Raw genomic sequence first — 55,284 nt, 5'->3', positions numbered from 1 at the left:
TCGCGACCACTGCGTCGAGACCGATGTGGGGTCGCAAAGGGACGGGCGCTCCGTGGCCGAGGCGCAGCAGGGTCTGGGGCCACATGCCGCCGCCGAGAAGGCGGCGCAGGTCCCGGCGGCGGGCGGGGGTGAGGGTGTCGGACCAGTGGGCGGCGGACAACCCGGCGGCCGCCGCCGTGAGCAGGACGCGTTGCACGGCCTGGCCGGCCTGCAGCTGGGCGAGCGGGGTGTCGTGCAGCGAGCCGACGGCGACGAGCAATCGCCCGGGCGCCGCGGCGAAGTCGGTGCACGCGGCGCCCGCGGGAAGCATGATTTCGCACAGCTGCGGCAGTTGTGCGTCGCCGATCGTGGCGAGCCAGGCGCGTTCGAGCTCGGCCGCCTTGCGAAGTTCGCGTTGCACCGCCGGGGGCACCAGGGCCGCGCTGAACGGGCTGCGGTTGCCGCGCCTGAGCCGGATGGCTTCGACGAGGCGGCGGTCGATCGGCGTCACCGGTTCGAGCCCGCGCGGGCGCACGACGGCGAGCAAGTCGGGCCGCGTGGCGGTGGGCAGCAGCCGCACGTCGGGGTGGCAGCCCTGGGCCTTCACCGCGAGCCGGAGGTTCAGCAGGGCCGCGCCGCAGTCCAGCAGCTGCCCACGGCGGCCGCCCGCGGGCGGGCCGGCGTGGAGCTCGATGGACCCCGGCGTGCACAGGAACCGCCACGGCCGGGTGTCGTGCAGGGGCGGCGGGGTCGTCGCGGCGAGCAGCACGGACCGGACCTGGCGCGCGCTCAGCCGCCCGACGGGTATGACTCCGGCCTTCATGGGTCACCTCCGCCTCCGATCCCACCCTGCGCCCGCGCGGCGGGCCGGGCTAGTGCCGAACGTCCCGCGCGCCGGGTCCAAGGTCGCCGTTCACGGGTGACCCCGGGCCCGGATCGGTGTGCCACAGTGACGGGATGCCGGAGGTCGACCGGGTATCCGCGACCGCTCCGGCCGGGGAACGCGACCGGCTGGACGCGCTGCTCACGGCCGTCCTCGGGCTGTCCGCCGGCCTGGAGCTGGACGGCACGCTGCGCCGGATCGTGGCGACCGCCGCGGACCTCGTCGACGCCCGCTACGGCGCGCTCGCGGTGCTCGACGCCGACGGCGCCACCACCGGCTTCGTCGTCACCGAACTCGACCACCTCGACCGCGCGCGGACCCGTCGAGCCGGCCGCACTTCGCTTCGCGTCGCGCTGCGAGCGCGCGGCACGCTGCTGGGGCGCCTTTACCTCACCGGAAAACGAAGCGGCACAGGGTTCACCGACGACGACGAGCAAGCCCTCGCCGCGCTCGCGGCCGCGGCCGGCATCGCCGTCGACAACGCGCGGCTGTACGAAGAAGCCCGCAACCGCCAGCGCTGGCTCGAAGCCACCGGCGAGATCTCCGCCGCTCTCCTCGGCGGCACCGAGATCAGCGAAGTCCTGCGCCTGATCGCGAGCCGCGCCGCCGGCCTCACCGGTTCCGTCGACGCGCTGATCGCCGTGCCCGCCACCGAAGACGCACTCGTGGTCACCGTTTGCGCCGGTCCCGATTCCGACGCCCTCACCGGCCGCCGGATTCCCGTCGCCGGGTCGACGTCCGGTGCCGTGCTGCGCGACCACGTGCCGCGCAGCGTCTCCGGGCTCGCCGTGGACCTCGCCGACGGCCCGCGCGTCGACCTCGGCCCCGCGCTCGTGGTGCTGCTGCGCTCCGGTGAGTCGATCGCCGGGGTCCTGCTCGCCGTTCGCGCTCCCGGCGCGGCGCGCTTCGACGAGCAGGAGCTGCAGATCGTGTCGGCGTTCGCCGACCAGGCAGCGCTCGCGCTGCGCGACGCCGGGAACCAGGCCGCCCGCCGCGAGCTCGACGTGATGACCGACCGAGACCGGATCGCCCGAGACCTGCACGACCACGTGGTGCAGCGGCTGTTCGCGGTCGGGCTGCAGATGCGGGACACGCTGCGCCGGGCGGGGACGCCGGCCGTCGCGTCGCGGCTGAGCCGGCACATCGACCAGCTGCAGGAGGTCATCGAGGAGATCCGCAGCGCGATCTTCGAGCTGCACGCGGCCCCGGGGCGCCGTGGCGGCCTGCGCGCGAGCCTCCAGCAGGCCGTCACCGAAACGACGGGCGACTCGGCGATCCGCACCGCCGTGCGGCTGTCCGGCCCGCTCGAACGGGTGCCGCCGATCCTCGCCGAGCACGCGGAAGCCGTCGTTCGCGAAGCCGTGAGCAACGTGCTGCGCCACGCCCGCGCCGGCGAGCTGGCCGTCACCGTGACGCTCGGCGACGCCCTCGTCGTCGAAGTGTCGGACACGGGGGTGGGCCTGCCGGCGGGCGTGGCGCGCAGCGGCTTGCGCAACCTCGAGCAGCGCGCGACCGAGGCGGGCGGCACGTTTCGCGTGGAGTGCCCGTCCTCGGGCGGCACCCGTCTCGTGTGGACGGTCCCCGTGCGCCCGGCTCACGCGGTGGTCTCCGGAGGGTCACGGTGAAGCGCCCGCGGGCCGCGGCCCTGGTGGGCGCGGTCACAGCGTGCGACAATCGAAGCCTGTCCTTCCCCTTGGGGCGCGGCCCGGCGCCGACTCCGGATCTCGGCGAGGCGGATCTCCTCCACCGAGCGCCCGGAGATTCCGCACGGGTCGCACCCGCAGTGCGCCACCCGCCCACCTCCGGCGGTTTCCGCGCAGCGGAGTCCACTTCGGACCGAAGCGGGCACCCGCGGCCTCGCCGGTGGCCGAGGTGAAGGAGGTCCGACCGTGAACCCCGTGAACCCCGTCTACCCGGTCCGAGTCGAGGCCGAGCTGGACGAACCGTTGTCGCGCTGGCTCTGGCTCGTGAAGTGGCTGCTGGCGCTGCCGCACCACCTCATCCTGGCGGTCCTGTGGATCGCCTACCCCTTCGTGGGCATCGCGGCGTTCTTCTCGATCCTCGTGACAGGCCGCTATCCGCGTTCGCTGTTCGAGTTCACCGTGGGCGTGCTGCGGTGGAGCTTCCGCGTGCAGTACTACTCCTACGCCGCGCTCGGCACCGACCGGTACCCGCCGTTCACGTTCGGCGACGTGCCCGAGTACCCGGCGCGGCTGCGGGTCGAGTACCCGCAACGGCTCTCCCGCGGGCTCGTGCTCGTGAAGTGGTGGCTGCTGGCGCTGCCGCAACTCATCCTCGTGGGGCTGTTCGTCGGCGGCGGCACGTGGCTGTTCACGCGGTCGGGCCGGTTCGACTTCACCTGGGCGGCCGGCGGTCTCGTCGGCATCCTGGTGCTGATCGCCGCGATCGTCTTGCTGTTCACCGGAAAGTACCCGCGCCCGCTGTTCGACTTCATCCTCGGGCTCGACCGCTGGGTGCTGCGGGTGGCCGCCTACGTGTCGCTGCTGACCGACCGTTACCCGCCGTTCCGGCTCGACCTGGGCGGCGGCGAGCCGGGCGGACCGGCGCCCTCGCCGGAACCGCTGACGCAGCCGCCGCGCGGTTCCGCGACCGAGTCCGGGATCGAGCCTGAGACACAGCCGTTCGCCCCGCCCCCCACACCACCGGAGAGCGGATCCGGCCCGGCGGCCACGGGCTGGACGGGCGGCCGCATCGCCGCCGCCGTCTGCGGCGCGGTGCTCGTGCTGCTCTCCACCGGTCTCCTCTCGGGCGGCAGCGCGCTGATGTGGGCCGACCGCAACCGGCGCGACGCCGACGGCTACTTCTCCGGATCGGCCCCGTTCAGCGCTTCGGGCTACGCACTCGCGAGCGACCCCGTGCAGCTGCACGGCCTGGGCACCGGCGGGCCGGACCTCGCGGCGATCGTCGGCGACACCCGGATCCGCGCCACCGCAGTGGACGCCGCGCAGGGCGTTTTCATCGGCATCGCGCCCGCCGCGAGCGCGGCGCGGTACCTCGCCGGCGTCGAGCACACGACCGTGACCGATCTCGGCGACCGTGGCGCGGTCGGCGTCGACAACCCAGGCGGCGCGCTCACGACCCCGCCGCAGCAGGCCGGCATCTGGGCCGGCCAGGCGTCTGGTCCCGGCACGCAGTCCGTGGCGTGGCCCGTGCGCGACGGGGACTGGACCGTCGTGGTGATGAACTCCGACGGCTCCCGCGGCGTCGCCGTCGAGGCGGAGGCCGGCGCGACCGTGCCGGCGATCGGCTGGCTGTCGGTGCTGCTCGTCGTGGTCGGCGTGGTGTTCCTGGCCGGTGGCGTGGCGTGCATCTGGCTTGCGGCCCGCGGCGCTTCGGCGCACCGGGCGCGCACGCCCGTGCCGGTGACCGAAGGAGGTCCCGGCGACGGGAGGCGAGGACCGTGAACCGTTCGGCCGACTGGTTCAGGCGGATGTGGCACGCCCTGTTCCCGCGGGGCGACGTGGTGGTCCGGCCGTCGGACCGGTTCCAGGCGGCGGTGCTGGCCGCCTTCGTGGTGCTCGCGGTGGTGGCGGTGCCGTTCGCCGGCGTCCTCGGGTCGGAAACCGCCGCGCAGCGCGGAAAACAGGCCGCCGAGGAAGCGGCGAGCCGCCACCGCGTCGAGGCGACGCTGCTCGTCTACGGGCCGCCGCAGCAGGCCGTCGGCCCCGACGGCCTGCCGAGTGGACCCCAGCCGCGCGACGCCCGGTGGCGGTTGCCCGGCGGCGGTTTCCGCGTCGCGCAGGTCGACGCGGACCCGCTTACCAAGGCCGGCGACCCGGTCGTGGTGTGGCTCGACCGTGCCGGCGACCAGGTGCCGCCGCCGCTCGACCCGCGCACGGCCCCGGTCGAGGGCGTGATGACGGGATTCGGGGTGTGGGCGGGGTTCTGCGCGCTGCTGAGCCTGCTCTACGGAGTCCTCGTCCTCGGGCTCGACCGCATGCGGCTCAGGCACTGGGAGCGGGAGTGGACGCTGGAGCTGGACGGCAAGACGAGATCCTGACCGGCCGGAGACGAAGAACGACCGGAGAAACGACCGGAGGAAGGCGGGATGGCGGATGCTCACCATGACCCGATCGGCGATCGCGGCGATCGACCGGATCACCGAGGCCCACCACGTCGGGCGGCGCGGTGGCTGCCGCCTGGTCCTCGACGGGCCGCCCCGTGCGGGGGCGGCGGTCGAGGTGGAGGTGGCGACGTGTCCGGGCACGGGCGATGACGTCGTCGCGATCGACGACACGCAGCTGTTCCTTTCGCGCGAGGCCAGGGTGGGGCTCGCGGAGAAGGTTCTCGACGTCCGGGAGGACCTGGAGGGCCACTACACGTTCCTGATCGAGAACGCGGGTCGGTGACCTCGGCGTGACCCCGGTCGCGCCCCTCTCGCGCAAACGCAGTTCTCACTGGGTGAGGGACCGCATGCTATCGCCCGGCTGGAATTGGACGCGTCCGAGGAAAAAGGGCCAATATGGGCACTTACGTGCGAGATCGGGGAGGTGACCGCCGTGGCCGACCGGGAACGGCTGGTGATCCGGGCGTTCGTCACGATGGCGGACACCCTGGTCGAGGGGTACGACGTAGCCGACCTGTTGCAGAGCCTGACGCAGCGGTGCGTCGAGCTGCTCGAGGTCGGGGCGGCCGGGCTGACGTTCGCCGACGAGCAGGGGATCCTCCGGGCGCTGGCGTCCCCGGCGGAGCAGGACGGGCTGCGGGAGCTGGTCAAGCTCGGTGTCGACGAGGGCCCAGGCGTGGACTGCTTCCGGTCGGGGGCCGCGGTGCACGCGGCCTCGATCGGCGCGGACACCCAGCGGTGGCCACGGTTCGCTGCAGCGGCGCGACGGGCGGGGTTCGCCTCGGTGGACGCGCTGCCGCTGCGGCTGCGAGGGCTGACGATCGGTGCGCTGAACCTGTTCGGCCGCACGGCGGTACCGGCCGAGGACCTCGAGCTGGCGCAGTGCCTCGCGGACACCGCCACGATCGGGATCCTGCAGCAACGCGCCATCCGCCGCGGCGAGGTGCTCTCGGGCCAGCTGCAGTCGGCGCTGAGCAGCCGCGTGATCATCGAGCAGGCGAAGGGTGTGCTGTCGGTCAGCGGGCGCCTGTCGATGGCGGACGCGTTCAGCGCGCTGCGCCGGTACGCGCGCAGCAACAACGCCCGGCTCAGCGAAGTCGCCCGCTCGCTGGCCGAACGCGAGCTCGACCCGGCTGTCGTGCTGACGCGGGCGTACCGCGGGAACTGATCACGGGCTCGCCCGCTCCGCCGGAGCTTTCTCCCCGGCGATCGGCAGTCCGGATCCGACCGTCCTTTGTGGACATTCCGGACCTCGCGCCCGGAGGCGGTCGATCATCCTCTGTGCCTCGGCCTCGGTGAACCGGCCCTGGCGCACGTAGCCGACGATGGCGGCCACGGTGCTCAGGTGCGGTTCGGCGATGCCCGTCAAGTCCACGGAATCCACGGCGGCCCCTCACCCCGTTGGCTCGCCGCCGGGGGCAGGGGCGGCTCTTCGCACCCTACGCGCTCGATGTGCCGTTGTGCGGGACTCGGACACACCTTCCGCGGCAACGATTTCAGCGGTCGCCGGCCGCTGCAGGGCAGTGCTGGCACGAAAAATCGCCGCCGACGTGGGGGAAACCGGTACGGATCAAGCCTTCCCGGCGGGGGCGACGGCGGCCATCGACCGGTCGAGGCACGCGGCGAACGTCTCCGCGGCCCCGCCGGCGAGCCACGCGTGCTGCGCGGCGAGCAGGCACGAGAACGCGGCGCCGGCGACGGCGGGGAGCGCTGGGTCGGTCGGGTCGGACGGCGTGCCACGGGTTTCGGCGCGTTCGCGCAGCACGATCTCGGCCGCCGCCGCCATGCGGTGCAGCTTCTCGAGGTAGCTCGCCAGCAGTGCGGGCGTCGCGAAGACGATGCGCTGCATGGGTTCGGCGACCTCGTGCTTGCCGGGCGCGTCGACGTAGGGCACAAGCAGGTCGAACACCCTGCGCAGCGAGGTCCAGGCCGGTTCGTCGAGCGGCCGCTCGCGCAGCCGCTCGACCATCGTCTCGGCCAGCACCTCGAACTTGCCGACGATCAGGTCTTCCTTGGTGGGGAAGTAGCGGAACAGGCTGCGCCGCGACAGGCCCGCGGCCTCGGCGACGTCGTCCATCGTCGTGCGCTCGTAGCCGTGCTCGACGAACAACCGCTGCGCTGCCTCGGTGATGTCCTGCTGCACGGCCCGGCGGGTCCGTTCGCGCAGGCCGGGGCGGTGGTCGGTCACCGGGCCACCCTAGCAGTGTCCGGCAGAGTTGGCACTGAGTGCCACAAGTGGCGTATAGTGCCGATGAGGCAAGCCGAGAACGAGGAGCGTCATGTCCGGACCGAAGACGATCGTGATCACCGGTGCCAGTGACGGCATCGGTGCGGCCGCGGCCCGCCGCCTGCACGCCGACGGCCACCAGGTCGTGGTCGTCGGGCGCTCGCCCGCCAAGACCGAGGCCGTCGCCAAGGAGCTCGGGGTCGAGCACCACACCGCCGACTTCGCGCGCTTCGCGCAGGTGCGCGACCTTGCCGCCGCGCTCGACGCGGCCCACCCGCGCATCGACGTGCTGGTGAACAACGCCGGCGGCATCTTCGGCGACCGCGCGAAAACTGCCGACGGCTTCGAGAAGACCCTGCAGGTCAACCACCTGTCGCCATTCCTGCTCACCACGCTGCTGATGGACAAGTTGGTGGCGTCGCGCGCGTCGGTGATCCAGACGTCGAGCTCCGGTGCCCGGCTCTTCGGCGACCTGCGCCTCGACGACCTCGATCACGACGCGGCGTTCACCCCGCACAAGGCCTACGGCACCGCGAAGCTGGAGAACATCCTGTTCACCCGCGAGCTTCACACCCGTTTCCACGCGCGGGGCCTGTCCGCGGCGGCCTTCCACCCCGGTGCGGTCGCCACGGCCTTCGCGACCGAGAGCTCCAGCTTCTTCCGGCTGGTCTACACGAACCCGCTCGGCCGGATGGTCATGGTGAGCCCGGAGAAGGGCGCGCGCCAGCTGGTCTGGCTGGCGACCACGGCGCCGGGCGTCGACTGGGAGTCCGGGGCGTACTACGAGCGCGGCAAGCCCGCCCGGCGCGTGAACCCGCAGGCGACCGACGACGACCTTGCGCGCCGGCTGTGGGACCGCTCGGCCGAGCTCGTCGGTTCGAAGACCGCCTGAGGCTCAGCGGGGCCGGAGGCCGGCCACGACCAGGTCCAGCAGCCGCGACGCCAGCTCGCGCTGGTCTTCGTGTCCCGCGATGAGGGTGACGCCGCCGATCGCCATCATCACGTCGTCGGCCGGGACGTCGGCGCGCAGCGTCCCGGCTTCGGCCGCGGCGGTCAGCATGCGGTCGATCGCCGTGCGCAGCAGGTCGCGGCTGTGCGTGCGCAGGCCTTCGCGGGCGGCGAGGATGCCGGGCAGCGCTTCGGCCATCCCGTTCTTGGTGAGCATGTAGTCCACGAACCGCTCCGCCCACGCGCGCAGGGCGGCGTCGGGTGCCAGCTCGGCGAGCAGGTCCGCGGCGGATCCGGCCAGACGTTCGGTCTCGCTGCGGTAGGTCGCCTCCACGAGGTCTTCCCGGGCCGGGAACCGCCGGTACAGCGTGGCGATGCCGACGCCGGCCTCCTTCGCGATGGCCTTGAGCGAGGTGTCCGCCCCCTGGCGGGAAAACGCGCGCGCCGCGGCCTCGAGGATGCGGTCCTGGTTCTCCCGCGCGTCGGCCCTCAGCGACCGTCCGGTGTTCGTCACGCCACTCCTCTTTGCTAAGTGGACCCGAATCCACTTATAGTCGTAAGTGGAACCGGCTCCATATACGAGGCTAGCGGAGCAGAGAGGACAGCACCATGACCCAGCGAGTGACCTCGCCTTTCGGCGCGACGTCCACGGCGGCCGAGGTGGTCGCCGGGGTCGATCTGACCGGTCGGCGCGCCGTCGTGACCGGGGCGGTGTCGGGGATCGGCGAGGAGACAGCCCGCGCGCTCGCGTCGGCCGGCGCGGAGGTGACCCTGGCCGTGCGCGACCCGGCGGCGGGGCAGCGGGCGGCGCGGGAGATCGTGGCGAGCACGGGCAACGCGGCCGTGCACGTGGCCACGCTGGACCTGGCCGGCCCGGCTTCGGTCAGCGCGTTCGTGGCGGCCTGGGAAGGGCCGCTGCACATCCTGGTGGCCAACGCCGGCGTGATGGCCACACCGGAGCGCCGGACGGCGCAAGGCTGGGAGCTGCAGTTCGCCACCAACCACCTCGGCCACTTCCAGCTGGCGACCGGTATGCACGGAGCGCTCGCCGCGGCGGCCCACGCCCGCGTGGTCGTGGTCAGCTCGGTGGGACACATCAACGGCGAGGTCCTCTTCGACGACGTCTCCTTCGCTCGCACGCCGTACGATCCGTGGGCGGCCTACAGTCAGTCGAAGACGGCCAACATCCTCTTCGCCGTCGAGGCCGCCCGGCTCTGGGCGGCCGAGGGGATCGCGGTCAACGCGCTCAACCCGGGCCGCATCTGGTCGACGCACCTCGGCCGGCACATGGACAATCCGCCTTCGGCCTTCGATCCCTCCGGCGCGACCGGCGTGTCCGTGAAGGACATCCCGCAGGGCGCCGCGACCTCGGTGCTGCTCGCCGCGTCGCCGCTCGTGGACGGCGTGACCGGGAAGTACTTCGAGGACTGCGAGGAAGCCGAGCCGTTCACCGCCGGGGTGCGGCGCGGCGTCGCCGACTTCGCGCTCGACCCGGCGAAGGCGCGGCGGCTGTGGACGCTTTCGGCGGAACTGCTCGCCGAAGCGGGTTATCCGGTCGTCTGACCGGCACGCCGGTGTGGTGCCGGGTGCACGGATGCACCACACCGGCGCGGGCCGTCACTCGCGCAGGAACGTGAGCAGTTCCGCGTTGAAGGTGGCGGCGTGGGTGACGTTGAGGCCGTGCGGGGCGTCCTCGACCAGCACGAGCCGGCTGTCGGGAATGGCCTCCGCGGTCCGCTTCCCGCTGACCTCGAACGGCACGATCGCGTCCGAGTCGCCGTGGATGACCAGCGTCGGGATGGTGAAGGCCTTCAGGTCGTCGCGGAAGTCGGTCTTGGTGAACGCGGTGGTGCAGTCCAGCGTGCCCTTCGGGGAGGCGAACGCGGCGATCACCGTGTTGTAGGCGTGCACCGAAGGGCTGACCAGGTCGGTGCGGCCCTTCACGGAGAAGAAGTTCGTGACGAACCCTTCGACGAAGGCGGGGCGGTCGGCGCGGATCCCGTCGTGGAAGCCCGTGAGCGCGGCCTCGTCGAGACCGCCGTCGGGGTTCCCGTCCTCCTTGAACAGGTACGGCGGCACGGCCGCGGCGAACACGGCCTTGGCGACGCGGCCGGTGCCGTAGCGACCGACGTAACGCGCGACCTCGCCGCCGCCCATCGAGAAGCCGACGAGCGTGACGTCCGTGAGGTCGAGCGCCGCGAGGAGCTTGTCGAGGTCGTCGGCGAGGGTGTCGTAGTCGTAGCCGTCCCACGGCTGCGACGATTGCCCGAAGCCGCGGCGGTCGTAGGTGATCACGCGGTAGCCGTCTTCGACCAGCGCCGGAACCTGGCCCTCCCACGAACGGCTCGACAGCGGCCAGCCGTGGATCAGCACGACCGGGCGGCCCGCGCCGTGGTCTTCGTAGTAGAGCTCGATCGGCGCGCCGTTTTCTTCCCCGACTGTCACCTTGGGCATGAGCTGTCCTCTCGTTGCCGAACGGAGTGGGTATGGAGCCTCGGGCGTGGCGTCGTTGCCGGCACCGGTGCTGCCGCCGTGAACGCTAGTCGGGCGCGGTGGTGTGGCGGCAATACCGCGACCGGTGAAGTTCCCGGGTCCGGCGCCGTGAACTGCGTGTCGTTCGCCGGAGTTCTCTTATCGGACAACGGAACTCGGCCGGCGAGGCAGTTTTTCGGCGGTGGCCGGTTCACGATCGTCCACCGCCGGGGGTAAGAACGGACGTCCTCAGTGGACAGCCGGACCCGGTCACCGCGCGGCCATCCCCGCGGTGAGCGAGCCCCGCGCCGCGCGACGGGCCGGGAGGGCCGCGGCGATCGGGGCGGCGAGCACGGCGGCGGCCAGCAGCACCGCGAGCCGGGCCCAGGGCAGCGTGAAGAGCACAGGCTCGGCGTCCGTGGAGGCCACGCGAGCGATCAGCCACGCCGAACCGACACCGAGCAGCAGGCCGCAAGCCGCGCCGAACACCGCGACGAACACCGACTCGGCTGCCAGTGCCGCACGCAGCCCGCCCCTCGTCAGGCCGAGAGCGCGCAGCAGGGCCGATTCGCGCGTGCGTTCGAGGACCGAGAGCGACAGAGTGTTGGCGATCCCGGCGAACGCGATCAGCACGGCGAGCGCGGTCAGCGCCCACAGCAGGTCGAGCGTGCTGCGCAGCGGCGCCGACAGCTGGTCTTCCAGGTCCGCGATCGTCTTCAGCTTCGCCAGCGGAGTCGGTTCGAGCGCCCGATCCAACGCGGTTCCGACCTGGTCGGTGTCGGCGCCATTCGCCAGTTTCACCAGCACACTGCCGTCGTGTTCGCTGTCCGGCATCGCGATCTTCGGCAGCTCACCCAGGTCGACGAGCGCGAGGCCGAGGTCGGCGCCCGGCGCGTCGACGCTGTCGTAAACGGCCACGACCCGCAGCGACGACCCGGAAGCCGTGCGCACGGTCGCGCCTGCCGAGAGCCCGGTCTCTTCGGACAGCTGCCGGCTCACGGCGAGCTCGCCGGGGCCGAGCCGGTCGAGCGCGCCGGAGAGGACCACCGGTCGCAGCAGCGTGCCGAGCGCGTCACCGCGCACGGCGGTCATGCCGTAGCCACCGAGCGAGCCGAGGTCGCCCGTGAACTCGGTGACCGATGCCGTGGCCGCGACCCCCGGCACCGCCGCGAGCGTCGCAGGCAGGGTCGCCGGCAGTTCTTGCCCGTTGACCACCGAGGTCACCGTGAACTCTGCTCGCAGCTGCTGCTCCACGCCTTGGCCGCGGCCGGCCTCGACGCCTGCGGTCACCGTGGTCACGAGCGCGACGACGGCCAGCCCGATGGTCAGCGCCGCGGCGGTCGCGGCCGTGCGACGCGGGTTGCGATCGGCGTTGAGCGCCGCGAGCTTCGCGGGCTCACCCAGCACCGGTGAGGTGACGGCGCCCAGCACCCGCACAGCGGGCCCGGCCAGCAGCGGCCCGACCGTGAGCAGTGCGCCGAGCAACGCGACCATCGCACCGACGGCCAGCACCGCGCCGTCCTGGGTCTCCGCCGCGAGCGCGGCCACCGCCGCCCCGACTCCGGCCACGAACAGCACGGCCGCGACGATCGCGCGGGGCCGTCCCGCGCGGGCCTGGCGTCCTTCGACCGGCTTTCGCAACGCCGCCACGGGCGCCACGCGCGTCGCGGCCCGCGCCGGGGGCACGGCTGCCAGCACCGTGACCAGCACGCCGACGACGAGCGCCAGCACCGCGGTCCGCGCGGTGAGCGGGACGTGGACCGGCGCTCCCGGCGAGCCGGTGATCACCTGCAATGCGGCGGCGACCCCGAGCCCGCCGAACAGTCCGACGACGGACGCCACCACCCCGACCACGGCCGCTTCGCCCAGCACCGCGCCGAAGACCTGCCGTTTCCCGGCGCCCACGCACCTCAGCAGCGCCAGCTCGTTCGCGCGCTGCGCGACCAGGATCGTGAACGAGTTGGCGATCACCATCGCGGCCACGATCATCGCCAGCACGGCGAACGCGGTGAAGAACTTGGTGAGTCCCGCCGAGTCGGGCGCGGTCGTGCTCAGAAGTTCGGCGGCGGCTTTGCTGCCGGCGGTCACAGAGATCCCGTGGCCACCGACCGCCCGGTCGAGGTCGGTGACGAGCTGCGGCGGGGCGACCCCCTGCGCCGCCCGGACCACGATCTCGTCGAACTCCGCGCCGGGTGCCACCTGGCGCAGCCCCTCGGGTGTGAGGACCAGGTCGTCGGCCCCGATCCCGGCGTCGGTCGGCCGGCTGAAGGTGCCGACGAGGGTGTAGGCGTGTTCTTTGCCCTGCTGGTCGAACAGCGTTGTCCGCTGCCCGAGCGAGAAGCCCTCGGCGGTGGTCTCCTCCATCGCGAGCTCGCCGGGCTGCTGTGGGAACCGGCCACCCGCCAGGTCGAACGGCCGCAACGCGGCGTCGGCGGGCAGCGCGGTGGCGGCCGCGTCGGTCGCGTGCCCGGAGGCGTCGCGGATCGGCGCGCTCACGGTGACGCGGCCCTCCGCCGCTGCGACGCCGGGCGCTGCGCGCACCTTCGCGAGCAGCGCGTCGTCCAAGGCCGCGCCGCGGGTCTGGCTGACGACGGCGTCGACCCCGCGCAACTGGACGGACACGGCGTCGCGGAGCCCGGCTCCGACGGCCCCGGAGAGGATGAACGAACCGGACACGAACGCCACGCCGAGGGCGATCGCGACGGCTGAGAGCAGCAGGCGCAGGGGCCGGGCCCGGACCCCCGCGGCGATGACGCGCAGCATCACACCCCCAGGCCGGTCAGGGCGGCCAGCACGGAGTCGGCCGTCGGACGGGGCACGTGGGCGGCGACGCGACCGTCGGCCAGCAGCACGCCGTGGTCGGTGTAGGAGGCGGCGACGGGATCGTGGGTCACCATCACCACCGTCTGGCCGAGCTCGCGCACCGACGCGCGAAGGAAGCCGAGCACCTCGGCACCGGAGCGCGAGTCGAGGTTGCCGGTGGGCTCGTCGGCGAACACGACCGCCGGCCGCCCGATCAGCGCCCGGGCGCATGCCACGCGCTGTTGCTGGCCGCCGGACAGTTCCCCAGGGTGGTGGCGCAGGCGTTGCCGCAGGCCGAGCGCGTCGACGACCACCCGCAACCACGCCGGGTCGGGCTTGCGGCCGGCCAGGCGCAGGCCGAGCAGGATGTTCTCCTCGGCCGTCATCGTCGGCAGCAGGTTGAACGACTGGAACACGAATCCGACGTGGTCGCGGCGCAGCCGGGTGAGCGCCGCGTCGGAGAGCCCGGTGAGTTCGGTCCGTCCGATCCGGACGCTGCCCGAGTCCACGGTGTCCAGTCCGGCGAGGCAGTGCATCAGCGTGGATTTGCCGGAGCCCGACGGCCCGAGCACGGCGGTGAACCGCCGTGCCGGGAAGTCGAGGGACACGTGGTCCAAGGCCCGCACCGCCGTGTCACCTCGCCCGTGGATCTTGACGACCTGCCGCACTCCCGCCGCCACGGGACTGTCCACTGTGTCTGGTCGCATCCGCTCTCTCCCCGACCTCGTCGCGCCGCGCTCGGCGCCTCGGCACGAGCTTGGCGAGGCCGTGCTGAAGCCTTCCTGAAGAACCCTGAAGATCGCTTCAGGTACCTGTGCGGGCTTCTGGGAAGATCGGGGCCATGAGGGTACTCGTGGTCGAGGACGAGAAGCGGCTGGCCGAGACGCTGCGGTGGGGGCTCGAGGCCGACGGGTACGCCGTGGACCTCGCCCACGACGGCGAGGCGGGGCTGGAACTGGGGCAACTGCACCCGTACCAGGTGATCGTGCTGGACATCATGCTGCCGAAGCTCAACGGCTACCGGGTCTGCGCCGCGCTGCGCGAGCGCGGGGTGACGACGCCGATCCTGATGCTGACGGCCAAGAACGGCGAGTACGACGAGGCGGAGGCCCTCGACACGGGCGCCGACGACTTCCTCAGCAAGCCGTTCTCCTACGTCGTGCTCACCGCCCGCCTGCGCGCGCTGGCCCGCCGCGGCCGGGCGGGCGCCGCGGCGACGCTGACGTTCGGCGACCTGGTGCTCGACCCCGCGAAACGCACTTGCCGGCGCGGCGGTACGCCGGTGGCGCTGACCACGAAGGAGTTCGCCGTGCTCGAATGCCTGCTGCGCCAAGAAGGGCACGTGGTGGCCAAGCACGAGATCCTCGAGCAGGTGTGGGACGTCGCGTACGAGGGCGATCCGAACATCGTGGAGGTCTACGTGAGCGCGCTGCGGCGCAAGCTGGACGCGCCGTTCGGGCGGCGCACGATCGCCACCGTGCGCGGCGTGGGCTACCGGCTGGTCGCCGACGCGCCCGGCGCGTCGCATGAGTAGGTGGTGGCCCGAGTCCGTGCGGCGGAGCACGGCGCTCGCGGCGGTGCTGCTCAGTGTGCTGGTCTTCGGGCTGGGCTGGTGGGGGATCCGGCAGTTCGTGGCGACGCAGCTGTCGCGCAACGCCGTGCAGGCGACCCGGGTGCAGCTCGAGCGGGTTGCCGACGGGTACCGCCTGGGTGTCCTCGACTCGGCGGTTCTCAACGGCGACGCGATGTTCGAGGTGGTCGCCGACGACGGCCGGGCCGTGGTCCACAGTGGCAACTTGACCCGGCTGGATCCCGCGTGGCAGCCGCTGCCGCCGGCCCCTCGCGACGCGCCGCACGACTGGACGACCACCACGACCGCCGCGCTGCACCCGGGAACCCACCCGCAGTGGCGCGAGTACCGCACCTACACCGTGGTGGGCACGGTCGTCGACGACGCGCCGGCCGCACTGGTGGAACCGCTCGGCCGCGAAGGCTCCACTGTGGACACCGGATTGTCACGGGCCGCCTCGAGCACGCACTACCGGTTGACGCTTTACCTGTTCGTGCTCCCGTGGGACACGCTCACCACACTGACGCTGTTGGGCAAAACCCTCGAGGTGTTCGTGCCGCTGGCGGTGCTCCTCACGGCGCTCGTCGCGTGGTTCGCCGCCGGTCGTGCGCTGCGGCCCGTGGAGGCGATCCGCGGCGAACTCGCCGAAGTGAGTGGCAGCCAGCTCGGCCGCCGCGTGCCGGTGCCGCGCTCGCGTGACGAGATCGCGCGCCTGGCGCACACGACCAACGCCACGCTCGACCGCCTGCAGCAGGCCCACGAACAGCAGGAACGATTCGTCGCCGACGCGAGCCACGAGCTGCGCAGCCCCCTGGCGAATCTGCGGACCGGCCTGGAGGTCGCCCTGGCGCACCCGGAGCGCGCCGACTGGCCCGCCGTCGCCGAACGCTCGCTGCTCGACGTCCGGCGCCTGCACCGCATCACGGCCGACCTTCTACAGCTCGCCATCGACCCCGGTCGCGTCGAGCCGGTGGAGGTCGACCTGGCGGACGTGGTGCGTGAGCAGGTCGCCGAACGCTCGGCCGCGCCCGGCAGTCCGACCGTTCGATCCTTTGTGGACGGACCCGCGCGAGTGCTCGGTGAACCCGTGCAACTCGAACGCCTGCTGCGCAACCTCCTCGACAACGCGGTGCGCCACGCGACCTCCGCCGTGACCGTCACTGCGGGTCGCGACGACACCTCCGTAGTGCTGGAAGTCCTCGACGACGGTCCCGGCATCCCGCCGGCGGATCGTGAACGCGTCTTCGACCGCTTCGCCCGCCTCGACGACGCGCGCGCCCGCGACGCCGGTGGCTCCGGCCTGGGCCTCACGCTGGCACGGGCGATCGCCCGCCGCCACGGCGGTTCCCTCGTGGTGGCGGACTCGTTTTCCGGCGCCCGGCTGGTCGCGCAACTGCCGGCCGCGGACTGACGAGGTCGCTACGTCGTTGTCGGAGTGCTCGGCGTGCTCGTGCCTCCGCACGCCGAGACGACGGCGCCGACGGCCGTGGCGACCTGCGTCGCGGCCGTGCGCAGCGCGGTGACGTCGAGCGGCTGGGTCGTCAGCACGGTCTGCAACTGCTGAAGCGCCGCTCCGGCGTTGTCGAGGTCGGCCTTCGCTTCCGGGCCGAGTACGTCTCGGGCCGCGTCGAGGGACGACCGCAGGTCACGCGCCGCCGTGGTCACCTCGTCGCGGCTCGCCTGGCCGGTGACGAGCGAGGCCGTCTTGGTCGCGAGGTTCTGGGCCGCCGTGGCGACGGCGGCGCACTCGGTGCGCGAGTCACGCGAGGTCGGCGCGGGCGAGGCCGGAGTGGACGCCGGGCTGGACGGCGCCGGCGTCGGTCCACTTTGGTTTCCCGCGCACGCGGTGGTGACCGCGAGCGCGCCGAGCAGCGCCGCGACGGCCGCGACGGCCCGCCGCGCCCTGGGGTGGCGTCCGGCGCCGGTTTCCTTGGCCACGTCCGCCTCCTCGTCTGCGCGCCGACGGTGGTCTGCCCGCCATCGTCTCCGCGCGGGCCGCGCGCCCGCCTCGCCCGGTCCGGGTGAGCTGCACGGCCCTTGACGTCCTCGGCGCCCGCAATTTACTGTCCTATCACTAAATGATTTGTGACTATCGCACAGTGATAACATGGCAGTGATGACGGTGGAGGTGGCGTGATGACGCGCTCAGACGGCGCGGGGCTGCCCGCCACGGCGCGGGCGAGCGTGGCGCTGCCGGACGCGACGGGGGAGGTCCGCTCGTTCGACCTCGTGCCGGCCGGGCTCGGCGAAGGCTGGCTGCAGGTCATCGCGTCGGGGATCTGCGGCACCGACGTGGGGTTGTTCGGCCGGGGTGTCGCGGAGCCGACGGTGCTGGGACACCACGTCGTCGGCCGCGTGGCCGCGCTCGGTGCCGAGGCGGCGCGGCGACGTGACCTGGCCCTCGGCGATCGCGTGGTGCTGGAGGAGTACCTGCCGTGCGGCCGGTGCCCGACGTGCGCGACCGGGCCCTACCGGCTGTGCCCGGAGACCGACCTGTGGCGCGGCGGCCGGCGCGTGGGCCTGCTCCCGGCGGCCGAACGCCCCGGCCTCACCGGCGGCAATGCCGAGTTCACGTTCCTCCCGGCCAACGCGGTGACCCACCGCGTGCCGTCCGGGCTGAGCGACGACCTCGCGGCCTGGGTGCTCCCCTACGCCAACGCGATCGACTGGGTGACCGGCGCCGGAGCGCTGCGCGGTGGGGAAACCGTCGTGGTCCTCGGGCCGGGTTACCACGGGCTCGCGGTCGCCGCGGCGGCGCGGCGCGCGGGTGCCGGCCGGGTGTTCGTCACGGGCCTGGCCCGCGACACGCAACGGCTGGAGATGGCCGAGGCGCTGGGAGCGCATCCGGTGGTCGTGGCGGAAGAGACCGTCCGGTTCGGACACCTCCCGGAAGGCGTGGCGGACGTCGTCGTCGACACCGTGGGCAGCGACCCGTCCGTACTCGACCCCGCCGTCGCCCTGCTCGGCCACGGCGGGCGCCTCGTGCTGACGTCCCCGAAGAACCCGGCGCCCATCACCCTTGACTCGGCTTCGCTGTTCCGGCAAGGACTTCACGTCGCCGCCGTGCGCGGCCGCTCGCCGGAAGCCATCGCCGACGCCCTCACCTCGCTCACCGCCGGCGACTCCGGCCTCGACGCCGTGCCGACCGTGGAGGTCGACCTAGACGGCACTGCCGAGATGCTCACGCGCCTGGCCGCCGGCACCGGGCCCGAGTCGCCCCACGTCGTCGTCCGGCCCGCCGCCTGACCCGAACCGCACCCACCACGAGAAGGAGTCTGTGTTGCTGACACGCGAGCAGAACGAGCGGCTCGTCCGCACGAACAAGGGCACCGAGATGGGGACCTTGCTGCGCCGCTACTGGATCCCGGCCCTGCTGGCCGAGGAGATCCCGGAGCCGGACTGCCCGCCGGTGCGCGTGCAGCTGCTGGGGGAGCGGCTCATCGCGTTCCGCGACACCGCGGGCCGGATCGGGCTCATCGACGAGTTCTGCAGCCACCGCACCGCGTCGCTCTTCTTCGGCCGCAACGAGGAATGCGGGCTGCGCTGCGCCTACCACGGCTGGAAGTACGACGTGGACGGCAACTGCGTCGACATGCCCTCGGAGCCGCCGGAGAGCCGCTTCCGCGAGAAGATCAAGCAGACCGCCTACCCCTGCGTCGAACGCGGTGGCGTGATCTGGACGTACCTCGGCCCGCCCGAGCTCAAGCCGGACCTGCCCGAGCTGGAGTGGGCCACGCTGGCCGACTCGCAGGTGTTCGTGTCGAAACGCTTGCAGGAGACCAACTTCATGCAGGCGATGGAGGGTGGCATCGACTCCAGCCACGTCTCCTTCGCGCACCGGTTCAACATGGACGACGACCCGATGCACGCCGGGACCGCCGGGCTGGAGTACCTCAAAGCCGACACCCGCCCCAAGTTCGAGGTCATCGAGTCCGACGGCGGCCTGCTGATCGGCGCGCGGCGCAACGCCGGCGACGAGGAGTACTACTGGCGCGTCACGCAGTGGATCATGCCGTGGTACACGATCATCCCGCCGTTCGGCACGCACAACCCGCTGGGCGCGCACGCCTGGGTGCCGATCGACGACGAGACCTGCTGGGCGTGGAGCATCAACTACCACCCGACGCGCGACCTACGCGAGGACGAGGTGGCCTCGATGCGCCGTGGTGAGGGCATCCACGCCAAGTACCTGCCCGGCACGTACCGGACGCTGGCCAACAAGGACAACGACTACCTCATCGACCGCGAAGCGCAGCGGCGCAAGCGCACGTTCAGCGGCGTCGAAGGCATCGCGGCGCAGGACTTCTCGCTGCAGGAGAGCATGGGCCCGATCGTCGACCGCACCAGGGAACGGCTCGGCACCAGCGACGCCGCGATCATCCTCGCCCGCCGCAGGCTGCTCGCCGCCGCCGAAGAAGCCGGCGAGAACGGCGACCCGCTGCCCGGCGACCGGGCCGAGCACCACCGTGTCCGTTCGGCTTCGGTGCTGCTGCCGAAATCGGTGCCGTTCAACGAGGGCGCGCAGGAAGCGCTCGTCGTGCAGCCCGGCGAAGAGTTCGTGTCCATCTGACCCCGCACCCCGGAAGGAGGGACGCGGCCATGGCCGAACCCTCGTGGCCCCGCCGGTCCTACGAAGCCGGCGTGCTGCTGATCCCGCTCGACGCCGACGCCCGCGCGTGGGCCGAGAGCCGCGTCGCAACCGGATTGGCCGGCATCACCGTCGCCGACGAACCGCCGCACTCCCAACAGCGCTTCGAACCCGAGCCGCTGTCCGCGACGGGCGCGGGCCGGGCCGTGAGCAGTCCCGTCGAGCAGGCGGTGCACGAAGCCGACGTCGTCGTGCTGCTGGCCCTCGACCTGCCGAAGGTCGATCGCGCCGCCGTCGGGGAGATCGGCGACGCGGCGCGGCCGGCCGGGAAGCTGCTCGGCGCGGTGCTCGTCAGTCCCGGGGCGCGGTGGGAGGATCCCGCCGCGCACCTCGCCGTCGCCGCGATCCGGGAGTCGGCCGACAACGTGGTGATCCTCAAGGACGACGCCTTCGTGACCGCTTTCCTGCAAGTACTGCGTGGTGGTGCGCGCGACGACGAGCTCGCCGGGGGTGCCGCGCGATGACGGAGGAGACGACCCGCGCCGTGCGGGTGGTGCAGGCGCGCTGGGAAGCCGAGGGCGTGGTGTCGCTGCGGCTGCGAGCCGCCGACGACCGGCCGTTGCCGTCGTGGACGCCCGGCGCGCACCTGGACGTTGTGCTGCCTTCGGGGCTCGTGCGGCAGTACTCCCTCTGCGGGGAACCGGGTTCGGCCGACTACACCGTCGCCGTGCTGCGCGAAGCGGCCGGGCGTGGCGGATCGGCCGAGATTCACGACACGGCCCGGCTCGGGCGGGAGCTGCGGATCCGCGGGCCGCGCAACCGCTTCGAGCTCGAACCCGCCGGTCACTACGTCTTCGTCGCCGGCGGCATCGGCATCACCCCGCTGCTGGCGATGATCCGCCAGGCCGCGGACCACGGCGTGCCCTGGCAGCTGCACTACGGCGGGCGGCGGCGCGACACGCTGGCGTTCACGCGCGAGCTGACCGAGCTCGCGCAGCGCGGCAACGGTGAGATCCACCTGCGCAGCGACGACGTCGAAGGGCCGCTTCCCCTGCCGGACATCGTCCGCGCAGCCCCCACCGGGGCGATGCTGTACGCGTGCGGACCCGGCGGGCTGCTCACGGCACTGGCCGAGACCGTCGAGCGGGAGAACCCCGCTCTGCCGGTGCGGTTCGAGCGGTTCACCGGCGAACCCGCCGAGCCGATCAGCGACACCGCGCAGGAGTCCTTCGAGGTTGAGCTGGCGCGGACCGGCGAGACCATCACCGTCCGATCCGGACAGTCCATTCTCGACGCGGTGCGCGGCCAACGCCCGGACATCCTGTCCTCCTGCGAGGAAGGGTTCTGCGGCACCTGCGAGACCAAGGTGCTGGCGGGGGAGCCCGTGCACCGCGACACGCTCCTCAGCGCCAAGGAACGCGCGAAGAACACCACGATGATGATCTGCGTCGGCGGCTGCGCGTCCGCCCGGCTCGTGCTCGACCTCTAGCGGAGACCGGCTTTCCCGGCCGGTCCCGCCTCTCCCCGGCGGCGCGGGTGTCCCCGTCCGCGCCGCCCGGCACCCCATCACGGAGGCTCAACGATGAGCGTTGCCCCGGCGGCCCCGGTCGCCCTGTCCAAGTACCGCTGGCTCGTGCTGTTCGCGTGCTGGTTCTCCTTCACCCTCACCTCCATCGACCGCTCGACGTGGGGCCCGGCCGCGGTCTTCGTCGGGCAGGGCCTCGGCGTGCCGCTCGCGAGCCTCGGCGCGTTCGCCACCGCGTACTACGTCGGTTACGTCGTGTCCAACGCCGTCGGCGGGGTGCTGTCCGACGCGATCGGCAGCCGGCGCACGCTCACCGTGTCGCTGTTCGGCGCCGGGGTGCTGATGATGGTCTTCGGCTCCACGACGTCGGCGGCGCTCGGCATCACCGTGCAGGCACTGGTCGGGCTGTTCGCCGGCGCCGACTACGCCGCCGGCATCCGCCTGGTCACCACGTGGTTCCGGCCGAACGAGCTCGGCCTGGTGATCGGCGTCTTCCTCACCGCGACGTCCATCGGCCTCGGCATCGCCAACGCGATCGTGCCGAGCCTGATCGCGTGGCACGGCTGGGAGACGAGCTACCACCTCTTCGGCGGGATCTCGATCGCGTTCTCGGTGGTGCTGTACTTCGTGCTCAAACCCGGCCCGCTCGGCACACCGCCGGTCAGCCGGAGCACCTCGGCGCGCCGCCGGTTCCTGCCCGACTTCTCGCTCGTGCTGCGCAACCGCAACCTGCTGTTCGTGAGCCTCGCCGGGTTCTGCGCCTTCTGGGGCGTCTACGGGTTCGTCACGTGGGCCAACGCGCTCATGATCAAGGGCCACCACATCTCGCCGGGCACGGCGGGGCTGGTCGTGGTGATCTTCTCGGTCATGGCCGCGATCGCCAAGCCGTTGCTGGGGTTCCTCGCCGACCGGTTCTTCCCGCACAAGCGCAAGCTGCCGATCATCGCGCTGTCGGGCATCTTCGGCGTGCTGCTGATCGTGTTCGGCACTCTCGGCGCGACGTCGACGTTCTTCTGGATGGGCGCGATCCTGGGCCTGTTCGCCTACGCGGCGATCACCTTGCTCGTCGCGTTCGTGCCTACGCTGGTCCCGGCCACCGTCACGGGGACCGCGGCCGGCACGACCAACGCCCTGTGGCAGCTGGGCACCACCATCGTTCCCGTGGTGGTCGGCGCGGTGTTCGCCGGCACCGGGTCGTTCCTCGCGGCGTTCGCGACGCTGGGCGCGGGGCCGCTGCTGGCGATGGTCCTGATGCTCGGGGTGCGCGAAAGCCGTGGCGAGCCCGAGCCGGCGGGGGCGCCGGCCCAGGTCAGCGCGGGTCGAGCGCGTGGCTGAGGTTCGCCGCCGCCTCGCGCACGCGGTCGATCACGAGGGCCCGGCGTTCGTCGTCCATCCGGAACGCCGGGCAGGGTGCGGAGATCGCGGCCACGACCTGGCCGCCCTCGTGCACCGCGGCCGAAACGGCCCACACGCCCTGGTCGATCTCCTCGTTGCTGATCGCCCAGCCGCGTTCGACGTCGTGCTCCACCTCGCGCAGGAACTCGTCGCGACCGCGGGCCGGAGGCTGGGCGCCCGACTCGAGCGCGGCGTCGACGTAGACCGCCCGCTCGGCGGGGGTCCTGGCGCCCAGCAGCAGGCGCACGCTCGCGCCCCGCAGCAGCGGCAGCGGCTGACCCGGCTCGAACGACAGCCGGAACCGGCTCGGCGTCTCGATCCGGTGGAAGCACACGGGCTGCCCGGCGACCATCCGCATGAGCAGCACGGCTTCGCTGATCTGCTCGGCCAGCCGGCGCATGTGCGGCTCGGCCAAGTCCACGATGGGCGTGGCCTGCCGGGCGGCCCGCCCCAGGGCCGCGACCCGCATCGACAGGTGGTACCGGCCGCGGTTGCCTTCTTCGATGAGGCCCATTTCCCGCAGCATGGCGACGTAGCGGTGCGCCGAGGGCACGGGGACGTCGACCTTCTCGGCGAGGTCCTTCACCGACGCCGTCGGGTGCTGCTCGGTGAACGCGAACAGCATCTCCAAAGCCCGCCGTGCGCTGTCCGCTCCGGTTTTCGCGCCTGCCACCCGAGTGTCCTCACCTGCCGTCGGGAGTCCCGCCGAAGCTGACGCATTGGCTGGGACCTTGGTGGAAGCCTATCATCACATGATTGCGAATTATCACAGGTTGATACAGGAGGGCATGGTGTCCCACCCCGACGACGCGGTGAAGCGCTCGGTCTCGGCACGGATCTTCGCACTGCTGGACGTGGTCGCCGAAGCAGCCACGCCGCCGACGTTGAGCGCGATCGCCCGCGAGGCGAGCCTGCCGGTGTCGACCGTGCACCGGCTGCTCGGTGACCTCCTGCGCTCGGGCGCGCTCGTCCGCACAGCCGACGGCGGGTACCAGCTCGGGGAGCGCATCTGGCGCCTGGGTGTCGCGGCGCCGTGGGAACGCGAGTTCCGCGCGGCGGCCGCGGCCCACACCCACGCGCTCGCGCGGCGCACCGGCTCGGCGGTCGCCTTGAGCGCTCTGGACGGTACCCGCCTGTTCTGCCTCGACACCGTCGCCGGCCACGGAGAGACGGTCGTGCTGAGCCGGTCGGGCGACCCATCGCCGTTGTCGGCCACCAGCGCGGGGAAGATCCTGCTCGCCGGTGCGGCGAAGGACCGCGCGCCGGCCGTCCTGAGTGGACGGCTGCCGCGGTTCACGCCCTTCACCCCCGTCGCGCCCGGGCTGGTCCGGTCGCAGCTGGCCCGCGCGGCGCGGGTGGGGTACGCCACCGCGCACGCCGAGTACGTCGTCGGGTAGTCGTCCGTGTCGGTCGGGGTCGAGACCGGCCCGGACCGTGTCCCGCTGGCCCTCACCCTGCTGGCGCCGGCGTCGTTCCCGGATCTGGCCACGCTGGTCCGGCCGCTGCGGGACGCGGCGGCGGCGATCTCCGCCGCCCTCAGCTCACCGGCGCGGTCATCCCGGTCCGCGGCGCCGTGGCGAGCAGCAGTTCGGTGAGCTCCGATATCCGCGAGAAGAACGGCGAGTGGTCGGTGTCGAGCGAGACCACGTCCGTGATCCCGGCGGCGGTGTGCATCGCCCGCTGAGAGGCGATCGGAAGCGCCTTGTCCCGCAACGTCTCCACATAGGTCCGGGCCACCCCGTCCAGCGCGCCGTCCGGCAGCGACACCGGGTGTGTGTCGAACGCGAGGCTCTCCGGGACCAGCCGCGCGACCGCCCCGCGGGCGATCTCCGGATCGCACGCCTCGAAGAACGCCTCCACCTCGTGGGGCGCCGGCGGATACGTCAGCCCCGCGACGACGTCGATCTTCTTGCGCTGCGCGACGACCGACACACGGAACTGCTCGGTGGACGCGAGGTCGCGGAAGCTCTGCCCGTGGCCCGGCACGAACGCGCCCACGTATACGAGCCGCGCGATCCGCTCCGGTACCCGGGCGGCGACCTGGGTGGCCGTGATGCCACCCAGGCTGTGGGCCACGAGCACGACCTGCCCGGACGCCGCCTCGACAGACGCGCGCACCGTGGCGACTGCGTGCTCCAGCGTCGCGGCGCCGGCTTCGGCCGGGTCGGTGCGACCGGGCAGGTCCACCGCGTCGACGTGGTGCCCGCGTGAGCACAGATCCGCCGCGACCGCGTCCCAGCACCACCCTCCGTGCCACGCCCCGTGCACCAGGACGAACCGCGTTCCGGCCACTGCTCCTCCTTGAACGCCCCGTGGAAACCAGGTGTCCCAGGAAACCCCGGGCGAGCGTGCGCGCCAAGCATTTCTTCCCGCTTGGCGGAAATACCGGTCGCGGGGTCAACGGAAGGTCGGCGACGCGGTTCGCTCGGGTGGCTGGGGGAGTGCGAGTAGCTGATCGCCCCCTGCGTCGCGCCCGCGACTCGAAGTACATCAAGGCTTGCGGCTGCGGCCATTCGGCTAACCGCGCCGTCACTGTCCGGCAGCGTCCACATCGGAATATCGAACGGGTGCCGTGAGTCATCGGCGACGCCGCGCCCGAACGCGAAGACGAACTCGCCGAAATGCGGCATTCACGGCGGCCGAATGGGCGCGTTTTGCGAATGAAGTGGCGTGTTTCACAGTCGTACCAGTCCTGCGTGATCCGTGAACCGGCGCTCGAGCGGGCAGGTGAGCCGACGGCAAATACGGAGCCGGTGGCCACGATTCCCCAGCTGTGTCGTGGCAGTGCGCGCGCAAGGCCGCGTCGGTGATCGGTGCGGAAGACCGGCGCCGCCTTCAGAAGCTCGCCAAGGCGATGCGCGCGGCGGTGAAGGCCGGCGACATCGCCGCGTACAACGACATCAGCCAGGAATCGCACCACGTGATCCGCGAGCTGGGCGACCAGCGGACGGCCGTCGAGGTGCTGGAACGGCTGCGCTACCCCAGCGTGCGGTACCAGTTCCAGGTGTCGTTGCTGCCGGGACGGATCGAGGAAGGGCTCGCCGAGCACGTCAGCGTCATCGAGGCGGTCGCGTCGGGGGACGGGGACCGGGCCGAGGCCGCGATGCGAGCTCACTTGTCGAGCCTGGTCGGGTCCTTGCAGAAGCTCAGCGAGCTGGGCGGCCTGCCCAGGACGACGCTCGGTCGCACGCCGGCTTCATGACGCGTGCGGCCGGGCCGCGTGGAGATTCGTTTCGACGAGGTGATCGGCTTGGGTGAGCACGGAGCGGGGAGCGAAAGCGTGTCGGCTGCTCGGACACGGGAACTGCCGGGGCCGGTCGCCGGGCCGGTGCTGTCGCGTGCGGGCTGACATGGTGGGCACCGAAGGCGCGACGGGGCCGTCCGCGGAAGAACGAGAACAGCCGCTCGGGTCTACGGCGGCCCCTGCGATCAGCGACGCCATCCGCGACACGATCCTCCGGGGCGAGTTCGTGCCGAACCAGCGGCTGGTCGAAAGTGACCTGGCCGACCAGTTCGGCGCGAGCCGCAGCGCCGTCCGGTTCGCGTTGCTGGAGCTGATGAACGAAGGGCTGATCGAGCGGGTCCGGAATCGGGGAGCCCGCGTCCGCGCGGTGTCGCTGGACGAGGCCGTCGAGATCTGCGACGTCCGCCTGATGCTCGAACCGTTGTGCGCCTCACTCGCCGCGATGCGGGCCGACGCGTCCGAGCGTCGGGCCCTGCACGCCCTCGGGGCCGCCATGCGAGCCGCCGTCGACGACGCGGATCTGGCTGGGCAGTCCGAACTCAACCACCGGCTGCACACACTCGTGCGCAAGCTCAGCGCCCACCACACTGCGACGGCCATCCTGGAACGCCTGCGGGCGCAGTCCGTGCTGCACCGCTTCCGCCTCACCACACGGCCCGGCCGAGCTCGCGAATCCCTCACCGAGCACCTCTCCATCATCTCCGCGATCTGCGACGGAGACGCGGACCGAGCAGCCGACGCGACGCGCCGGCACCTGCGCGCAGTTCTCGATGCTTTGCAACAGACCGGCGCCACGCCGTAGACGTCGACTTGATCGACTCGATGAGGGCCGAAATCCGGTACGTGCGCGAGCACGGCGGCGGGGCGATCGTCAACACGTCGTGGAGCCTCGTCGGCTCGGGTGAGGTGAGCTCCAGGCACCCGTCCGCGGGCGGTTTCGGTCCGCGGCGAGGTGTCCACTGTCCGTAATACCGGCAGCCCAGGCGGCCGGATCCGACCTCGGCAGACCGATGTGCCGACCCTTGTGCGGCCCGGGATACTGGTCTAATCTCTCGGGATGCAGTCTTCAGACCACTCCGAGCGGGCCTCGCTGCCGCAGCGGCGGTACTTGCGCGTGGCTCAGGCGCTTCTGAGTGAGATCCAGCAGGGGGGTTGGACTGCTGGGGCTCGACTGCCCTCGGACCGCGATCTCTCCGCCAAGTTCGAGGTGTCGAGGGCGAGTGTGCGCGAGGCACTGTTCGCGCTGGAATTGAGCGGTGCCATCGTGGTGCGGCACGGCGACGGTACCTACGTGGCCGACCTGAGCCGGGGGCTGTTCAAGGGCTCCGGACGTGAAATCGGCTCAACGCCCGAGCACGTCATCGCCGCGCGGCTGGTGGTCGAGCCACCGCTTTCCCGCCTTCTTGCGGCAAGTCCCGGTGATCTTGACCTGGACAAGGTGCAACACGAGCTCAACCTGGCGGCCGGCTTGATCGACGAGCCGGCGCAGCTTCCCGACTTCGTCAACCACTCGATGGCGTTCCACGCCGACTTGGCCGCAATGTGCCCGAATCACATTCTCAGCCACTTCGCGTTGGAACTGGTCGAGATCGATCGGCAGCCCCTGTGGGTCTTGATCAACCAGATCGTGCTGCAGGACCGCGAAAATCGCCTCAAGTTGATCAACGATCACCAGCGCATCCTCGACGCGATTCGTAGTGATGGCCCGCGCGACGCGGAGGACGCCATGAGGGATCACTTGCGGCTGAACAAGGAACAGCTCTTCCCCGGACAGGCGGGTGTCGAGTGGCCAGGTCTCTGACCGCATCCCAGAAGAGGAATCATGACTGACAGTGTCACGGGAAAGTACGTCCAGGTCACCTACGATCCCGCGAATCCACCGGCTGACGGCCTGTTGCTGAGTGCGGCCGACGTCCCCGAGATCCAGAACTGCCTCGGTGTGGTGACGATCCCACCAGGATCGCCCAAGACCGACACGATCGCGCACGCCACTTCCGAGGTCATGTACGTTGCCCAAGGGGCTGGTCGGCTGCACACCGACCAAGGCGTTCTGGATTTCGAGCGAGGCCAGGCGATTTTCATCCCGGCGGCTTCGTGGCACGCGCTGGAAAACACCGGAGGCGAGGACCTCGTTTCCGTGTTCTCCTTCCCCTCTCCTTCGCGGCCGTCAACGCGCGCCCAAAGGGTGTCTTGAGGACCCGACAGGCAATACTCGAACGTAGGAAGTAGAATCATGGCATTCGATGCGAAAGCCGCCATGAGCAAAAAACCCAGGTCACTCGGTGAAATCATCGATGGCATGGGGCTCACCCGAACCCACTATCTGGCACTTGCTCTTGTGGTGCTGGGCGGCCTCTTCGAGGTTTTCGAGCAGCTCATTCTCTCGGCGCTCGGCCCCTCTCTGCAAAAAGATCTCGGCATCGATGCCTCCGCCTTGGCACTTCTCTCCACGGTAAGTCTCATCGCCATTGTCATCGGCGGCATCGTGGGTGGTGTAATCGCGGACGTGCTGGGCCGCAGGAGCCTGCTGGCCGTCAGCCTGGGAATCTACTGCCTGGGCTCGGTGCTGTCGGCCATGGCGCCCAACTCGACCGTTCTCGGTGTCACCCGGGTCGTGACCGGCCTGGGGGTCGGCGGTGAGATCGCGGTCGGGCTCACCTACCTGTCCGAGCTGACACCGACCAGGGTCCGGGGCGTATTCGTTTCCCTGTTCAACACGATCTCCGCGGGCGTCGGCTTGTTTCTCGCCTACGCCTACACGTTGCTCGTGATCGGCCCGTTCGCCTCGGCGGTCGGCGCCGGTGACAACGACTGGCGGTGGGCCTTCGGCTTGCTGGGGCTTCCCGCTGTCTTGATCTTCTTCTTCAGGCGGTATCTGCCCGAGACGCCGGCCTATCTCTTGAGCCGGGGCAAGATCTCGGAGGCGAACGAGGCTCTCACCCGCCTGGCGACCGGCAGGCTGCGCCTGCGAAGCGGTGAAATCCACCCCTATGTCGACAGTCAGACCGCTGCCGTCTCGGAGAGCGCACAGGGCGACGGGCCCGCGTCCCAGGCGTTGAAGAGTGTCCTCGCCAAGCCACTTCGCCGGCGCACGATCGCCTTGGGGATCGCGGCGTTCCTCGCGTGGGGCGCGCAGTTCAGTGTGGTGCTGCTGATGCCGATCATGCTGGTCAACCGGGGTTATTCGGTGCAGGGCAGCGTGACGTTCACCATGCTGCAGAACCTGGGCGGCCTCATCGGCTGCGCGATCGCCTCGTACGGCGGATTCGCCATTTCGCGCCGAACCGTGGTCTGTGTGGGTGCTGTGTGCAGCGCCGTTGCCGTGCTGGCCTTCGCCATCTTCGCCCAAGGCGATGCGCTCATCCTGACGCTGGGGTTTGTGTTCCAGATCTTCGTGCTCCTCGTCAACACCACCATCTGGACTTGGGCGCCGGAGCTCTTTCCGACCCGGGTTCGCAGTTTCGGAACGGCTGTCGTCGTCAACACCGGTTTTGTCGGCGGTGCGGTTCTTCCGTTGATCGCCAGCTCTCTTCTGCAAGGTGTCGGCCAGTTCTGGGTGTTCGCCATCGTGGCCGTGATGTATTTGGGGTTGGGGCTGGCGGCGCTGTTCGTTCCGGAAACCCATCGGGTTCCCCTCGAGGTACTTCACGGCTCCGGGCAGTGATTTCGTGAGTGAGGATATGAGGTCGATGCAAGAAATTTCGAGCAATCTGAGCCGGAACCTGGTCGGCTATGGCAAGGATGTTCCGGTCGTCCGGTGGCCCGACGCCGCCAATGTGGCCGTCAATCTCGTGGTGAACTACGAGGAGGGCTCTGAGTACTCCCACGAGATGGGAGATGGCGAGAACGACAGTCTTGCCGAAGTGGAGTACGCCTTTCCGGCTCATCTGCGGGATCTGGCCAAGGAATCGATGTACGAGTACGGCAGCCGGGTCGGCGTGTGGCGATTGCTTCGCCTCTTCGACGAGTACGACATCAAGGCCACCTTTTTCGGCTGCGCTGTCGCCTTCGAGCGCAATCCGGAGGTCGCCTCGGCGGCCCGGGAAGCCGGGCACGACCTGCTCGGGCACGGGTGGCGCTGGGAAGAGCAATGGCGGTTGTCGCGCGAGGAAGAGGCGAACCGGATCAAGAAGGCTGTCGCGTCTTTCAAGGAGACGTGGGGGGAAGCGCCCAGCGGCTGGTACTGCCGCTACGGCCCTTCGATCAACACGCGGGAATTGGTCGTGGAGCACGGAGGATTCCTCTACGACTCGGACGCCTACAACGACGATCTGCCGTATTACGTCGACGTGAGCGGAGTCCGGCATCTCGTCGTCCCTTATTCGCTGACCTACAACGACATTCAGGGAACCCGCTCACCGAGCCTGTTTCTCGACTACCTGAAGCGTGGCTTCGACGAACTGTGGCTCGAAGGCTCGAGGGGCCGTCCCAAGATGATGTCCATCGGCCTTCATCCCCGGCTGGTGGGGCAGGCGGCACGGACGGGTGCGTTGCGGGAGTTCATCGAATATGCCCAGGCCAAGGGTGGAGTCTGGTTCGCGCGCCGCGCGGATATCGCCCGCTGGTGGAACGAGCACTCGGCGGAATTCGTCAAGGGGCAGGCCTAGGTACTGCCTTCTCTGAGATTGAGATCGGCTGGCCGGTCCTGGGCATGGGACGGGTCTTTCGGTGGCAGGACGAGAAGCTCGGCCAACTCGTCCGTCGCGCCGAAATACCCGTCCCGGTATCACCGCCTACGGCGCCGGCGGTGAACGCGCCGGTCACCCTCGCCCGCCGCGATGCCGCCCCCAGCCGATGGCGGCGGCGGTGATCCCCGCGCTCACACCATTTCCCAGGCGGCACCTCCCTTGAACGCCTTCGGGGCGCGACCGGTGGCGGAGAGCGTGAGCAAGCCGCCGCCCATCAGGAGCCGGGCGCGCACGGTGAACGCGGGAAAGCCGGGCCAATTCCGGGTGCACCCAGCAGGTACAACAGTCCTGTGTTGACGGCGGCCAATGAGCTGACCGTCAGCAGCGGCGCGGCGGTCTTCGCGCTGCCCTCGGTGCCGTCGAAGCTCATCAGGCTCACTTGGCGGGATGGGGCGAGGAGGCCGGCGACGCCCATCGTAAGGGCGAGCGCGCCACTCGCGGCCACTGTCCACTGTGCACCGTTTCGGGGCCGTGCGGTCATCGACGGGGGCTCCGTTCGGTTCGGATGGTGACGACGATGCCGATCCAGTGCTTGTGCGGCGGCCGGAATCGGTCCGTCCACAGCACCAGCCGGGCGGCGAGGTACTTGCGGGTCATGAGCTTGCGGATGCGAGCGGTTTCGTCGCGGTCCGCCAGGCGAGCGGTTCCCTCGCCGCTCGACGCGTCGTCCGGGATGCGACCCTGACCGTCGGACGGGCTCAAGCGCACGCGGGCGTTGTTGCGGAGCCTCTTGACTTTCCCGCTGCCCGGAGGGGTGAGCATGCACACCCGGCCTTGATCGTCGACGGCGACGCCGAGAACGGTCGGCACCGCACGGCCGTCCCGCCGGAAGGTGGTCAGGCTGACGTGGTGGCTCTTGCCGAGCTCGCCGAGCAAGCTCATGCCCGCACCGCCGCCACGTCGAACCCGGACCGGATCCGGCCGGCCGGACCTTCGTCCGGGGAGACGTTCACCGAGCTCCCAGCTCGCCGCCGTCAGTCCGCGCACCGACGCGCACGCGCAGGTGCTGATCGGGGCGGTGGTCGGGCCCGCAACCGCGCGGCTGCGGGAAGCGGGCGGCCTGTGCGGCGGCCCCCGGCCCTGTTCGGCCGACCGTGTCGAGCGTCGGAATCGGAGCGTCGGCCCGACGAAGAAGCCGTCGCCGGTGACCGGTTCAGGAGCCTGGGCCACGTGGCGGCCGTGGTGGGGTCATTGCCGCGCAGGTGATCACGAGTGCGGCGAGGATGAGCAGCGTGAGGAAGAGTTCGACCAGGGCGTTGACGAGCAGTTCGGTTGCCATGGCTCAGTCCCGTCGGTGGTCAGCGGGCTCGGGTGTGCGGCGTGGCAGGAAGCTGGTTGCGGTGACCGTGGCCAGGATGAGGACGATCACCGCCAGGGAGATCGGGGTGGGGATCTGCGGCACGGCGGGCCAGACGCCGTGTGCCCAGTGCAGCACGAGTTTGACCCCGATGAACGCGAGGATGACGGCCAGGCCGTGGTTGAGGTGGCGGAGTTTCGCCAACGCCGTGTGCAGCACGAAGTACAGGGCGCGCAGGCCGAGCAGGGCGAAGGCGTTGGTGGCGAACACCAGATAGGGGTCTTCGGTGATGCCGTAGACCGCGGGCACCGAGTCGATCGCGAACACGACGTCGGTGGTGAACACCGCCACCACCACGACCACCAGCGGAGTGAACACCCGCCGCCCGCGCCGGCGCACGGTCAACCGGGCTCCCTGGTAGTCGTCGGTGATCGGGATGAACCTGCGCAGCAGCCGCACCGATCGCATCCGTGAGGGGTCCGGCTCGGTATCGGCGTCCGTGAGCGCCTGGTGCAGGATCTTCACCGCCGAGGCGAAGAGGACCAGCCCGAACACGAGGAACGCCCAGGTTCCCGCCGCCAGCAGTGCGGCGCCGGCCGCGATGAACGCCCCCCGCAGCACGAGTGCGCCGACGATGCCGTAGAGCAATACCCGCTGCTGCAGCGCGGACGGGACCGCGAACGCGGCCAGCAGCAGCATGAACACGAACAGGTTGTCCACCGACAGGGATTTCTCGACGACGAAGCCGGTCAGGAACTCCACCGCCTGGCCGCTCCCGAACGCGACCCACAGCCAGGCCCCGAACACCACCGGCAGTGCCAGGTAGAACACCGACCAGCCGACAGCCTCTCGCATCGACACTTCGTGCGGACGCCGCGTCACCATGAAGTCGGCGACCAGCAGCAAAAGCAGGACCGCGATGCTGATCAGCCACAACCAGAGCGACCCCACCGACTCGGCCGGAGCCGCCGCAACAACTTCCGCGGGCACAGGTACCTCCTCGAACGAGCGCGCACGGGCGCGTGTTCGAGGTCTCCTTCACCCTGTGCCGCCGACACCCTGTGTCACCGACCTGGGCGGGCTCCCGAGGACATCACCGGGATGTCCGTATTGACCGGGTAGCCCCTGCGGAAGTACTCCCCTCGCGGTCAGTATGGCTTCCCTGTTCCGTAAAGTAAAGAATCATTAAAGGTCAAATGGAGTTGCTTGGTCGTCGCCTTGCTTCGATTCTGAGGCGCCGAAAGTGCGCTGCGTCGACCGGAGTGGTTCCTCGACGAACGTGGCGGCGATCCCGCTTCCGCACCAGGTTCGACGCGGTGGGTCAGCCCGCGACGCCGAACCGCCTCGGCGCCGAGCACTGAGCGCCAGCATCCGCGGAACTGTTCAGCCCTTGCTGATGTATCAGTGATCGCTGTACTGTTCGGCACATGCTGACGTGCGAGACGCGGGGTGCGGCGCTGGCCCGGCTGGGCAAGGCGCTGGCCGACCCGACGCGGTGCCGGATCCTGGTGACGCTGCTGGACGGGGTTCGGTATCCCGGGCAGCTGGCCGAGCAGCTGGGCCTGAGCCGTTCGAACGTGTCGAACCATCTCGCGTGTCTGCGCGGCTGTGGCCTCGTGGTCGCGACGTACGAGGGGCGCCAGGTGCGGTACGAGCTGGCGGACGCGCACCTGGCGAAGGCGTTGAGCGAGCTGGTGCACGTGGTGCTGGCGGTGGACACCGACGAGGCTTGCCTGAACGAGGTCGCGCCCACGGCGTCGTCGGCGAGCGTGGAGGCGGCCCGATGAGCGACGCCCGCGAGCGCCTTAACCTGCCGCCGGCCACGCCCGAAACGGACGGCTGCTGCGCGCCGGCACCCAGGCCGACGACTGCGGTTCCCGCCGAACGCCGCGCTGTGCTGTCCCGCCGGGTGCGGCTGCTGGTCGCTGCCACGATCTCCTACAACGTCGTCGAGGCCGTGGTGGCGATCTCCGCGGGGTCGCTCGCGTCGTCGACGGCTCTGATCGGGTTCGGACTGGACTCGGTTATCGAGGTCGCCTCTGCCGCGGCGGTGGCGTGGCAGTTCTCCGGCCGCGATCCGGAAGCCCGCGAGCGAACCGCCTTGAAGGTGATCGCGCTGTCGTTCTTCGCGCTGGCCGCCTACGTGAGCGTCGAGTCGATCCGCGGCCTGGTCGGCGCGGAGCCGGCGGAGCACTCGACGGTGGGCATCGTGCTGGCGGCGGTGTCGCTGCTGGTGATGCCGTTCCTGTCCTACGCCCAGCGCCGCGCCGGCCGCGAACTCGGTTCCGCCAGCGCCGTCGCCGACTCCAAACAGACCCTGTTGTGCACCTACCTGTCCGGCGTCCTGCTGGTCGGGCTGCTGCTCAACTCGTTGTTCGGCTGGTCTTGGGCCGATCCTGCCGTCGCCCTCATCATCGCCGCGGTCGCGGTCAAGGAAGGCCGCGAAGCCTGGCGCGGCGAACACTGCTGCTGAACCCGGACCCGGCCCGCCGGCCGGTGAGCGCCGGGCGTGCTCAGTGTCAGAGCCGTGTCAGCCGGATGTCAGTCCCGTGCGGGATCGTGGCCGCTATCGCCACGAAATCCGTATCCCACCGTGGATCTGAGAGAACGGACACCGGGATGACAGTCGATCAGGTGCACAGGCCCGCGATCCGCGTGCAGGGCCTGAAGAAGTCCTACAAGAGCCTGGAGGTGCTGCGCGGGGTCGACTTCGACGTGGCGCGCGGCAGCATCTTCGCCCTGCTCGGCTCCAACGGGGCGGGTAAGACCACGATCGTGAAGATCCTCTCCACGTTGCTCAAGGCCGACGCGGGGACCGCCGGAGTCAACGGCTTCGACGTCGCCACGCAGGCGGCGAACGTGCGGGACTCCATCAGCCTCACCGGGCAGTTCGCGGCCGTCGACGAAATCCTCAGCGGGCGCGAGAACCTCGTTCTGGTCGCCCGGTTGCGGCACCTCGAGAACCCGGGTGGGATCGCCGACGACCTGCTCCGGCGGTTTTCGCTGTCCGACGCGGCAGCGCGGAAGGTGTCGACGTATTCGGGTGGCATGCGCCGCCGTCTCGACATCGCGATGAGCCTCATCGGGAATCCGGAGGTCATCTTCCTCGACGAGCCGACGACCGGGCTCGACCCGCAGGCCCGCATCGAGGTGTGGCAGGCCATCAAGACGCTCGCCGAGCACGGGACGACCGTGCTGCTCACCACGCAGTACCTGGACGAAGCCGAACAACTCGCCGACCGGATCGCGATCCTGCACGAGGGCCGGATCATCGTGAACGGCACGCTCACCGAGCTGAAGCAGCTGCTCCCGCCCGCCAAGGTCGAATATGTCGAAAAGCAGCCGACCCTCGAAGACGTCTTCTTCGCGATAGTCGGTCACAACGGCTCCGCAGCCGACACGGCGCCGGCCCGGGCAAGTGAGGAACGACGGTGACCAAACACTTCTTCGGCGACACCACTGTCCTGTTGGGACGGTCGCTGCGCCACATCACGCGCAGCGTGGACACCATCATCACGACCACGATCATGCCGATCGCCTTCCTGCTGCTGTTCGTCTACGTGTTCGGCGGCGCGATCAAGGCCGGGTCGGGTTCGTACGTGGACTACCTGCTGCCCGGCATTCTGCTCATCACGATCGCGTCGGGCATTTCCTACACCGCGTTCCGGCTCTTCCTGGACATGAAGAGCGGCATCTTCGAACGCTTCCAGTCCATGCCGATCGCCCGCTCGTCCGTGTTGTGGGCGCACGTGCTGACCTCGCTGGTCGCCAATCTGATCTCGGTCGTGGTCGTTGTGCTCGTCGCCCTCGTCATGGGCTTCCGCTCGGGCGCGGGTGTGCTGTCATGGCTCGCGATCGCCGGCATGCTGATCCTGTTCACCCTGGCGTTGACCTGGATCGCCGTGATTCCCGGCCTCTCCGCGAACTCCGCGGACGGCGCGAGCGCGTTCGCCTATCCGCTCATCTTCCTGCCGTTCATCAGCTCGGCCTTCGTGCCCACCGACACCATGCCCGGCCCGGTGCGGGCCTTCGCCGAGCACCAGCCGGTGACGTCGATCGTCAACGCCATCCGCGACCTGTTCATCGGGCAACCGGTCGGCAGCGGCATCTGGATCGCACTGGCCTGGTGCGTCGGCATCCTCGTCGTGGCTTACGTCTTCGCTGTCGTGACCTACCGCCGCAAGATCTCCTAGCCGGCGAGGGCACGCTTTCCGGAGTGGGACGGGCGTGGTCGTCAGTGGTCGGTGAGCGATCGGGTCGCCGGGCCCAGCGTGGACCACCCCATCGTCATGACGTCGACCTCGTCGAGGACGACGGTGCCGTTGCTGATCACCTCCCGCAGTTGGGGCAGGAATGCCCGGATCTTGTCCGGCCGGTCGATGAGCAGGACGAGGATGGGCATGTGGTCGGCCATGCTCAGGACCCGTGTCGTGTGGATCATGCGGTGCAGGCCGTACCCTTCGCAGCCGCGCAGCACCGTGGCCCCGGCGAGGCCGGCCTTGCGGGCGCGGTCGAGGATCTCGCGGTGCAGCGGTGTGTGCTGCCAGAGGTCGTCCTCTCCGATGAGGATCGTCATGCGCAACGCGGTTCCCGTGAGCTGCATCGTCATCGCACTCCCTCCCGAGTGGGTGGCCACCGCTGGACCGTGAAGGGGTAGGACTCGAGCTCGTCGATCACCACGGGAGCGGTGAGCTCGAGGTCATCCAGCTGTGAGAGGAACTCCCGGATCTTCTCGGGCGAGTCGACGATGACGATCAGCAACGGCAGGTCCGCGCCGAGCGGCAGCCGGCGTTGCGTGTGGATGCGCAAGTTCGCGCCGTAGCCGGCGATCCCGCGAAACACGCTCGCCCCGGCCAAGCCCGCCCGGCGCGCACGGAACACGATCTCGGCGTCCAGCGGCCGGTGACGCCAGGTGTCCCCATCACCAAGGAAGATCGACAATCGCAGAAACTGACTGGTTGTCGTCATGACGTCCTCCCGGTCCGCTGCAGCACGCATCGTCCAGGAAGCCATCAGCCGTCGCATCCGGCGGTTCGGGCCGTGTGGCCCCGGCGGGATCCATCGCCGCTACCAGTACATCCCCGCTGGTCCGATGGGTCAAGTGCCGAGGCGGATTCAGACTCGACCACCGCAGCGTCAGCTCCGCGAAGCGGCCAGCACTTCGTTGAAGGCTTCAGTCGACGACGGGTGCGTGTAGATCCCGTCGCGCAGATCCGCGGCGGTCACACCGTGCCGCATGGCCAGTGTGACCAGGTTGATCAGCTCCTGCGCGTCGACGCTGAGCAAGGCGGCGCCGAGGATCTGGTCCGTCTTCGCGTCGATGATGAATTTCATCAGCCCTCGGGTCTCTCCGAGGATCTTCGCTTTGGGCATCGCCACGATGTCCGCGACCGCTTTTTCCGCCACCTTCACCGCGTACCCCTGCTCGCGCGCATCCCGTTCGGTGAGTCCCACCCGTGCCAAGGGGGGCGTCAGGAAGAGCGTGTAGGGGATGTGCACGCGGTCGGCAGTGGATCGGCCGCCGAGGCCGGTGAGCTGGTCGGCGACGATCCTGCTGTCATCGAGGGAGACGTAGGTGAACTGCGGCCCGCCCTTGACATCGCCGACCGCGAAGATGTGGGGCTGGCTGGTGCGCAGGTGATCGTCCACTTCGACCGCACCGCCGGCCGTGGTCGCCACGCCCGCGAGGTCCAAGCGGAGGCCGTCGGTGGCGGGCTTGCGGCCGGCCGCGACCAGCACCGCGTCGACGACGATCGTGCCGCCGTCTTCACCCTGGCGGTAGTCGAGTCGGGCGCCCTCTTCCGTCTCGGACAACCGGGTGACCTGAGCGCCGAGGACGAACCGGACTCCGGTGTCGGCCAGCACCTGTTCCGCGGCCGCCGCGACGTCGTCGTCCTCGCGGCCCAGGATGCGTGGCGCCTGGTCGAGCACCGTCACCTCGCTGCCGAATTGCGCGAACATCGACGCGAACTCGATGCCCACGTGGCCGCCGCCGAGCACGGCCAACCTGCGCGGGAGGTTGTCTCGCCCGATGAGGTCGGTGCTCGTGTGGACGCGGGTGCTGTCGGCGAACCCGGGGATGGCGGGCAGGACGGGCTCGGCCCCGGTGTTGATGATGATGGTGTCGCCGGTCACGGTCAGGCGTTCGTCGCCGGCGCTGACTTCCACCGTTTTGGGGTCGACGAAGGCGGCCCGTCCGGTGAGGACCGTGACGGAGTCGATCGAGTCGAGGGTGGAGAAGTTGATGCCGCGCAGCCTCGTGGTCAGGTTCCGCGTCTTTCCGACGGCTTCGCCGTGGCCGGTACCGGTCTCGGCGTGGTGGATCAGCGACTTGGTGGGCACACACCCGACGTTGGGGCAGGTACCGCCGTACATCTGCGCCGACCGCTCGATCACGGCGACGCGCTTGCCGCGCCGTCCCATCGCGGCGGCCAGTGTTTTGCCCCCTCTGCCAAATCCGATCACGACGAGATCGAAGTGCGTGGAGTCCACGGTGGACATTGCTCTCCTCCTGGCTGCGCTGCGCGTCTACGTCCCGGCCGGGGACGCACTCAAATGTACGTACATTTGAATATAGGACAACGTACGCGCCGTGGGGTCGAGTGTGTCGGACGCGACAGCCCGGACGAAGTGACCGTCACCTCAAGGGGAACGGGGGCTTGCGGTCGTCGAGGTCATGGTATTTCTCCTGGTGAACTGTGAGTCTCAGGAAACCGGACCCGCCGGACGAGTCCGGCGCGGCGCTGTCACCCCTCAGGAAGCGTCCTGGACAACGCCGTGGTCCGCCCAATAGCGAACGTGCGGCAGATCGTCGTCGAGCCAGTAGGCGGTATCCTCGGTGACCACGAGAACCTCGCCCCATTTCGCGCCGATGTCGCCGCGGCCGATGTGCGGCTCGAACGCCCACAAACCCGGCTCACACGGCCGGTCGGACCTCGGCTTCCAGAAGGGCGCAGAGCGAACGTCCAGGCGCAGAGTCGATCCGACGACGTCGCCCGCCAGATAACTGACCGTCTGCGGGCTGAAACCCTTCACGTTGAACGTCGGCAACCGCAGGCCGGGCACTCGGCCGACACGGTGCGCGATCGCCGACCCGGGGTACATCGAGTGGATGTTCACATAACCGTGATCTTGGGTGTAGTCGTCCACCGTTTTGTCGATCCTGGCCTGGGTGTCCCCATTGCGCACCATCTCCAGAATCATCGGACGAAAGGCGGCGAGCTCCATTCGAGTTTCGTGGAATTCTTCGGTCGGTTCGCCCAGCGTGCACGAGTACCCGATATCGGCGGCTCCACCTCGATAGATGGGGCCGACGTCGAGGATGACCGCATCACCCTGCGTCAACCGACGACCGCTCGGCCGGTAATGTCCACTGGCCGTTTTGGCTGCGAAGAGGTCTCGGACCCGACGCGGAAGCGGCGGAAAGTCCAGGAACCGAGTACGGTCGCCGAACCAAACGAAGCCGTAGTGGAAGAAGTGGGAAACGCCACGCGCACGCAGCCAGCGCTCGAGCTTCCCGGCCGCCTGCTGCTCGGTGATCCCTTCGTGCAATTCGGCTTCGATCGCGAGAGTCGCGTCGAAGGCGAGACGTTGAGCCGCCTTGAATGCTACGAGTTCTTCGTCGGTGAACAGTTCGCGGGTCAAGGTCCGGTGCCTCCGGTGACGTCGATGTTGATCAGCTCCAGCGTCTGCGAGCCCGGTTCGACACTGAAGAGCAGAACCTGACGAAAACCCCACAGACCCGGACACAAGAGGGCCACCTTGCCGACCCGGCGCAGTCGAGTCCGAATTTGTGGGCTGCCGGTCACTCACCGCCTGGCCGGGACTTTGCCGATCACCAAAACTGGAAGCAGGAAGCCCCCGTCTCACTGGAGCCCTCGTGTGCGCAAGCGGCGACGCAGCAAGTGGATCGACCTCGGTTACCTCGTCGTCGACGATGACCAGTTACGACTGGGTGTGCGAAACGAACGGCGTACTGACTCGCGCCGAGCGTTCGACCGTCCGCACCGGCATGCGAGAATTCGTCCTGGAGACGATCGGTGGTTTCATCACGTGGCCGATGAACCGGCCGCGACCGAGGGAAACCGTCGTTCCGCAAGTTCCTGACACCGAAGTCGCGAGCGCTGCGGTCGAGATGGCCAAGAAGCAAGGCACCACGCTTCTCTTCCACGGCTACCGAACCTGGCTGCTCGGAACAGCGTTGGCTCAGGCGGACCAGGCCGAGATCGACCCGGAACTTCTGTTTGTGACGGCACTGCTGCACGACTCGGGAATGCTCGTCAGCGTGCCCGGGGAGGATTTCACCCGGCGATCGGCGGACACCGTTCTCGACGTTTTCGACCGCGCCGGCGCGCCGCGCCGCAGAGCCCTCGAAGCCGCCGATGCCGTGGTCGCGCACGCGACACCCGGCCTCGACAGGTCCACGGACCCGATCGGCTACTACGTCCAAGCCGGTGCCATGGCCGATCTTGCCGGCATCCGCAGGTGGCACCTGCCGCCCGGGGCCCTTGGTCAAGCCTATGCCCTGTACCCGTCCCACGACATCCACCGCACTCTTTCGGCGCTGGCTCGCCGAAATGCCGAAGAACTACCCGACGGTCGAATGTCGCTGCTCGTTCCGAAACCACTGGGCAAGGCACTTCGCTTGGCACTGAATTTTTCGACCGGATGACCGGCACGAATTCTACGGCCTGCCCGTGCTCTTGAACCGGTCGCGATACTGACTCGGCGAGAGCCCCAATCGGGCCACGAAGGTGCGGCGCATCGTCTCCGGGCTCCCGAATCCCGCGCCCGCCGCCGCCTCTTCGACGTTGTGTCCTGAATCCAGCAGCGACTTCGCGTGATCAAGCCTGACTTTCTCGACATACCTCGCCGGCGTCATGTCGAACTCCGCCTGGAAGAGCCGGATGAGGTGCCGGGCGCTGACGCCGACCCGGTCGGCAAGCCGGCCGGCGCTGTGATCCAGGCCGGGGTCCGCGGAAATGACATCGACGACGTCTCGCAGCGTCGGCGTCCGGGCGGGCTTGATCTCCAGCGGGGCGGAGAACTGCGACTGACCACCTGGACGTTGCATGAAAACGACAAGGTTTCGAGCAACGGCACGCGCGAGGTCGGGGCCGTTGTCGGCCTCGACCAAGGCCAGGGCGAGGTCGATCCCGGCGGACACCCCCGCCGACGTGAACACCCCTCGGTCCTCGACAAAAAGAGCATCCGGAAGCACGTCTACGTCGGGGAACGCACGAGCGAAAAGTTGCGCGTGGCGCCAATGGGTGGTTGCCCGACGCCCGGACAACGCGCCCGCGGTGGCCAGGGCGAAGGAACCCGTGCAAATGGAGACGAGCCGGCGAGTCCGCTCGCGAAGCACCCGGATGGCAGCCACGAGTTCTGGATCGATGGGGGCGCCGACAAGGACATCGCCGCCGCAGACCACGACGGTGTCCGCGCGCGCCACGCTGTCGGCGGGACCGTTGACGGGCATGGTCGACCCGGTCGAGGTGGCCACGGCCTCACCCGAGGGTGACACATAGGACAGCGAGTAGTCCGCGCCGAAGAGGTTCGCTTCGGCGAAGACCTCGGCCGGCCCGGCCACGTCCAGGCTTTTCACCCCGTCGAAGATGACGAACACCACGCTCCTCGAGCTGGGCACTGACCTGACCTCGCAATCGTCGAACCCGGCGCACGGTTGCCGAAGCGCCGGGTTGACTGAAGCGTTGCATCCAGCGCTCCCCGTGCCGAACCGATGTCCGGATCTGTGGGAACCCGGTCGGTTTTCGCTCTGCAGCAGAGTCCACCAGTCCCGCCAGACTGACAGAGCCCACTTGGAAGTCGTGGTAGGACAACGCTTCCTGCTCGGTCAGCCGACCTCATCACCCCTCGTCGCACCAGCAGGAAACTCGTCGACGACCACGCGAAGGACAGACACCGGAATCACGCGAAACCAGGTTGATCCGGTTTCATGCCGACTTCGGGTCGGGCAGATCAGCGCGGGGGAGCGAACCGGGTCGGTGAGGAAAGCGGTGCTACGTTTTTCGGCCGTTCGCCGATCACCGGCGACATGACCACGGTCCCCGCGCCGCCCGTCGGGCGCGCACCCGGCGCTCTGGGCCGCTGGCTCGCCGGCGGTGCGCTCGTAACCGTGACCGCCGGCCTCGCTTACCTGCTCTCGGCGGCCGGCGGTTCGCTGCCGCACCTGCTTCCCGGCTACGACGTGTGGCAGGAGCAGGCGTACGCCCGGCTTCCCCCGTTCCTGCGCTGGTGCCTCGGCGACACTACCGAGGCACAGTCGTTCAAGACCGATCTCGGGGGGCTCGGCCTGCTCGCCGGCGGCTGGATCGCGCACGTCGGGGCGACCCGGCGGCGCCGCCGGGCCGGGTTCCCGATCGCTGCCGGCACCGGGTTGTGGCCGTGGCTCACCGGATCGGCGCTGCTCGGGCTGCTGCTGTCGAACCTCGCGTGGGGCTGGACGATCCCCGCCACGGGCGCGTGGCAGCCGACGTTCGTCGCGTTCGTGTCGATCCCGCCCGCGGTCGTGCTGATCTACGGACCGGGCTGGCGCGTGGCCCTCACCGGCGCGGTCCTCGGCGTCGTGCTGACGACGCCGATCGCGATCGGACTGGTCCAGTTCGTGTGCTATCCACTGGGGCTGCCCACCTCGATCGGCAACGCCAGTGGCATGTGGCTCAGTGCGCTGCTCGCGTTCCCCCTGTGCCGGATACTGCCGTGGTTTCCCCGCCGGCCGACACCGGTACCCGATCCGGTCGATCCGCCACGCCAAGGACCTGCGTGGGTCATCCGCCGCGTACTGGCCGACTTCACCGAAGCACCGTTCCACGGCAACGAAATCAGTTCGGCCGGTCTGCTCGTCGGCACGCTGCTCTCGTACCTGCTCAACCCGCTGACCCCGGTGCACGGCACCGCGCTGCTCCCGGCACTGCTCACCACGCAGTTCCTGACCTCCACGCTCGGCGTCCTGCTCTACCGCCGCCAGTGGGCCCGACACGGCTGGTACCCGACTTTCGTCCCCCTGGTCTCCGTCGCGCCCGCCGCAGTGTTCACCTACGGCCCCACAGTCCCGGCCATCGTGGGCGGCGCGGTCCTGGGCGCGATCCTCGCTCCGCCCCTCGCCGCGTACACGTCACGAAGGCTCCCGGACACGGTCCACCCCTTCGTGGGCAACGTCGTGTCCATGACGGTGTGCACGGCGGCGGTGGTCCCTGCCCTCGGGTTGGTTCCCGGATTCGTCCGCTGAGGGCAATCAAGACGGGCTCGAATGACTCATGCCGCGGAGATCTCCCGGCTCCTCGCGGGGATCGCCCCGACGTATCGATGCACGAGGAACCGTGGAATCTCTACCGCGAAGGGTCGGCGGCGACGCAGCTTTGGCGCCTTTTCAAGCGCTGTGGTGACAAGGAACAGACGGGGCACGGCCAACACACTGCTGACCCGGAAGCGGCCGCAGCTGCTGCCCAGCTTTAACCCACGAGCAGCGCCACCTCGGCCGTGACGGTGCGGGCATCGGTGAAGCAGGGTTGATCGCTTTCTTCGGCGTGCTGAGCAGCTGGTCGAGCAGGACGGCGAAGCTTGTCGCCGATGCGCACCACGGCCGGCCGGTTCCACGATCCACCCAGCCCTGATCCAGGGGTGGGCATCCCGGTGAGGGAAGCCCACCCCCGGCATGTCACAGCAATGCGTCCAGGGTGATCGGCAGGGATCGCACTCGTACGCCGGTCGCGTGGTGCACCGCGTTGGCGACCGCGGCTGCCACGCCCACCAGGCCGACCTCGCCGACCCCTTTGGTCCCGATCGGGTTCATGCGGTCGGGCTCGCCGACGAAGGTGACGTCGATGTCGGGGATGTCCGCGTGCACGGGGACGAGGTAGTCGCCGAAGGTCGCGTTGGTGATGCGGCCGGTGGTCGGATCAGTGACCGTTTCCTCGAACAGCGCCATGCCGATGCCGCCGATCACGGCGCCGATGATCTGGCTGGTGGAGGTCTTCTCGTTGAGGATGCGGCCACCGTCGATCACCGACACCACGCGCGTCACGCGGATCAGGCCGAGGTCCTCGTCGACCCGGACCTCGGCGAAGTGCGCTCCGAACGCGCCGGCGGGCGCCATGCCGAGGTTATGGGGATCGGCCGGGGTGCTGCTCCCTTCGGCGGACAGGTCCGGCAGTCCGTGGCGGGCCAGGATGGCGGTGTAGGTTTCGGCGCGCTCCGGCTCGTCGCGCCGCCGGATCCGTCCGCCGGCGGCGACCACGTCCGCGAGGTCACTGCCGCGCAATGGTGATCGGGCGTCGTCGCGCACGAGGTCGAGCATCGCGCCGAGCAGCCGCGCACAGGCGTTGTGGACGGCCGAGCCGAGTGCGCCGGTGAGGCCGGACCCGCCCGCCTGCGGTGCCTTCGGCAGGTCCGAGTCGCCAAGGTCGAAGCGCACTCGCTCAGGTGGTATGCCGAGCAGTTGCGCCGAGAGCTGGGTCATCACCGTGTAGGTCCCGGTGCCGATGTCGATGGCCGCGCTGCTGACGGTGGCCCGCCCGTCGGCCGCCACCGTCGCCCGTGCCGAGCACGGCGCTTGGTACCACGGGTAGCTCACGCCCGCCATGCCCTGGCCGACCAGCCAGCGCCCGTCGCGCAGGGTGCGCGGCTCGGCCGGACGCCGGGACCACCCGAACCGCTCGGCTCCCACGGTGTAGCACTCCCGCAATGCCTTGCCCGACCACGGCAGGCCCAGCGCGGGATGGGTGTCGGCGTAGTTGCGCAGCCGCAGCTCCACCGGGTCCATCCGCAGTGCCAGCGCCAGTTCGTCCATCGCGGATTCGAGCGCGAAGTTCCCCTGTGCCTCGGCCGGTGCCCGCATCGACACCGGGGCCGGGACGTTCACCCGCACCTGCTGGTCCCACGTGCGGACGTTCGGGCAGGCGTAGGCCACGGCCGAGCCCGCCGCGAAGGGCTCGTAGTCGTCGTCCTCGACGGCCAGCAGCGAGCGGCTGCGGTGCTCCAGCGCCAGCAGACGGCCGTCGGCGCTCGCGCCGAGCCGCACCCGCTGGACGCCTTGGGGCCGGTGGCCGACCGAGGTGAACATCTGCGGCCGGGTCAGCACGAGCTTCACCGGCCGGCCCAGTTCACGTGCCGCCATCGCGGCGAGGATCACGTGCGGCCACGCCCGCAGACCGGCACCGAATCCGCCGCCGACGAACGGGCTGAGCACCCGCACCGACTCCTCGGGCAGGCCGAAGACCACCGCGAGCGTCTCCTGCACCATCGACGGCCACTGCGTCGAGTCGTGCACCGTGAGCCGATCGCCTTCCCACTCGGCGAGGGTGGCGAACAGGCCCAGCGGGTTGTTGGTGTTGTCCGACGTGGCGTATTCGGCCTCGACCGTCACGTGCGCCGCGGCCAGACCCGCCGCGAGGTCACCTCGCTCGCGGTCCAGGCCCCACGGGTTGTCGACGATGACCGCACGAGGATCGTCCGGGTCGAGGACCGGTTCGGCGGCCGCGTACTCGACGCGCACCAACGCCGCGGCCGCATCGGCCTGTTCGCGGGTCTTCGCGACGACCAGCGCGACGTGCTGCCCGTGGTGCAGCACGCGGTCGTCCTGCAGCGGAGCCGGCGGCGACACGCCCAGCGGGGTCATCGGGCCCCGGACCAGCGAGGGTGCGTTCAGATGGCTGAACACCTTCACCACTCCGGGTGCCGATTCGGCGGCGACCGCGTCGATCGCGGTGATCCGTCCCGCCGCGACGGTGCTCCGCACGAGGACGGCGTGCGCTTGTCCGGGCGCGCTGAAGTCCGACGGGTAGGGCGCCTGACCGCTGACCTTGCGAGGCCCGTCTACCCGGTTGAGCCCGGCGCCGATGAACGGCAGCGCCTGGAAGGTGGTCATTGGGACATCTCCGATACCGTCTGGAGCTGCCGGACCAGGGCCCGTTTGGCCAGCTCGACCTTGAACGCGGTGCCCGGCACGGTCCATGCACCCGTGACCGCAGCCGCCGCGGCCTCGCGGAAGCTCGTCCCGGTCGCCGGTGCGTCCCGCAGCACCTCCTCGGCCGCCAGGGCCCGCCAGGGCTTCGAACCGACGCCGCCGAGGCCGATCCTCGCCTTGCTCACGACTCCGTCCTCGATCTCGAGTGCTGCCGCCACCGAGACCAGGGCGAACTCGTACGACACCCGGTCCCGGACCTTCAGATAGCCCGAGCGCGTGGTCTCCGGCAACAGCGGGATCTCGACCTCCGTGATCAGCTCACCGTGTGCCAGCACGGTTTCGGAGCTCGGCGTCGTGCCCGCCTCCAGGTAGAACTCCGCAAGCGGCACGGTCCGCTTTCCCCGGGCGCTCTCGAGGTGCACCACGGCGTCCAGCGCGACGAGGGCCACGGCGAGGTCGGAGGCGTGCAGGGCGATGCACCGCTCGCTGACGCCGAGGATGGCGTGCATCCGGGCGGGTCCGGTGACGGCGGCGCAGCCGGACCCCGGCGCACGTTTGTTGCAGGCGGAGACCGCCGGGTCGCGGAAGTAACGGCAGCGCGTGCGCTGCAGGAGGTTGCCGCCGATCGTGGCCATGTTCCGCAGCTGCACGGAGGCTCCGAGCAGGAGCGCCTCTCGCACCACGGGCAGCCGGTGCGTGACGAGCGGATCCGCGGCCAGGTCCTCCATGGTGGTCAGTGCGCCGACGCGCAGCGAGTGCCCGGTGCCGAGGACCCCGCGCAGCGGCAGCCCGGTGATGTCGACCAGTCGGTCGGGTGCGAGGACTCCGTCTTTCATCAGGTCGACCTGGGTGGTGCCGCCGGCGAGGTACGCGGCGCCGGCGCGCTCCGATGCCGCCAGCGCGTCGGCTACCTCGGACGTCCGGACGTACTCAAACGTGCGCATCGGTACCTCCGGTGTCCGCCACTTCCCGGATCGCGGCCACGATGTGGGGGTACGCGGCGCAGCGGCAGAGGTTCCCGCTCATGAACTCGCGGATGTCCTCGTCGGTCTTCGCGCGGCCTTCGGCCAGCAGTGCCACGGCCGACATGATCTGGCCGGGTGTGCAGTAGCCGCACTGGAAAGCGTCGTGCCGGACGAACGCTTCCTGCATCGGGTGCGCGCGCCCGTCGCGGGAGAGCCCCTCGATGGTGGTCACCTCACGGCCTTCGCATTGGGCGACGAGCGTCAGGCACGAAAGCACCCGGTGCCCGTCGGCGAGCACCGTGCACGCGCCACACGCACCCTGGTCACAGCCCTTCTTGGTGCCGGTGAGGTCCAGCCGGTCACGCAGAGCGTCGAGCAACGTGACGCGCGAGTCGGCGACCACCACCCTCGGTTCTCCGTTCACGACGAGTGCCGTGATGGTCTCGGTGGCGCCTGGGGCGAGGGTCCGCGACGCCGTGCTCAGCTTGGGCGTAGAGGTCATCCGTTCAGAGTGGGCCGCGGCGGCCGTTCCCGGACCCGGGAGTCACCCCGGTCGGTCTCGGTCGGGCCCGGGGTAAGTCGGCCTCGGGAGGGTGCGCAGCTGTTTGCGCGACGTGACGCCGAGCTTGCCGAAGACCTTGCCCAGGTGCCATTCCACCGTGCGCGGACTGAGGAACAGCCGTGTCCCGATCTCGGCGTTCGACAGTCCTTCCCGCACCAGCCAGGCGATCTGCACTTCTTGCGCGGTGAGCTCGGAGCTTCCTTCGGGAGCGGGCCGGCGCGGCAGTTCCCCGCCCGGCCGCAGCTCCCGCTCCGCCCGCCGCGCGAACGCGGCCATCCCCATCTGTGTGAACAGGTCGTGTGCGGTCCGCAGCTGCTCGCGCGCGGCCCGCCGCCGCCGGTTGCGGCGCAGCCACTCGCCGTACAGCAGGTGGGCTCTGGCCAGTTCGCCACGCACGCGCGTCCGGCCGAGCCGTTCGACGGACTCCACGTAGTTGTCCTCGGCGACCGAGCCTTCGGTGACCAGCGCCCGGCAGCGGGCCTCGATGCCGAGTGCCCATTCGGTGCCACTGACCCTGGTGTGCGCGGAAAGCCGTCGGAACGCTTGGGCAGCTTCACGCGGCTGCCCGTTCCGGGCCGTCGCTTCGACGCGTTCGGCCAGCATCCACAGGCCCGCTCCGACCAGCAGCTGTTCCTGCCCCGCGAGGTCGGTCGCGACCACCGCGTCGGCGTAGCGGCCCACGCTGTTGCCCAGCAGCGCCTCCGCCCACGCGTAGATCTGCGCCCCGGCGCCCTCACCGCGAGCCAGCACCTCGCCGCGGGTGGCGGCGACCATCGCCGAAGTCTCTTCCTCGCGGCCCTGCCAAGCGGCGAGCATGACCGCTCCGTAAGGCGCGAGACCGACGCCGATCGCCCCGGCGAGCTCGTCGATCTCACCGACCAGTGCGGCCGCCTCGGCCAGCTCGCCCAAGACCACGTGCACCGCCACCCGCGAGGTCACGGCCAGCGGCAACGTGGTGAGCGCCCCGGCCGCACGGGCCCGCTCAACGTGGTGTGTCGCGAGCCGCTCCCAGCTCCGGTAGTCCCACAGGTCGGGTGCGGTGGTGCCGGCCAGCCAGAGCCAGCTCAGCTCGTCCACGCCGGCGTCGGCGTCGGCGCAGAACGCCCGCAGGGCCCGTTTCAACAGTTCGCTGCCGGTCGCGAGCTCACCGGTGTCGCGAGCGGCGAGGCCGTCGAGGAGCAGGTCCGCCGGGGTGGGCGGGCCCGGCGGGGCGGGGGCGCGCCGGGCCGCTTCCGCCACCTCCACGACGTTGCCCCCGACCGCGAGGTGGAGCGCGAACCGCGCTGCCGACAGGGCCTGCAAATAGGTGTCCCTGGCCAGGCGCGTGTCGAACGACTCCAGCTGCTGCGCGGTTTTGAGCAGCAGCATGGGCGCCTCCGCACCCCGGCTGACCGCGAACGCCACCTCGGCTCTGAGCAGGTTGATCTTCGCGTGGCGCAGGTCGTCGAAGCTGCTCGCCTGTGCCACCGACAGCAGGCCGAGCGCCCTCTCGGGCGCGCCCGCCTCGAACGCCGCCCGCGCGGCGGTGAGCGCCCGCTCCGCCCGGCTCACCGGGTCGCGGGTCAGCTCGGCCGCGCGAGCCAGGAACGCCGCCGCGGCGGGAAGGCCGCCTCGTGCCTGCGCGCGGTTCGCCGACCGTGCCAGCTCGGCCGCGACCTCCTCGTCCGGCCCGCCGACGGCCCGGGCCCGGTGCCACGCCCTGCGGTCCGGATCGGACTCGGGGTTCGTGCACTCCGCGAGCGCCCGGTGGGCACGCTGCCGCTGCTGCTCCGTGGCACCGTCGTAGACCGCCGAGCGCACGAGCGGGTGCCGGAACCCCACCCGCGCGCCGAATTCGACGAGGCCCGCCGACACTGCGGGGGCTGCCGCGTCGACCCCCACACCCAGCCGTTCGGCGGCACTCCACACCAGCACCGCGTCGCCGAGCGGGTCGGCCGCCGCGACCAGCAGAAGCCATCGGGACGCTTCCGGCAATCGCGTGACCCGCTCCTGAAAACTCGCCTCGATCCGGCCCGGCGAATCCCGGGCGGCCGGCAGGCCGAATCCGCCGGCGAGTTCAGAGGGCGGCATGCTGCGCGGCAACTCCAGCAACGCCAGCGGATTTCCCCCGGCGTCCGCGACGATCTGCTCCACCACGCGCTCGTCCACCGGCCCCGGCAGCGCCATCCGCAACAGGGCCCGGGCGTCCCCGGCGGGCAGACCCAGGACCGGCAGCTCGGTGACGCCGATCAGCACGGCAGCCGGCACCTGTTCTCGCGTCGCGAAGACCAAGCCCACGGATTCGGCGAACAGCCTGCGCGCCGCGATCGCCAACGCATGAGTTGAAGCGTGATCCAGCCACTGCAGGTCGTCGATCAGGCACACCAGCGGGCGTTCGGCGCCGGCGTCGGCCAGCAGACCCAGCACGGCCAGCCCGACGAGGAGCCGGTCCGGCGCCGGACCCGAGGTCAGTCCGAAGGCCGTGCTCAGCGCCTGACGCTGCGGTGCCGGCAGCGTGTCCAGCTTGTCCAGCAGGGGCACGCACAGCTGGTGCAGCCCGGCGAACGGCAGTTCCATCTCGGCCTCGACGCCGGCCGTGCGCAACACCCGACACTCCGCGGCGTGAGCGGCGACGTACCGCAGCAGCGCGGTCTTGCCGGCACCGGGTTCGCCGACCAGCAGCAGCGCACGGCCCTGCCCCGCCCGGACGGCTCCGACGAGCCCGTCGAGCGTTGCGCACTCCCGGTGCCGGCCCAGCAGCACCTGATCGCCTCCGTCCACCAGGTTTGCGGCTGCCCCACGTGGACGGGGCGCTGCCGCGGAGGACCAGTTTATGGCGCGATGGGCCGCGTGGGACGTTCCCCGAGGTGATGGGGGTGCCCGGGCCGGCACGCTGACTGCCCGGTGGTGAATCAACGGCGTGGCGCGCAGGGCAGGGTGTCCACACTCGCATCCGCGTTTTCACAGTCTATTGTGGACTGCACCGTTCCGCCCGACGTCAGCCGTCAGCGGCCCACTCGCGCCGAATGCTCCACATCACGCGTGTTCGCAGGTCAGGGCCGTTGAAACACGGTGGCGGCATTGCTTCTGCCGCAGCGCGGACGGATGCTGACCGGCATGACCGAAATGGAAGAGAGCGAGTGGAAAGCCTTCATCGCGGTAGGTACCCGCACGGGCAAGGTGGCGACCGTGCGGGCGGACGGTGCCCCGCACGTCGCACCCGTGTGGTTCCTCCTGGACGGCGATGATCTCGTCTTCACCACGGAGAACGTGACGGTGAAAGCCCACGACCTCATCCGCGACGGACGGGCCGCGGTCTGCGTCGACGACGAGGTGGCTCCCTACTCCCACGCCGTCCTGTGGGGACACACGGACATCTCCGAGGACCCCGGAGAGTTGCGCACCTGGGCGACCAGCATCGCGGCGCGATACATGGGCGAGGACCGTGCGCGCGAGTTCGGCGAACGCAACAGTGTTCCCGGCATGCTGCTCGTGCGGATGCGCATCGAGCACGTGAGCGCCTATGCGGCCATCGCCTGACTTGAGCCGTCCTTCGAGCGAGAAAATTTTCAAGGTCGCGCCTGCTGTTCCCGGCGCCCGTCAATTCAGAACGTGGTCCTGTTCCCGGCGTTCGCTGACGGTGAGGACGGTGCCGAGGTAGTCGGCGATGGCGTCTCTGTTGCGGGTCAGGAATTCGATGCGTTCGGACAGCCGGGCTTGTTCGTGTTGCAGCGTGACGATCATCTCGGGCGTCACGAACGGCGCGTAGATGGTGTGCGGCTTGTCCAGGCACGGCAGGAGCTGCTGGATGATGCGGGTCGGGAGGCCGGCGTCGAGCAGTCCCTTGATCTGCTGCACGACGTCCACGTGCGGCTCGCCGTACTCCCGGTAGCCGTTGAGGGAGCGGCTGGGCGCGAGCAGTCCCTGCTCCTCGTAGTAGCGCAGTAGCCGACGGGATACGCCGGTGCGCTCCGCGAGCTCTCCGATTCTCATGTGCTCCAGCCTACCTTGACCTTCACATCGATGTGAGTGTTGAGACTTGCGGTAGGGATCGCCACAGCAACCACTGCTACCTCGGAGGTTTCGAATGAAACTCGGACTTCGCCTGCCCCAGCGACTGGGAGTGGACCTGCAACACGACGTGGTCGACGCCGCCAGAACGGCGGAAGCGGCCGGATACGCGAGCTTGTGGACCTATGAACAGTTGCTGTTCCCGGAGACGCCCATCGAACCGTATGCGCCGCCGAACGTGCCGTGGCCGGAAAGCGGGCGGCAGACGGCCGACCCCTTGGCGGTGCTCACGGCCGCGGCGGTGGTGACCGAGCGGGTGCGCCTCGGTACGGCCGTGCTGATCGCGGCCCTCCACACCCCCGTCCCGCTGGCGAAGGCGTTGGCCACGGTCGATCAGATCAGCGGCGGCCGCGTCATCGCGGGCATGGGCGCCGGCTGGTCCAGCGACGTGCTCCGGGCCACCGGCGCCACCCGAGCGGATCGCGGCCGGTTCCTCGACGAAACGCTGGACGTCTTCGATGCCGTGTGGGGCCCGGATCCGGTGACCATCCGGAGTCCGCGCGTCGTCATCGACAAGGCCTCGGTCCTGCCCAAGCCCGCTTCGAAAATCCCCGTGATGCTCGCCGGCGGTGCCAGCAATCTGGGTCGCAGCTCCAGTTCCACAGCCCTGGAGCGCATCGCGAAACGTGCGGACGGCTGGCTGCCGCTGCTCACCACACCCGGGCCGGCCGGAGCCGCGGCGTTGCGGGAGAACTGGGACCGCATCCGGGAAATGGCTGCCGGGTACGGCCGGGACGCGAGCCGGATGGAGCTGGTCGTGGTGGGAAACGTCACCTTCACCGACCGTCCGGCCGGATCCGACCGATCGGCGTTCGTCGGCACGCTCGATCAGATCCTGGAAGACATCCACACGGCCGAAGAGGCCGGCGCGGACGAGCTCATCGTGGACCTGAACCTGCAGGACTGGTTCACCAGCACAGGGCAGATGCTCGAGAAGGCGGTGGAGATCCGCGAACGGGCCGCCGCCTGACCGACGGTGCCCGCGGGTCAGCCGGCCTCGGCGAAGTCGGTCGAGGCGGCGACGTCGGTGACGACGTCGAGCAGTGCGTGCAGCGCGGCGGAGTCGTTGCCCACCAGCCAGACCATCTCGGTGGAGACGAACTCTCCGGCGATCGGCACGAAGACCACACCGGAGCGGCGCAGGCTGCTGGCCGACTGGGCGAGACGCGTGATCCCGGTTCCGGCCGCGACGAACCCGAGCAACGCCTGCACGCTGGCGTCCCGGTGGACCACGTCGGGGGTGAATCCGGCGGCCTGGAAGGAGCTGTCGAACGCCTGGTGCCACGGCTCCCACGAGCTGCGCGGGGTCAGGACCCAGCGTTCGCCGGCCAGCTCGGAGAGCGTCAGTTCGGCGTGGTCGGCGAGCGGGTGATCTTCGGGCAGGACGGCGCACACCGATTCGACCACGAGTGTCCGGGATTCCAGACCGGCCACGAGCGGCGGTCGCGTGAACGCGACGTCGTAGCGTCCTTTCTGCAACCCCTCGACCAGCGGGGCGATCGTCGTCTCCTCTGTCGTCAACCGGAGCCCGGGCAGCCGTTGCCGGACCGCGCGCACCACCGGCGGCAGCAGGTAGTTCGTCGTGGTCGCGAGGAACGCGAGGCGCAGGCTGCCGACTTCGCCGCGCGTGGCCCGGGCCACCAGATCGAACGCTTCGTCCGCCCGGGCGAGCACCGCGCGGGCCTCGGGGAGGAACAGCGCGCCGATCGCGGTCAGGCGGGTGCCGCGGGTGTCGCGGTCGAAGAGCTTCACCCCGAGCATGCGTTCCAGCAAGGTGATCTGCTGCGACAGCGACTGCTGACTGATCAGGAGCTGCTCGGCCGCCCGCGTGTAGCTGGACTCCTCGGCGACGGCGACGAAGTACCTCAGCTGCCGAAGATCAGGGGTCACAGGAAAAGCCTACAACCACGACAGGTAGCCGGTGTTGGACGGCACCGAGCTCTCGAGACGACCATTGGCCTCGGTAAACACCAACGTGAAAGGCATGTGAATGACGAACGAAACACCGGGCCGCGTCTGGCTGATCTCGGGCTGTTCCAGCGGTTTCGGCCGCGAGATCGTGCGGGCCGCGCTGGCCGCCGGTGACCGCGTGATGGCCACCGCGCGCCGCCCGGAGACCCTCGCCGACCTCGCGGAAGCCGGAGGCGACCGGGTCAGCACCGCGGCGATGGATGTCACGGACCCGGCGTCCATCCGCGCCGCGGTCGACGCGACGCTGGCCGTGTTCGGCCGCATCGACGTGCTGGTGAACAACGCCGGGGTCAGCGTGATCGGTGCCGTCGAGGAAACCCCGGTCGAGTACTTGCGCAGCATGTTCGACGTCAACTACTTCGGTGCTGTGCAGCTGACCCAGGCCGTCCTCCCCGTGATGCGCGAGCAGGGGAACGGCACGATCGTGGTCATGAGCTCCATCGGCGGCCTGATTACCTTCCCGGGCCTGAGCGGCTACAACGCCACCAAGCACGCGCTCAAGTCTCTGGGCGAGGCGCTGTCGCTCGAACTGACCCCTCTCGGCATCCGGGTCATGGTGGTGGAACCGGGGATGTTCCGCACCCAGTTCAGCACCAGTCTGCAGTGGACCCCCGAGAACCCCGCCTACCACGCGACCTCAGGCGAACTGCGGCAGATGGTCAAGAACGTCGTGGGCCAGGAACCGAACGACCCGGCCAAGGGCGCCGCGGCGATCGTGAAGGTCCTCCAGTCCGAGAACCCGCCGCTGCATTTCCTCCTCGGTGAAGACGCGATCGACGGCCTGCACCAGCACAACGAGGCACTGCTGGCCGACGTCGCCACGTGGGAGTCGCTCAGCCGGACGACCACGATTTCCTGACCAGCGGACATTGTGGACGGATTTCACCTTCCGCGGTGAATCCGGTGTGACCCTGGCGACCTCCCGGATACGCCGGGAGGTCGCCGGCGCTGGTTCTCGACCACGGCTATCTCCGTGCACAGTGGACACAATGCCTGATCAGCACCACCAGGAACGGATACATGCCTGAGAAGAACCGGGAACTCGCCGATTTCCTGCGCCGCGCCCGCAGCCAGTGCGATCCGGCCCGGCCCGGACTGCCGACGGATTCCCGGATCCGGCGGGTACCCGGCCTTCGCCGCGAGGAAGTGGCGCTGCTGGCCGGCATTTCCACTGACTACTACACCCGGCTGGAACAGGGCATCGTGCCCTCGCCGGTGGTGCTCGAGGGTCTCGCCCGGGCGCTGAACCTCGACGCGGCGGGGCGGGCTCACCTCGAGGACCTCGTCGGGCCGGGCAACCGCGCCCGGCCCGGCACGGTGCAGCGCGTCCGCCCGGGCCGCGCCTGGCTCCTCGCCGCCTTCGACAGCCACCCGACCCTCCTTCTGGGCCGGAGTACTGACGTGCTGGCGGCCAACCTGATGGCGCGGGCGCTGTTCGCCGACTTCGACGCCATCCCGCCCGGCGAGCGCAACTACGCGCGGTGGATGTTCCTCGCCGAGGACGCGCGGGCGCTGTTCGCCGACTGGGAGGTTCAGGCGCGGGCGGTGGTGGACGGCCTGCGGCTGGAGAACGGCGCCGACAGCCGTGATCGCGGAACGGTCGCGCTGATCACCGACCTACGCGAACAGAGCGCCGAGTTCGAGCAGTGGTGGGACGAACATCGCGTGTACCGACGAGCTCCCCGGGCCATACGCCTGCGTCACCCGGTGGTCGGAGACCTGACCGTCGACTGCGAAACGTTCACGCCGGCCGGGGACCCGGAGACCACGCTCTACGTCTACACCGCGGAACCCGGGTCGCCGTCACAGAGCACGCTGAACCTGCTGGGCAGCTGGGCCCTTTCGGACGGGTCCTTGGCGCCACCGCCGGCGAACTGATGCCGGTGCGGGGGAGCGGGTGAAGCTGATGTCGTGATCTGCGGTCCCGATGGAATGCGCAATTCCGTTAGGTCAGGCGCCCTTGTTTGCCAGCGAGCTGTGCGAACACTGAAGAGCCGGGGGTGGCGGCGGGTGGTCACCGGTGGCCGGCGCGCGGTGCGGGGGTGGCGGAGAACTGGCCCTGCCAGCTGGCTTGCGCGCCGGAGTCGCCGATGCGGTAGATGTCGTA

General features: G+C 70.3%; 56 protein-coding genes (1 of these 56 only partly in view). 31 read left to right on the top strand and 25 right to left on the bottom strand.

Annotation, left to right across the window (positions count from 1 at the left end; genetic code table 11):
• Positions 1-802, bottom strand: the 5' portion of a protein-coding gene (locus tag AB0M56_RS18375; RefSeq protein ID WP_364177246.1) for a hypothetical protein. Its footprint begins 35 nt before the window's first position; only the first 802 of its 837 coding nucleotides appear in the window; its start codon is at positions 800-802; its stop codon lies off the left edge, out of view.
• A gap of 134 nt (positions 803-936) precedes the next feature.
• On the opposite strand from AB0M56_RS18375, the gene AB0M56_RS18370 reads away from it, so the two are divergent.
• The 5 genes from AB0M56_RS18370 to AB0M56_RS18350 all read left to right on the top strand — a co-directional run bounded on the left by AB0M56_RS18370 (position 937) and on the right by AB0M56_RS18350 (position 6,117).
• Positions 937-2,487 (top strand): GAF domain-containing protein, encoded by a 1,551-nt coding sequence (locus tag AB0M56_RS18370; protein WP_364177243.1) that lies wholly within the window; start codon positions 937-939, stop codon positions 2,485-2,487.
• Between the two features lie 264 nt (positions 2,488-2,751).
• A complete protein-coding gene (locus tag AB0M56_RS18365; RefSeq protein ID WP_364177241.1) occupies positions 2,752-4,287 on the top strand; it encodes a DUF4389 domain-containing protein in 1,536 nt (511 codons plus the stop codon).
• Positions 4,284-4,883: a hypothetical protein gene (locus tag AB0M56_RS18360; RefSeq protein WP_364177239.1), complete on the top strand. Its 600-nt coding sequence runs from the start codon at positions 4,284-4,286 to the stop codon at positions 4,881-4,883. The genes AB0M56_RS18365 and AB0M56_RS18360 overlap by 4 nt, the downstream gene beginning before the upstream one ends.
• Before the next feature lie 64 nt (positions 4,884-4,947).
• On the top strand, positions 4,948-5,232 hold the full coding sequence (locus AB0M56_RS18355; protein ID WP_364177236.1) for a hypothetical protein: 285 nt from the start codon (positions 4,948-4,950) through the stop codon (positions 5,230-5,232).
• A 150-nt stretch (positions 5,233-5,382) separates the two neighbouring features.
• Positions 5,383-6,117, top strand: a complete 735-nt coding sequence (locus AB0M56_RS18350) for a GAF and ANTAR domain-containing protein (RefSeq protein ID WP_364177233.1) — start codon at positions 5,383-5,385, stop codon at positions 6,115-6,117.
• On the opposite strand, the gene AB0M56_RS18345 is transcribed toward AB0M56_RS18350, so the two are convergent.
• Positions 6,118-6,333, bottom strand: a complete 216-nt coding sequence (locus AB0M56_RS18345; RefSeq protein ID WP_364177230.1) for a hypothetical protein — start codon at positions 6,331-6,333, stop codon at positions 6,118-6,120.
• Positions 6,334-6,519: 186 nt separating this feature from the next.
• Positions 6,520-7,137, bottom strand: coding sequence for a helix-turn-helix domain-containing protein (locus AB0M56_RS18340; protein WP_364177228.1), 618 nt, complete (start codon positions 7,135-7,137; stop codon positions 6,520-6,522).
• Between the two features lie 91 nt (positions 7,138-7,228).
• Between AB0M56_RS18340 and AB0M56_RS18335 the strand changes: the two genes are divergently transcribed.
• On the top strand, positions 7,229-8,068 hold the full coding sequence (locus AB0M56_RS18335; protein ID WP_364177226.1) for an SDR family NAD(P)-dependent oxidoreductase: 840 nt from the start codon (positions 7,229-7,231) through the stop codon (positions 8,066-8,068).
• Positions 8,069-8,071: 3 nt separating this feature from the next.
• Here AB0M56_RS18335 and AB0M56_RS18330 read toward each other — a convergent pair whose 3' ends face one another.
• Positions 8,072-8,638: a helix-turn-helix domain-containing protein gene (locus AB0M56_RS18330; protein WP_364177223.1), complete on the bottom strand. Its 567-nt coding sequence runs from the start codon at positions 8,636-8,638 to the stop codon at positions 8,072-8,074.
• 95 nt (positions 8,639-8,733) lie between these two features.
• On the opposite strand from AB0M56_RS18330, the gene AB0M56_RS18325 reads away from it, so the two are divergent.
• Positions 8,734-9,687 carry an SDR family NAD(P)-dependent oxidoreductase gene (locus tag AB0M56_RS18325; protein ID WP_364177220.1) on the top strand — a complete coding sequence of 318 codons (954 nt, stop codon included), beginning with the start codon at positions 8,734-8,736 and terminating at the stop codon, positions 9,685-9,687.
• A gap of 54 nt (positions 9,688-9,741) precedes the next feature.
• On the opposite strand, the gene AB0M56_RS18320 is transcribed toward AB0M56_RS18325, so the two are convergent.
• The 3 genes from AB0M56_RS18320 to AB0M56_RS18310 all read right to left on the bottom strand — a co-directional run bounded on the left by AB0M56_RS18320 (position 9,742) and on the right by AB0M56_RS18310 (position 14,105).
• Positions 9,742-10,578 carry an alpha/beta hydrolase gene (locus AB0M56_RS18320; RefSeq protein WP_364177217.1) on the bottom strand — a complete coding sequence of 279 codons (837 nt, stop codon included), beginning with the start codon at positions 10,576-10,578 and terminating at the stop codon, positions 9,742-9,744.
• A 288-nt stretch (positions 10,579-10,866) separates the two neighbouring features.
• Positions 10,867-13,359, bottom strand: a complete 2,493-nt coding sequence (locus tag AB0M56_RS18315) for an FtsX-like permease family protein (RefSeq protein WP_364177214.1) — start codon at positions 13,357-13,359, stop codon at positions 10,867-10,869.
• On the bottom strand, positions 13,359-14,105 hold the full coding sequence (locus AB0M56_RS18310; RefSeq protein WP_364177211.1) for an ABC transporter ATP-binding protein: 747 nt from the start codon (positions 14,103-14,105) through the stop codon (positions 13,359-13,361). Before AB0M56_RS18310 ends, AB0M56_RS18315 begins: the two co-directional genes overlap by 1 nt.
• Positions 14,106-14,239: 134 nt before the next feature.
• On the opposite strand from AB0M56_RS18310, the gene AB0M56_RS18305 reads away from it, so the two are divergent.
• Together AB0M56_RS18305 and AB0M56_RS18300 are read left to right on the top strand one after the other, a co-directional pair.
• The gene (locus tag AB0M56_RS18305; protein WP_364177208.1) at positions 14,240-14,932 is read left to right on the top strand and encodes a response regulator transcription factor; all 693 of its coding nucleotides are present in this window, start codon (positions 14,240-14,242) and stop codon (positions 14,930-14,932) included.
• A gap of 16 nt (positions 14,933-14,948) precedes the next feature.
• Positions 14,949-16,379 carry an ATP-binding protein gene (locus AB0M56_RS18300; RefSeq protein ID WP_364177205.1) on the top strand — a complete coding sequence of 477 codons (1,431 nt, stop codon included), beginning with the start codon at positions 14,949-14,951 and terminating at the stop codon, positions 16,377-16,379.
• Positions 16,380-16,387: 8 nt separating this feature from the next.
• Here the strand turns inward: AB0M56_RS18300 and AB0M56_RS18295 are convergent, their stop codons facing one another.
• Complete coding sequence (locus AB0M56_RS18295) at positions 16,388-16,906, bottom strand: hypothetical protein (protein WP_364177202.1); 519 nt, start codon at positions 16,904-16,906, stop codon at positions 16,388-16,390.
• A gap of 198 nt (positions 16,907-17,104) precedes the next feature.
• Here AB0M56_RS18295 and AB0M56_RS18290 point away from each other — a divergent pair, with 198 nt between their 5' ends.
• The 5 genes from AB0M56_RS18290 to AB0M56_RS18270 all read left to right on the top strand — a co-directional run bounded on the left by AB0M56_RS18290 (position 17,105) and on the right by AB0M56_RS18270 (position 22,416).
• A complete protein-coding gene (locus AB0M56_RS18290; protein ID WP_364177199.1) occupies positions 17,105-18,214 on the top strand; it encodes an alcohol dehydrogenase catalytic domain-containing protein in 1,110 nt (369 codons plus the stop codon).
• Positions 18,215-18,248: 34 nt separating this feature from the next.
• A complete protein-coding gene (locus tag AB0M56_RS18285) occupies positions 18,249-19,538 on the top strand; it encodes a Rieske 2Fe-2S domain-containing protein (protein WP_364177196.1) in 1,290 nt (429 codons plus the stop codon).
• A 29-nt stretch (positions 19,539-19,567) separates the two neighbouring features.
• Entirely contained in the window at positions 19,568-20,080 is a 513-nt protein-coding gene (locus AB0M56_RS18280; RefSeq protein WP_364177193.1) for a hypothetical protein, read from the top strand.
• Complete coding sequence (locus tag AB0M56_RS18275) at positions 20,077-21,045, top strand: PDR/VanB family oxidoreductase (protein ID WP_364177190.1); 969 nt, start codon at positions 20,077-20,079, stop codon at positions 21,043-21,045. Before AB0M56_RS18280 ends, AB0M56_RS18275 begins: the two co-directional genes overlap by 4 nt.
• Positions 21,046-21,138: 93 nt before the next feature.
• Positions 21,139-22,416, top strand: a complete 1,278-nt coding sequence (locus tag AB0M56_RS18270; protein ID WP_364177187.1) for an MFS transporter — start codon at positions 21,139-21,141, stop codon at positions 22,414-22,416.
• Here AB0M56_RS18270 and AB0M56_RS18265 read toward each other — a convergent pair.
• The gene (locus tag AB0M56_RS18265; RefSeq protein WP_364177184.1) at positions 22,391-23,149 is read right to left on the bottom strand and encodes an IclR family transcriptional regulator; all 759 of its coding nucleotides are present in this window, start codon (positions 23,147-23,149) and stop codon (positions 22,391-22,393) included. The genes AB0M56_RS18270 and AB0M56_RS18265 overlap by 26 nt on opposite strands.
• A 115-nt stretch (positions 23,150-23,264) precedes the next feature.
• On the opposite strand from AB0M56_RS18265, the gene AB0M56_RS18260 reads away from it, so the two are divergent.
• The gene (locus AB0M56_RS18260; protein ID WP_364177181.1) at positions 23,265-23,873 is read left to right on the top strand and encodes a helix-turn-helix domain-containing protein; all 609 of its coding nucleotides are present in this window, start codon (positions 23,265-23,267) and stop codon (positions 23,871-23,873) included.
• A 139-nt stretch (positions 23,874-24,012) separates the two neighbouring features.
• Here AB0M56_RS18260 and AB0M56_RS18255 read toward each other — a convergent pair whose 3' ends face one another.
• Positions 24,013-24,768, bottom strand: a complete 756-nt coding sequence (locus AB0M56_RS18255; protein ID WP_364177179.1) for an alpha/beta fold hydrolase — start codon at positions 24,766-24,768, stop codon at positions 24,013-24,015.
• A 481-nt stretch (positions 24,769-25,249) separates the two neighbouring features.
• Between AB0M56_RS18255 and AB0M56_RS18250 the strand changes: the two genes are divergently transcribed.
• The 6 genes from AB0M56_RS18250 to AB0M56_RS18225 all read left to right on the top strand — a co-directional run bounded on the left by AB0M56_RS18250 (position 25,250) and on the right by AB0M56_RS18225 (position 30,327).
• Positions 25,250-25,678, top strand: a complete 429-nt coding sequence (locus AB0M56_RS18250; RefSeq protein ID WP_364177176.1) for an FCD domain-containing protein — start codon at positions 25,250-25,252, stop codon at positions 25,676-25,678.
• A gap of 136 nt (positions 25,679-25,814) precedes the next feature.
• Positions 25,815-26,522: a GntR family transcriptional regulator gene (locus AB0M56_RS18245; protein ID WP_364177173.1), complete on the top strand. Its 708-nt coding sequence runs from the start codon at positions 25,815-25,817 to the stop codon at positions 26,520-26,522.
• 255 nt (positions 26,523-26,777) lie between these two features.
• On the top strand, positions 26,778-27,521 hold the full coding sequence (locus tag AB0M56_RS18240) for a GntR family transcriptional regulator (protein ID WP_364177170.1): 744 nt from the start codon (positions 26,778-26,780) through the stop codon (positions 27,519-27,521).
• A 21-nt stretch (positions 27,522-27,542) separates the two neighbouring features.
• Positions 27,543-27,914, top strand: a complete 372-nt coding sequence (locus AB0M56_RS18235) for a cupin domain-containing protein (RefSeq protein WP_220241724.1) — start codon at positions 27,543-27,545, stop codon at positions 27,912-27,914.
• Between the two features lie 39 nt (positions 27,915-27,953).
• A complete protein-coding gene (locus AB0M56_RS18230; protein WP_364177167.1) occupies positions 27,954-29,384 on the top strand; it encodes an MFS transporter in 1,431 nt (476 codons plus the stop codon).
• Between the two features lie 25 nt (positions 29,385-29,409).
• Entirely contained in the window at positions 29,410-30,327 is a 918-nt protein-coding gene (locus AB0M56_RS18225; RefSeq protein WP_364177164.1) for a polysaccharide deacetylase family protein, read from the top strand.
• Between the two features lie 295 nt (positions 30,328-30,622).
• Here AB0M56_RS18225 and AB0M56_RS18220 read toward each other — a convergent pair whose 3' ends face one another.
• From AB0M56_RS18220 to AB0M56_RS18205, 4 genes are all read right to left on the bottom strand, one after another.
• Positions 30,623-30,889: a hypothetical protein gene (locus AB0M56_RS18220; RefSeq protein ID WP_364177162.1), complete on the bottom strand. Its 267-nt coding sequence runs from the start codon at positions 30,887-30,889 to the stop codon at positions 30,623-30,625.
• Positions 30,886-31,290, bottom strand: a complete 405-nt coding sequence (locus AB0M56_RS18215) for a PPOX class F420-dependent oxidoreductase (protein WP_364177159.1) — start codon at positions 31,288-31,290, stop codon at positions 30,886-30,888. Before AB0M56_RS18215 ends, AB0M56_RS18220 begins: the two co-directional genes overlap by 4 nt.
• 271 nt (positions 31,291-31,561) lie before the next feature.
• On the bottom strand, positions 31,562-31,687 hold the full coding sequence (locus tag AB0M56_RS18210; RefSeq protein WP_364177156.1) for a hypothetical protein: 126 nt from the start codon (positions 31,685-31,687) through the stop codon (positions 31,562-31,564).
• 3 nt (positions 31,688-31,690) lie between these two features.
• Complete coding sequence (locus AB0M56_RS18205; RefSeq protein WP_364177153.1) at positions 31,691-32,695, bottom strand: TerC/Alx family metal homeostasis membrane protein; 1,005 nt, start codon at positions 32,693-32,695, stop codon at positions 31,691-31,693.
• 437 nt (positions 32,696-33,132) lie between these two features.
• Here AB0M56_RS18205 and AB0M56_RS18200 point away from each other — a divergent pair, with 437 nt between their 5' ends.
• The 4 genes from AB0M56_RS18200 (at position 33,133) to AB0M56_RS18185 (ending at position 35,898) form a co-directional block, all read left to right on the top strand.
• Positions 33,133-33,492, top strand: coding sequence for a metalloregulator ArsR/SmtB family transcription factor (locus tag AB0M56_RS18200; RefSeq protein WP_364177150.1), 360 nt, complete (start codon positions 33,133-33,135; stop codon positions 33,490-33,492).
• Positions 33,489-34,178 carry a cation transporter gene (locus AB0M56_RS18195; RefSeq protein WP_364177148.1) on the top strand — a complete coding sequence of 230 codons (690 nt, stop codon included), beginning with the start codon at positions 33,489-33,491 and terminating at the stop codon, positions 34,176-34,178. Before AB0M56_RS18200 ends, AB0M56_RS18195 begins: the two co-directional genes overlap by 4 nt.
• Positions 34,179-34,324: 146 nt before the next feature.
• The gene (locus AB0M56_RS18190; RefSeq protein WP_364177146.1) at positions 34,325-35,140 is read left to right on the top strand and encodes an ATP-binding cassette domain-containing protein; all 816 of its coding nucleotides are present in this window, start codon (positions 34,325-34,327) and stop codon (positions 35,138-35,140) included.
• Complete coding sequence (locus AB0M56_RS18185) at positions 35,137-35,898, top strand: ABC transporter permease (protein WP_364177143.1); 762 nt, start codon at positions 35,137-35,139, stop codon at positions 35,896-35,898. Before AB0M56_RS18190 ends, AB0M56_RS18185 begins: the two co-directional genes overlap by 4 nt.
• A gap of 41 nt (positions 35,899-35,939) precedes the next feature.
• Here the strand turns inward: AB0M56_RS18185 and AB0M56_RS18180 are convergent, their stop codons facing one another.
• The 4 genes from AB0M56_RS18180 to AB0M56_RS18165 form a co-directional block, all read right to left on the bottom strand.
• Entirely contained in the window at positions 35,940-36,314 is a 375-nt protein-coding gene (locus AB0M56_RS18180) for a DUF190 domain-containing protein (protein WP_364177140.1), read from the bottom strand.
• Positions 36,311-36,673: a DUF190 domain-containing protein gene (locus tag AB0M56_RS18175; RefSeq protein WP_364177137.1), complete on the bottom strand. Its 363-nt coding sequence runs from the start codon at positions 36,671-36,673 to the stop codon at positions 36,311-36,313. The genes AB0M56_RS18180 and AB0M56_RS18175 overlap by 4 nt, the downstream gene beginning before the upstream one ends.
• A 168-nt stretch (positions 36,674-36,841) precedes the next feature.
• Complete coding sequence (locus AB0M56_RS18170; protein ID WP_364177135.1) at positions 36,842-38,206, bottom strand: FAD-dependent oxidoreductase; 1,365 nt, start codon at positions 38,204-38,206, stop codon at positions 36,842-36,844.
• Between the two features lie 252 nt (positions 38,207-38,458).
• Entirely contained in the window at positions 38,459-39,349 is an 891-nt protein-coding gene (locus AB0M56_RS18165; protein ID WP_364177132.1) for a M24 family metallopeptidase, read from the bottom strand.
• Positions 39,350-39,641: 292 nt separating this feature from the next.
• Between AB0M56_RS18165 and AB0M56_RS18160 the strand changes: the two genes are divergently transcribed.
• Positions 39,642-40,376, top strand: coding sequence for a hypothetical protein (locus AB0M56_RS18160; protein ID WP_364177129.1), 735 nt, complete (start codon positions 39,642-39,644; stop codon positions 40,374-40,376).
• Between the two features lie 12 nt (positions 40,377-40,388).
• On the opposite strand, the gene AB0M56_RS18155 is transcribed toward AB0M56_RS18160, so the two are convergent.
• Entirely contained in the window at positions 40,389-41,330 is a 942-nt protein-coding gene (locus AB0M56_RS18155; RefSeq protein ID WP_364177127.1) for a GlxA family transcriptional regulator, read from the bottom strand.
• A 429-nt stretch (positions 41,331-41,759) separates the two neighbouring features.
• Here AB0M56_RS18155 and AB0M56_RS18150 point away from each other — a divergent pair, with 429 nt between their 5' ends.
• Positions 41,760-42,953 carry a hypothetical protein gene (locus tag AB0M56_RS18150; protein ID WP_364177124.1) on the top strand — a complete coding sequence of 398 codons (1,194 nt, stop codon included), beginning with the start codon at positions 41,760-41,762 and terminating at the stop codon, positions 42,951-42,953.
• 429 nt (positions 42,954-43,382) lie between these two features.
• Here AB0M56_RS18150 and AB0M56_RS18145 read toward each other — a convergent pair whose 3' ends face one another.
• Genes AB0M56_RS18145 through AB0M56_RS18130 form a run of 4 tightly spaced genes read right to left on the bottom strand, consistent with a single transcriptional unit; the run spans position 43,383 to position 49,916 of the window.
• Positions 43,383-45,590, bottom strand: a complete 2,208-nt coding sequence (locus AB0M56_RS18145) for a xanthine dehydrogenase family protein molybdopterin-binding subunit (RefSeq protein ID WP_364177121.1) — start codon at positions 45,588-45,590, stop codon at positions 43,383-43,385.
• Positions 45,587-46,573, bottom strand: coding sequence for a xanthine dehydrogenase family protein subunit M (locus AB0M56_RS18140; protein WP_364177118.1), 987 nt, complete (start codon positions 46,571-46,573; stop codon positions 45,587-45,589). The genes AB0M56_RS18145 and AB0M56_RS18140 overlap by 4 nt, the downstream gene beginning before the upstream one ends.
• Entirely contained in the window at positions 46,560-47,096 is a 537-nt protein-coding gene (locus AB0M56_RS18135) for a (2Fe-2S)-binding protein (RefSeq protein ID WP_364177116.1), read from the bottom strand. The genes AB0M56_RS18140 and AB0M56_RS18135 overlap by 14 nt, the downstream gene beginning before the upstream one ends.
• Before the next feature lie 42 nt (positions 47,097-47,138).
• Positions 47,139-49,916 carry an AAA family ATPase gene (locus AB0M56_RS18130; RefSeq protein ID WP_364177113.1) on the bottom strand — a complete coding sequence of 926 codons (2,778 nt, stop codon included), beginning with the start codon at positions 49,914-49,916 and terminating at the stop codon, positions 47,139-47,141.
• Between the two features lie 336 nt (positions 49,917-50,252).
• On the opposite strand from AB0M56_RS18130, the gene AB0M56_RS18125 reads away from it, so the two are divergent.
• A complete protein-coding gene (locus tag AB0M56_RS18125; protein ID WP_364177110.1) occupies positions 50,253-50,675 on the top strand; it encodes a PPOX class F420-dependent oxidoreductase in 423 nt (140 codons plus the stop codon).
• Between the two features lie 60 nt (positions 50,676-50,735).
• Here AB0M56_RS18125 and AB0M56_RS18120 read toward each other — a convergent pair whose 3' ends face one another.
• Positions 50,736-51,128: a MerR family transcriptional regulator gene (locus AB0M56_RS18120; protein ID WP_364177107.1), complete on the bottom strand. Its 393-nt coding sequence runs from the start codon at positions 51,126-51,128 to the stop codon at positions 50,736-50,738.
• A gap of 94 nt (positions 51,129-51,222) precedes the next feature.
• Between AB0M56_RS18120 and AB0M56_RS18115 the strand changes: the two genes are divergently transcribed.
• Positions 51,223-52,176 carry a TIGR03619 family F420-dependent LLM class oxidoreductase gene (locus tag AB0M56_RS18115; RefSeq protein WP_364177104.1) on the top strand — a complete coding sequence of 318 codons (954 nt, stop codon included), beginning with the start codon at positions 51,223-51,225 and terminating at the stop codon, positions 52,174-52,176.
• Positions 52,177-52,193: 17 nt separating this feature from the next.
• Here AB0M56_RS18115 and AB0M56_RS18110 read toward each other — a convergent pair whose 3' ends face one another.
• On the bottom strand, positions 52,194-53,096 hold the full coding sequence (locus AB0M56_RS18110) for a LysR substrate-binding domain-containing protein (RefSeq protein WP_364177101.1): 903 nt from the start codon (positions 53,094-53,096) through the stop codon (positions 52,194-52,196).
• 100 nt (positions 53,097-53,196) lie between these two features.
• Here AB0M56_RS18110 and AB0M56_RS18105 point away from each other — a divergent pair, with 100 nt between their 5' ends.
• On the top strand, positions 53,197-54,036 hold the full coding sequence (locus AB0M56_RS18105) for an oxidoreductase (protein ID WP_364177098.1): 840 nt from the start codon (positions 53,197-53,199) through the stop codon (positions 54,034-54,036).
• 161 nt (positions 54,037-54,197) lie between these two features.
• On the top strand, positions 54,198-55,055 hold the full coding sequence (locus tag AB0M56_RS18100; protein ID WP_364177095.1) for a helix-turn-helix transcriptional regulator: 858 nt from the start codon (positions 54,198-54,200) through the stop codon (positions 55,053-55,055).
• The last annotated feature ends 229 nt before the right edge of the window (positions 55,056-55,284 follow it).

Origin of the sequence: Amycolatopsis sp. NPDC051372, from assembly GCF_040682095.1 — a bacterium.
GTDB lineage: Bacteria > Actinomycetota > Actinomycetes > Mycobacteriales > Pseudonocardiaceae > Amycolatopsis.
This window is presented reverse-complemented; position numbering and strand designations above follow the sequence as displayed.

Bases quoted from the DNA above. Each gene is read 5' to 3' on its own strand.
- AB0M56_RS18320 (WP_364177217.1), bottom strand. From the start codon at position 10,578: ATGCCCAAGGTGACAGTCGGGGAAGAAAACGGCGCGCCGATCGAGCTC.
- AB0M56_RS18125 (WP_364177110.1), top strand. From the start codon at position 50,253: ATGACCGAAATGGAAGAGAGCGAGTGGAAAGCCTTCATCGCGGTAGGT.
- AB0M56_RS18105 (WP_364177098.1), top strand. From the start codon at position 53,197: ATGACGAACGAAACACCGGGCCGCGTCTGGCTGATCTCGGGCTGTTCC.
- AB0M56_RS18310 (WP_364177211.1), bottom strand. From the start codon at position 14,105: ATGCGACCAGACACAGTGGACAGTCCCGTGGCGGCGGGAGTGCGGCAG.
- AB0M56_RS18270 (WP_364177187.1), top strand. From the start codon at position 21,139: ATGAGCGTTGCCCCGGCGGCCCCGGTCGCCCTGTCCAAGTACCGCTGG.
- AB0M56_RS18355 (WP_364177236.1), top strand. From the start codon at position 4,948: ATGACCCGATCGGCGATCGCGGCGATCGACCGGATCACCGAGGCCCAC.
- AB0M56_RS18150 (WP_364177124.1), top strand. From the start codon at position 41,760: ATGACCACGGTCCCCGCGCCGCCCGTCGGGCGCGCACCCGGCGCTCTG.
- AB0M56_RS18140 (WP_364177118.1), bottom strand. From the start codon at position 46,573: ATGCGCACGTTTGAGTACGTCCGGACGTCCGAGGTAGCCGACGCGCTG.
- AB0M56_RS18220 (WP_364177162.1), bottom strand. From the start codon at position 30,889: ATGACCGCACGGCCCCGAAACGGTGCACAGTGGACAGTGGCCGCGAGT.
- AB0M56_RS18100 (WP_364177095.1), top strand. From the start codon at position 54,198: ATGCCTGAGAAGAACCGGGAACTCGCCGATTTCCTGCGCCGCGCCCGC.
- AB0M56_RS18145 (WP_364177121.1), bottom strand. From the start codon at position 45,590: ATGACCACCTTCCAGGCGCTGCCGTTCATCGGCGCCGGGCTCAACCGG.
- AB0M56_RS18325 (WP_364177220.1), top strand. From the start codon at position 8,734: ATGACCCAGCGAGTGACCTCGCCTTTCGGCGCGACGTCCACGGCGGCC.
- AB0M56_RS18170 (WP_364177135.1), bottom strand. From the start codon at position 38,206: ATGTCCACCGTGGACTCCACGCACTTCGATCTCGTCGTGATCGGATTT.
- AB0M56_RS18210 (WP_364177156.1), bottom strand. From the start codon at position 31,687: ATGGCAACCGAACTGCTCGTCAACGCCCTGGTCGAACTCTTCCTCACG.
- AB0M56_RS18315 (WP_364177214.1), bottom strand. From the start codon at position 13,359: ATGCTGCGCGTCATCGCCGCGGGGGTCCGGGCCCGGCCCCTGCGCCTG.
- AB0M56_RS18305 (WP_364177208.1), top strand. From the start codon at position 14,240: ATGAGGGTACTCGTGGTCGAGGACGAGAAGCGGCTGGCCGAGACGCTG.
- AB0M56_RS18195 (WP_364177148.1), top strand. From the start codon at position 33,489: ATGAGCGACGCCCGCGAGCGCCTTAACCTGCCGCCGGCCACGCCCGAA.
- AB0M56_RS18235 (WP_220241724.1), top strand. From the start codon at position 27,543: ATGACTGACAGTGTCACGGGAAAGTACGTCCAGGTCACCTACGATCCC.
- AB0M56_RS18160 (WP_364177129.1), top strand. From the start codon at position 39,642: ATGACCAGTTACGACTGGGTGTGCGAAACGAACGGCGTACTGACTCGC.
- AB0M56_RS18275 (WP_364177190.1), top strand. From the start codon at position 20,077: ATGACGGAGGAGACGACCCGCGCCGTGCGGGTGGTGCAGGCGCGCTGG.
- AB0M56_RS18135 (WP_364177116.1), bottom strand. From the start codon at position 47,096: ATGACCTCTACGCCCAAGCTGAGCACGGCGTCGCGGACCCTCGCCCCA.
- AB0M56_RS18190 (WP_364177146.1), top strand. From the start codon at position 34,325: ATGACAGTCGATCAGGTGCACAGGCCCGCGATCCGCGTGCAGGGCCTG.
- AB0M56_RS18115 (WP_364177104.1), top strand. From the start codon at position 51,223: ATGAAACTCGGACTTCGCCTGCCCCAGCGACTGGGAGTGGACCTGCAA.
- AB0M56_RS18175 (WP_364177137.1), bottom strand. From the start codon at position 36,673: ATGACGACAACCAGTCAGTTTCTGCGATTGTCGATCTTCCTTGGTGAT.
- AB0M56_RS18215 (WP_364177159.1), bottom strand. From the start codon at position 31,290: ATGAGCTTGCTCGGCGAGCTCGGCAAGAGCCACCACGTCAGCCTGACC.
- AB0M56_RS18370 (WP_364177243.1), top strand. From the start codon at position 937: ATGCCGGAGGTCGACCGGGTATCCGCGACCGCTCCGGCCGGGGAACGC.
- AB0M56_RS18240 (WP_364177170.1), top strand. From the start codon at position 26,778: ATGCAGTCTTCAGACCACTCCGAGCGGGCCTCGCTGCCGCAGCGGCGG.
- AB0M56_RS18280 (WP_364177193.1), top strand. From the start codon at position 19,568: ATGGCCGAACCCTCGTGGCCCCGCCGGTCCTACGAAGCCGGCGTGCTG.
- AB0M56_RS18290 (WP_364177199.1), top strand. From the start codon at position 17,105: ATGACGCGCTCAGACGGCGCGGGGCTGCCCGCCACGGCGCGGGCGAGC.
- AB0M56_RS18335 (WP_364177226.1), top strand. From the start codon at position 7,229: ATGTCCGGACCGAAGACGATCGTGATCACCGGTGCCAGTGACGGCATC.
- AB0M56_RS18120 (WP_364177107.1), bottom strand. From the start codon at position 51,128: ATGAGAATCGGAGAGCTCGCGGAGCGCACCGGCGTATCCCGTCGGCTA.
- AB0M56_RS18230 (WP_364177167.1), top strand. From the start codon at position 27,954: ATGGCATTCGATGCGAAAGCCGCCATGAGCAAAAAACCCAGGTCACTC.
- AB0M56_RS18200 (WP_364177150.1), top strand. From the start codon at position 33,133: ATGCTGACGTGCGAGACGCGGGGTGCGGCGCTGGCCCGGCTGGGCAAG.
- AB0M56_RS18180 (WP_364177140.1), bottom strand. From the start codon at position 36,314: ATGACGATGCAGCTCACGGGAACCGCGTTGCGCATGACGATCCTCATC.
- AB0M56_RS18260 (WP_364177181.1), top strand. From the start codon at position 23,265: ATGGTGTCCCACCCCGACGACGCGGTGAAGCGCTCGGTCTCGGCACGG.
- AB0M56_RS18225 (WP_364177164.1), top strand. From the start codon at position 29,410: ATGCAAGAAATTTCGAGCAATCTGAGCCGGAACCTGGTCGGCTATGGC.